Annotated in this window: 39 protein-coding genes and 1 pseudogene; 17 read left to right on the top strand and 23 right to left on the bottom strand. The window is 69.6% G+C overall.

Going from position 1 to position 48,601, the window contains the following annotated elements:
• The first annotated feature begins 166 nt into the window (after nt 1-166).
• Nucleotides 167-733 carry a GNAT family N-acetyltransferase gene (locus BEP24_RS06095; RefSeq protein ID WP_065961401.1) on the top strand — a complete coding sequence of 189 codons (567 nt, stop codon included), beginning with the start codon at nt 167-169 and terminating at the stop codon, nt 731-733.
• 354 nt (nt 734-1,087) lie between these two features.
• Here BEP24_RS06095 and BEP24_RS06090 read toward each other — a convergent pair whose 3' ends face one another.
• The gene (locus BEP24_RS06090) at nt 1,088-2,593 is read right to left on the bottom strand and encodes a catalase (protein WP_065961397.1); all 1,506 of its coding nucleotides are present in this window, start codon (nt 2,591-2,593) and stop codon (nt 1,088-1,090) included.
• Between the two features lie 344 nt (nt 2,594-2,937).
• A pseudogene (locus tag BEP24_RS06085) lies at nt 2,938-3,354 on the bottom strand (Fur family transcriptional regulator); the annotation flags it as partial.
• 231 nt (nt 3,355-3,585) lie between these two features.
• On the opposite strand from BEP24_RS06085, the gene BEP24_RS06080 reads away from it, so the two are divergent.
• Both BEP24_RS06080 and BEP24_RS06075 read left to right on the top strand, forming a co-directional pair.
• Nucleotides 3,586-4,893 carry an acyltransferase gene (locus tag BEP24_RS06080; protein ID WP_065961394.1) on the top strand — a complete coding sequence of 436 codons (1,308 nt, stop codon included), beginning with the start codon at nt 3,586-3,588 and terminating at the stop codon, nt 4,891-4,893.
• Between the two features lie 153 nt (nt 4,894-5,046).
• Nucleotides 5,047-5,868, top strand: a complete 822-nt coding sequence (locus BEP24_RS06075) for a cytochrome c oxidase assembly protein (protein ID WP_253181597.1) — start codon at nt 5,047-5,049, stop codon at nt 5,866-5,868.
• 510 nt (nt 5,869-6,378) lie between these two features.
• Here the strand turns inward: BEP24_RS06075 and BEP24_RS06070 are convergent.
• Both BEP24_RS06070 and BEP24_RS06065 read right to left on the bottom strand, forming a co-directional pair.
• Nucleotides 6,379-8,055 carry a DHA2 family efflux MFS transporter permease subunit gene (locus tag BEP24_RS06070; protein ID WP_253181595.1) on the bottom strand — a complete coding sequence of 559 codons (1,677 nt, stop codon included), beginning with the start codon at nt 8,053-8,055 and terminating at the stop codon, nt 6,379-6,381.
• Nucleotides 8,052-8,660, bottom strand: a complete 609-nt coding sequence (locus BEP24_RS06065) for a PadR family transcriptional regulator (RefSeq protein WP_065961391.1) — start codon at nt 8,658-8,660, stop codon at nt 8,052-8,054. The genes BEP24_RS06070 and BEP24_RS06065 overlap by 4 nt, the downstream gene beginning before the upstream one ends.
• A 147-nt stretch (nt 8,661-8,807) precedes the next feature.
• On the opposite strand from BEP24_RS06065, the gene purS reads away from it, so the two are divergent.
• The 4 genes from purS to BEP24_RS06045 all read left to right on the top strand — a co-directional run bounded on the left by purS (nt 8,808) and on the right by BEP24_RS06045 (nt 13,274).
• Nucleotides 8,808-9,059 carry a phosphoribosylformylglycinamidine synthase subunit PurS gene (purS, locus tag BEP24_RS06060; protein ID WP_065961388.1) on the top strand — a complete coding sequence of 84 codons (252 nt, stop codon included), beginning with the start codon at nt 8,808-8,810 and terminating at the stop codon, nt 9,057-9,059.
• 5 nt (nt 9,060-9,064) lie between these two features.
• Nucleotides 9,065-9,760, top strand: coding sequence for a phosphoribosylformylglycinamidine synthase subunit PurQ (purQ, locus tag BEP24_RS06055; RefSeq protein ID WP_065961408.1), 696 nt, complete (start codon nt 9,065-9,067; stop codon nt 9,758-9,760).
• 44 nt (nt 9,761-9,804) lie between these two features.
• Entirely contained in the window at nt 9,805-12,186 is a 2,382-nt protein-coding gene (purL, locus tag BEP24_RS06050; protein ID WP_253181593.1) for a phosphoribosylformylglycinamidine synthase subunit PurL, read from the top strand.
• A gap of 110 nt (nt 12,187-12,296) precedes the next feature.
• Entirely contained in the window at nt 12,297-13,274 is a 978-nt protein-coding gene (locus BEP24_RS06045; RefSeq protein ID WP_065961384.1) for a 2-hydroxyacid dehydrogenase, read from the top strand.
• A gap of 36 nt (nt 13,275-13,310) precedes the next feature.
• On the opposite strand, the gene BEP24_RS06040 is transcribed toward BEP24_RS06045, so the two are convergent.
• The 3 genes from BEP24_RS06040 to BEP24_RS06030 are packed head-to-tail and all read right to left on the bottom strand — an operon-like array spanning nt 13,311 to nt 15,387.
• Nucleotides 13,311-13,730, bottom strand: coding sequence for a GNAT family N-acetyltransferase (locus BEP24_RS06040; protein WP_065961382.1), 420 nt, complete (start codon nt 13,728-13,730; stop codon nt 13,311-13,313).
• A gap of 2 nt (nt 13,731-13,732) precedes the next feature.
• Nucleotides 13,733-15,037, bottom strand: coding sequence for a beta-propeller fold lactonase family protein (locus BEP24_RS06035; RefSeq protein ID WP_216093111.1), 1,305 nt, complete (start codon nt 15,035-15,037; stop codon nt 13,733-13,735).
• 26 nt (nt 15,038-15,063) lie between these two features.
• Nucleotides 15,064-15,387 carry a chorismate mutase gene (locus tag BEP24_RS06030; RefSeq protein WP_065961377.1) on the bottom strand — a complete coding sequence of 108 codons (324 nt, stop codon included), beginning with the start codon at nt 15,385-15,387 and terminating at the stop codon, nt 15,064-15,066.
• Nucleotides 15,388-15,516: 129 nt separating this feature from the next.
• On the opposite strand from BEP24_RS06030, the gene BEP24_RS06025 reads away from it, so the two are divergent.
• Entirely contained in the window at nt 15,517-15,924 is a 408-nt protein-coding gene (locus tag BEP24_RS06025) for a DUF1304 domain-containing protein (RefSeq protein ID WP_083230137.1), read from the top strand.
• A gap of 362 nt (nt 15,925-16,286) precedes the next feature.
• On the opposite strand, the gene BEP24_RS06020 is transcribed toward BEP24_RS06025, so the two are convergent.
• On the bottom strand, nt 16,287-17,303 hold the full coding sequence (locus tag BEP24_RS06020; RefSeq protein WP_065961375.1) for an iron-siderophore ABC transporter substrate-binding protein: 1,017 nt from the start codon (nt 17,301-17,303) through the stop codon (nt 16,287-16,289).
• 69 nt (nt 17,304-17,372) lie between these two features.
• On the opposite strand from BEP24_RS06020, the gene BEP24_RS06015 reads away from it, so the two are divergent.
• Nucleotides 17,373-18,239, top strand: a complete 867-nt coding sequence (locus BEP24_RS06015) for a shikimate dehydrogenase (protein WP_065961373.1) — start codon at nt 17,373-17,375, stop codon at nt 18,237-18,239.
• Nucleotides 18,240-18,258: 19 nt separating this feature from the next.
• Here BEP24_RS06015 and BEP24_RS06010 read toward each other — a convergent pair whose 3' ends face one another.
• A complete protein-coding gene (locus BEP24_RS06010) occupies nt 18,259-18,645 on the bottom strand; it encodes a YchJ family metal-binding protein (protein WP_065961371.1) in 387 nt (128 codons plus the stop codon).
• Between the two features lie 92 nt (nt 18,646-18,737).
• Between BEP24_RS06010 and BEP24_RS06005 the strand changes: the two genes are divergently transcribed.
• Together BEP24_RS06005 and BEP24_RS06000 are read left to right on the top strand one after the other, a co-directional pair.
• The gene (locus BEP24_RS06005; RefSeq protein ID WP_065961368.1) at nt 18,738-19,520 is read left to right on the top strand and encodes an SOS response-associated peptidase; all 783 of its coding nucleotides are present in this window, start codon (nt 18,738-18,740) and stop codon (nt 19,518-19,520) included.
• 130 nt (nt 19,521-19,650) lie between these two features.
• On the top strand, nt 19,651-23,424 hold the full coding sequence (locus tag BEP24_RS06000) for a tandem-95 repeat protein (RefSeq protein WP_065961365.1): 3,774 nt from the start codon (nt 19,651-19,653) through the stop codon (nt 23,422-23,424).
• A 142-nt stretch (nt 23,425-23,566) separates the two neighbouring features.
• Here BEP24_RS06000 and BEP24_RS05995 read toward each other — a convergent pair whose 3' ends face one another.
• Nucleotides 23,567-23,896: a hypothetical protein gene (locus tag BEP24_RS05995; protein WP_065961363.1), complete on the bottom strand. Its 330-nt coding sequence runs from the start codon at nt 23,894-23,896 to the stop codon at nt 23,567-23,569.
• Between BEP24_RS05995 and BEP24_RS17475 the strand changes: the two genes are divergently transcribed.
• Nucleotides 23,895-24,050, top strand: a complete 156-nt coding sequence (locus BEP24_RS17475; protein ID WP_171898738.1) for a hypothetical protein — start codon at nt 23,895-23,897, stop codon at nt 24,048-24,050. The two genes, BEP24_RS05995 and BEP24_RS17475, sit on opposite strands and share 2 nt — an antisense overlap.
• On the opposite strand, the gene BEP24_RS05990 is transcribed toward BEP24_RS17475, so the two are convergent.
• Nucleotides 24,034-24,360 (bottom strand): hypothetical protein, encoded by a 327-nt coding sequence (locus BEP24_RS05990; protein ID WP_065961360.1) that lies wholly within the window; start codon nt 24,358-24,360, stop codon nt 24,034-24,036. The two genes, BEP24_RS17475 and BEP24_RS05990, sit on opposite strands and share 17 nt — an antisense overlap.
• 269 nt (nt 24,361-24,629) lie before the next feature.
• Between BEP24_RS05990 and BEP24_RS16500 the strand changes: the two genes are divergently transcribed.
• On the top strand, nt 24,630-25,493 hold the full coding sequence (locus BEP24_RS16500) for a VanZ family protein (RefSeq protein WP_141693375.1): 864 nt from the start codon (nt 24,630-24,632) through the stop codon (nt 25,491-25,493).
• Nucleotides 25,494-25,854: 361 nt separating this feature from the next.
• On the opposite strand, the gene BEP24_RS05980 is transcribed toward BEP24_RS16500, so the two are convergent.
• Both BEP24_RS05980 and BEP24_RS05975 read right to left on the bottom strand, forming a co-directional pair.
• Complete coding sequence (locus BEP24_RS05980; RefSeq protein WP_065961359.1) at nt 25,855-26,409, bottom strand: hypothetical protein; 555 nt, start codon at nt 26,407-26,409, stop codon at nt 25,855-25,857.
• A gap of 404 nt (nt 26,410-26,813) precedes the next feature.
• Nucleotides 26,814-28,634, bottom strand: coding sequence for a DUF4012 domain-containing protein (locus tag BEP24_RS05975; RefSeq protein ID WP_065961357.1), 1,821 nt, complete (start codon nt 28,632-28,634; stop codon nt 26,814-26,816).
• A gap of 195 nt (nt 28,635-28,829) precedes the next feature.
• Here BEP24_RS05975 and BEP24_RS05970 point away from each other — a divergent pair, with 195 nt between their 5' ends.
• On the top strand, nt 28,830-29,924 hold the full coding sequence (locus BEP24_RS05970) for a glycosyltransferase (RefSeq protein WP_216093110.1): 1,095 nt from the start codon (nt 28,830-28,832) through the stop codon (nt 29,922-29,924).
• Between the two features lie 964 nt (nt 29,925-30,888).
• Nucleotides 30,889-31,962 (top strand): glycosyltransferase family 4 protein, encoded by a 1,074-nt coding sequence (locus tag BEP24_RS16495; protein WP_253181599.1) that lies wholly within the window; start codon nt 30,889-30,891, stop codon nt 31,960-31,962.
• 862 nt (nt 31,963-32,824) lie between these two features.
• Here BEP24_RS16495 and BEP24_RS16490 read toward each other — a convergent pair.
• From BEP24_RS16490 to BEP24_RS05955, 6 genes are all read right to left on the bottom strand, one after another.
• The gene (locus BEP24_RS16490; protein WP_083230132.1) at nt 32,825-33,904 is read right to left on the bottom strand and encodes a glycosyltransferase; all 1,080 of its coding nucleotides are present in this window, start codon (nt 33,902-33,904) and stop codon (nt 32,825-32,827) included.
• Complete coding sequence (locus BEP24_RS16485) at nt 33,901-35,193, bottom strand: oligosaccharide flippase family protein (RefSeq protein ID WP_290439174.1); 1,293 nt, start codon at nt 35,191-35,193, stop codon at nt 33,901-33,903. The genes BEP24_RS16490 and BEP24_RS16485 overlap by 4 nt, the downstream gene beginning before the upstream one ends.
• Nucleotides 35,186-36,193, bottom strand: a complete 1,008-nt coding sequence (locus tag BEP24_RS18180; RefSeq protein ID WP_366556879.1) for an O-antigen ligase family protein — start codon at nt 36,191-36,193, stop codon at nt 35,186-35,188. The genes BEP24_RS16485 and BEP24_RS18180 overlap by 8 nt, the downstream gene beginning before the upstream one ends.
• A 245-nt stretch (nt 36,194-36,438) precedes the next feature.
• Nucleotides 36,439-37,905 (bottom strand): sugar transferase, encoded by a 1,467-nt coding sequence (locus tag BEP24_RS05965; RefSeq protein WP_083230130.1) that lies wholly within the window; start codon nt 37,903-37,905, stop codon nt 36,439-36,441.
• Nucleotides 37,906-37,918: 13 nt separating this feature from the next.
• Entirely contained in the window at nt 37,919-38,890 is a 972-nt protein-coding gene (locus tag BEP24_RS05960) for a hypothetical protein (RefSeq protein ID WP_065961350.1), read from the bottom strand.
• Between the two features lie 16 nt (nt 38,891-38,906).
• On the bottom strand, nt 38,907-40,355 hold the full coding sequence (locus BEP24_RS05955) for a polysaccharide biosynthesis tyrosine autokinase (RefSeq protein WP_065961347.1): 1,449 nt from the start codon (nt 40,353-40,355) through the stop codon (nt 38,907-38,909).
• A gap of 154 nt (nt 40,356-40,509) precedes the next feature.
• On the opposite strand from BEP24_RS05955, the gene BEP24_RS05950 reads away from it, so the two are divergent.
• Nucleotides 40,510-41,229 carry a CPBP family intramembrane glutamic endopeptidase gene (locus BEP24_RS05950; RefSeq protein WP_065961345.1) on the top strand — a complete coding sequence of 240 codons (720 nt, stop codon included), beginning with the start codon at nt 40,510-40,512 and terminating at the stop codon, nt 41,227-41,229.
• A gap of 166 nt (nt 41,230-41,395) precedes the next feature.
• Entirely contained in the window at nt 41,396-42,397 is a 1,002-nt protein-coding gene (locus BEP24_RS05945; RefSeq protein WP_141693373.1) for a nuclease-related domain-containing protein, read from the top strand.
• A 117-nt stretch (nt 42,398-42,514) separates the two neighbouring features.
• Here BEP24_RS05945 and BEP24_RS05940 read toward each other — a convergent pair whose 3' ends face one another.
• The 4 genes from BEP24_RS05940 to BEP24_RS05930 all read right to left on the bottom strand — a co-directional run.
• Entirely contained in the window at nt 42,515-43,072 is a 558-nt protein-coding gene (locus BEP24_RS05940; protein ID WP_065961340.1) for a hypothetical protein, read from the bottom strand.
• 2 nt (nt 43,073-43,074) lie between these two features.
• Nucleotides 43,075-44,370, bottom strand: a complete 1,296-nt coding sequence (locus BEP24_RS05935) for an adenylosuccinate synthase (RefSeq protein ID WP_065961336.1) — start codon at nt 44,368-44,370, stop codon at nt 43,075-43,077.
• 265 nt (nt 44,371-44,635) lie between these two features.
• Nucleotides 44,636-44,806 carry a hypothetical protein gene (locus BEP24_RS17470; protein ID WP_171898736.1) on the bottom strand — a complete coding sequence of 57 codons (171 nt, stop codon included), beginning with the start codon at nt 44,804-44,806 and terminating at the stop codon, nt 44,636-44,638.
• A 134-nt stretch (nt 44,807-44,940) separates the two neighbouring features.
• On the bottom strand, nt 44,941-48,601 hold a 3,661-nt coding region (locus BEP24_RS05930), incomplete at its 5' end, for a S8 family serine peptidase (RefSeq protein ID WP_065961332.1).

Raw genomic sequence — 48,601 nt, 5'->3', positions numbered from 1 at the left:
GCCCAGCCCCCGAGGCTCCCGCGAAAGCGACAGATCCCGCCCGACTGTCGGCGGCGATCTGTCGCTTTCGCGAGGGGCCCACGCGGGAGACGACGGGGCCGGGAACCGCGGGGCCGAGCGGGCTGTGGCCCCGGCGCCGTGCAGCCGCACCCGGCAGGATGGGCGCGTGACTGACGACATCCGGTGGGAGGTGGTCGAGGAGAGCGCACTGTCGCTCCCCGACCACGAGGCGATCGCGGCGATGCTGGGGCAGGCGTTCCCCGACTGGTCGCACTGGTACGTGGGCGGCCGGGACTACGCCGGCATGCAGCCCGAGCGACGGGTCGTCGGCCGGGACGCGGACGGGGTCGTGCTCGCCCACCTCGGGATCCGCCGCATGTTCGTCACGGTCGGCGGCGAGGACGTCCTGGTCGGCGACACCGGCATCGTCGCCGTCGCGCCCGGCCTGCAGGGCACCGGGGTCGGCCGCGAACTGCTCGACCGCGCGCACGCCGTGCTCGAGGGGCTCCGGGTCGCGTTCGGGCTCCTCGGCGCCGGCGAGGACCGCATCCCCTTCTACGCCCACATGGGCTGGCACGAGGTCGAGGGTGCCGTCGGGACGTTCTCGGCCTTCACTGCCGACGGGGTGGGTGTCACCGAGACCGAGCAGGGCGGGTGGATGATCCGCCCCGTCGCCGCACGGCTCGAGGACTGGCCGACCGGCGAGATCCTCCTCAACGGCCAACAGGTCTAGCTCGAGGACTGGGCTGCGTCCGATCCCGGCGAGATCCTGCTCAACGGACAACAGGTCTCGCTCGAGGACTGGGCTGCGTCCGAACCCGGCGAGATCCTGCTCAACGGACAGCAGGTCTCGCTCGAGAACTGGGCTGCGTCCGATCCCGGCGAGATCCTCCTGAACGGACAACAGGTCTCGCTCGAGGACTGGGCTGCGTCCGAACCCGGCGAGATCCTGCTCAACGGCCAACAGGTCTCGCGCAGAGGACGGGGCCGCGTCCTACGGAGCCGCCGCCGCTCTGGACCCGGCGGGACGACGGACGGGAGGCGCGGTGCCAGCCGGCACCGCGCCTCCCGTCCGTCGTGTGGCTGACTACGCCTCGACCGCGACCTGCTCCGGCTGCTCGTTCGAGCCCGGGGCGCTCGGCGCCACGGCCGCGCGCACGCGCGCGCCGAGGTCCGGGTCCACGTTCGTCCAGTAGGCGAACACCCGCTCGCGCAGGTCGTCGCGCGTCACCTTCGAGACGTGCCCGGCGATGTTGCCGACCAGGCGCTCACGGGCGGCGTCGTCGAGGACCTCGCGGTAGAGCGTCCCCGCCTGGCCGAAGTCGTCGTCCTCGGGGTGGAGCGTCGCGGCGGAGCGCTGCAGCGCGCCGTCGGACTCCCAGCCCGGCGCCTCGTCCGAGGCACCCTCGGCGGCGTGCGCGCCACCGAGCGAGTTCGGCGCGTACACCGGGACCTCGGACTTCTGGAAGTCGAAGCGCATCGCACCGTCCTTCGAGTACGAGTGCACCTCGTTCTTCGGCGCGTTCACCGGCAGCTGCGCGTGGTTCGTGCCGACGCGGTAGCGGTGGGCGTCCGCGTAGCTGAAGATGCGCGCGAGGAGCATCTTGTCCGGGCTCGCCGCGATGCCGGGCACGAAGTTCGACGGGGCGAAGGTCGCCTGCTCGATCTGCGCGAAGTAGTTCTCCGGGTTGCGGTTGAGCTCCATCGTGCCGACCTCGATGAGCGGGTAGTCCGCGTGCGGCCACACCTTCGTCAGGTCGAACGGGTTGAAGCGGTAGCTCTCGGCGTCCGCGTACGGCATGACCTGCACCTTGAGCGTCCAGCGCGGGAAGTCCTCGCGCTCGATCGCGGCGTGGAGGTCACGGATGTGGAAGTCGGCGTCCTCACCGGCGATGCGGTCGGCGTCCTCCTGCGTCAGGGTCTTGTGGCCCTGCTCCGTGAGGAAGTGGTACTTCACCCAGAAGCGCTCGCCCTCGGCGTTGATCCACTGGTAGGTGTGCGAGCCGAAGCCGTCCATCTCGCGCCAGCTCGCCGGCAGACCGCGGTCGCCCATGAGCCACGTCACCTGGTGCGCCGACTCCGGCGACAGTGTCCAGAAGTCCCACTGCATGTCGTGGTCGCGCAGGTGCGAACCCGGCAGGCGCTTCTGCGAGCGGATGAAGTCGGGGAACTTGATGCCGTCGCGGATGAAGAACACCGGGGTGTTGTTGCCGACGAGGTCGTAGTTGCCCTCGCTCGTGTAGAACTTCAGCGCGAAGCCGCGGGGGTCGCGCCAGGTGTCCGGGGAGCCCTGCTCGCCGGCGACGGACGAGAAGCGGGCGAGCATCTCGGTGGTCTGGCCCGGCTGCAGGAACGCGGCACGGGTGTACTTGCTGACGTCCTGCGTGACGGTGAAGGTGCCGAAGGCACCGCCGCCCTTGGCGTGGACGACGCGCTCCGGGACGCGCTCGCGGTTGAACTGCGCGAGCTTCTCGACCAGGTAGTGGTCGTGGAGGGCGAGGGGGCCGTCGGCCCCGACACCCATCGAGTGCTGGTCGCTCGAGACGGGAGCGCCGCTGTTGGTGGTGGTGGTGGGCGTGTTCTGGTCGGACACGGTTCCTCCTCGGAGGGTTGGTTCGGTCAGGGGTGCTCGGGTTGGTCTGTGGAGTACCGCACGCTGCCTCCGTGGGTAGCGGGTGCAGCGGGGTGCGGCCTGGGTACGCGCTGGTCGGTTCCTGCGGATCGGTGCAGCCGGGAGGCCCGGGTGCGGTCCGGCGGTCAGCCTGCGGCAGGCGCGGGGTCGGGTCGGGCGGCGGGGCCGCGGTCGGGGTGCTGGTGGTCGGCCGGGTGCGTCGGCCGCTGGTCGGCCGGGGCCGGCTGTTGCCGGTGGGCCGGGGCCGGCTGCTGCCGGTCGGTGTCGTCCTGGTCTGTGTCGTGCTCGTCGGTTCCGTCGCGCTCGGCTGCGGCGCAGGCCTCGCAGATGCCCCAGTAGGTGACCTCGGCCGTCGTCACGGCGAAGCCGTGCGTCTCGGAGGGCGTCAGGCACGGGGCGTGTCCCACGGCGCAGTCGACGTCCTGCACCGCACCGCACAGGGTGCAGACGACGTGGTGGTGGTTGTCGCCGGTGCGCCGTTCGAACCGCGCGGGACTGCCCGCCGGTTCGATCCGTCGCACGAGCCCCGCGCCGGTCAGGGCGTTGAGGACCCCGTACACCGCCTGGTGGCTCGTCGTCGGGAGCTCGGCGGACACCGCGGTGAGGACGTCGTCCGCGGTGGCGTGCGGCATGGTCCCGACCGTGCGCAGGACCGCCAGGCGCGGTGCGGTCACACGGAGACCCACACCACGGAGGACGCCCGCGTCGTCGTGCTCGCTCATGACACCTCCGCTTTCCTTGCATCGATCAAGACAACCGTAACCCTAGCGGACCGAGGTCGGAGGGGAGCGAATCGACCCGCGTGTCGGCCGGTCGCCCGCGACCCGCTCCATTCGCTGGCGGACGCGCCACTCGGCGACGCATGCCGACACCGGCATGCGATGTGTAACGGTCCGGACGCGATCGCCTGGGACGGCGGTGGGAGTCGCCGATCGGCCGGTACCGTCCCCCTCATGTCCACGAAGCAGGGTCTGCCGGCACCGGCGACGAGCGGTCGGGACGTCCGGGGGATCATCGCGCAGCGGGACCTGGTCGTCGACCTCATCAGGACGGCCTGCGTCGTCCTCGTCGTCGTGGTGCACATCACGATGGTCGGCGTCGCCGTCGGGCCCGAGGGGGTCGCCGTCACGAGCCCCCTGCAGGAGGCGTCCTGGTACGTCGGGGCCACGTGGGTGGGCCAGGTCATGCCGCTGTTCTTCGTCGTGGGCGGCTTCGCGAGCATCACCGGGTGGCGCAGCACCGTCGCCCGGGGCGGTGGCGCCCGGGACTTCCTCGCCACACGGCTCGTGCGGCTCTACCGTCCCGCCGTGCCCCTGTTCGTCTTCCTCGCGCTCGGGCTCGGCGTCGCGACGCTGCTCGGCACACCGGGCGACCTGCTCGCCGAGATCGCGTTCGGGATCGGTTCGCCGCTGTGGTTCCTCGCCGCGTACGGCATCACCCAGTGCTGCGTCCCCGTCATGGTCCGCCTGCACGAGCGGGCGCCGTGGTGGACGCTCGCCGTGCTCCTCGGGCTCGCCGTCGCGGTCGACGGGCTCCGCTTCGCGACCGGGGTCGCCGAGGTGGGACTCCTCAACCTCGGGCCGGTGTGGCTGTTCGCGCAGCAGCTCGGCTTCCTCTGGGCCGACGGCTGGTTCGCCCGTCGGTCGCGCGTCGGCCTCGCCGTGGTCGCGGTCGCCGGGTACGTCGCGCTCGTCCCGCTCACGTCGGTCGGGCTCTGGGCGCCGGACTTGCTGCAGGACCTCAACCCGCCGATGCTCCCGCTCGCCCTGCTCGCGATCGCACAGGCGTGTCTCGTGCAGCTCGTGCACGCGCCGCTGACCCGGCTCATGCGGACCCGTGCGGCACAGGGGGCGGTCTTCGTGCTCGGCCGCGACGGCATGACGATCTACCTGTGGCACCTGCCGCTGTACATCGCACTGACCGGGATCGCCCTGCTCGTCGGGGTCCCCTTCCCCGACCCGGGCTCGGGCACCTGGTGGGCGACGCGACCGATCGCCCTCGTCGTCGTGCTGGCCGCAGCGCTCGGCGTCGCGCGGGCCCTCCGCTGGTTCGACCGACCGCTGGCCCGACTGGCCCCGGGTGCGGACCGACCCGCGTGGCCCGTACTCGTGGTCGCGGCGCTCTGCACGATCGGCCCGGCGTTCGTGGTGATGCAGTTCCACCTGTCGCTCGCCGCAGCACTGCTCGGCGTCGTGGCGATCCCGGTCGGCGTCTGGCTGCTCGGGCGCACCGTGCCGGCGGTCGGCGTGCAGCGCATCTGAACCGATCCTCACCGGTGGGGACCCCGGCGCGGGTCACTCTGGGGCCTCCCGGGCGGAGGATGACGGGGCACCACCCGTCACGCCGCCAGGAGGCACCCCACGCCCGAGCCCACCGAGTTCTGGAGCACGTGGCAGCTCGACCCGCTGGCCCTCGTGCTGCTGCTCGTCGGTGCCGTCGCGTACGGGTCGTGGCTCGTCGGCGCCCGACGCCGCGGTGCCCGGTGGTCCCCCTGGCGGACCCTGTCGTTCGTCCTGGCCCTCGCCCTGTTCGGCGTGCTGCAGTTCGGGATCGTGGGGCGGTACGACCAGGCCCTCCGGTGGGCGTTCACGCTCCGGCTGGCCCTGCTGTTCTTCGCCGTGCCGACCTTCGCCGCCCTGGCCGCGCCGGTGTCCCTGCTCCGGGTCGGCGGGCCCCCGCGACTCGCACGGGCTGCCGACCGGGTGATGCACTCCCGGCCGGTCCGTGTCGCGGGCAACGCGATCGTCGCGCCCGTCGTGGGACTCGTGCTCTTCGCCGTCCTGCTCACCCCGCTCGCCGCGACCATCCGCGAGTCGTCGGTGTGGGCCGTGGCGATCACCGTCCTCGTCCCCGTCCTGGGCTTCGGCCTGCTCGCGCCGCTGTCCGAGCCGGGTGTGCTGCGGAGCTCGACCTTCGTGACCGTGGAGTTCCTGCTCGCGTTCGTGGAGCTGCTGCTCGACGCCGTCCCGGGCATCGTGCTCCGCGTCTCGAACCACGTGCTGGACGGGTCCCTCGTGCAGGTCGCGGGGCAGCCCTGGTTCCCCACTCCCCTGCGCGACCAGCACCTGGCGGGTGACCTGCTCTGGTTCATCGCCGAGGTCGCCGACGTCCCCGTCCTGGTCATGCTCTTCATCCGGTGGCAGCGGACCGACCGCCGCGAGGCTCGTTCGGTCGACGCCCTGTCCGACGAGGAGATGGACGCCCTGACCCGCGAGCACCTGCAGCGCCGCGGGTAGGGGCCGCGGGGGCTGCCGGGCGGGAGCAGGGTCGGGCGACCGCGTCCCGGCGGACGCCGAACGACATCGCGGTCGTCGAACGACAGCGGCGATGACGCATCTCTGCCCCGGGCCACGACTCCCGAGCCGCCGACGCCATCCGCGCCGGCTCGAACGACATCGCGGTCGTCGAACGACAGCGGCGATGACGCTCGCGGCACCACCCGGCACCCGCTCAGCGCGCGGCCAGGCGCGTGCGACATCGCGGTCGTCGAACGACAGCGGGGATGACGCGCACTCCCCCCGCGACATCGCTCCCGAGTCACCGTCGCCACCCCCGCCGACGCCGACGCCGACGCCGACGCCGAACGACATCGCGGTCGTCGAACGACATCGCGGTCGTCGAACGACAGCGGCGATGACGCTCGCGGCCCCCGGTACCACCCGCGCTCGGACCCCCCGCGAACGACACCGGCCCCGCACCGCCCCACGACGGGGACGGCACGGGGCCGGGGTCAGCAGGGTCGCGGGTCAGGCCTCCGAGTGCCGACCGTGGTGGTCGGTCGCTGCCAGCGCCTCGACCGGGGTCGACGGCGCCGGAGCCGCGGCGTGCGCACCAGCAGGGGCGCCAGCAGGAGCACCAGCGGGAGCACCAGCAGGGGCACCATCGACAGCGCCGCCCTGCTCACCCCCGGGCTGCGTCGCCACCGAGCCGGTCCCCTGCCACTGCGTGGTCTGCTTGGGCTTCGCCAGGAACAGCGCCGCGACGATCGCGACGACGAGCACCACGGCCGGCAGCACGAGCGACTGCCCCATCGCCGTGGCGAACGGCTGCTGCAGGAACGCGGGCAGTGCCCCGACCTGCTGCTCGGCCCCGCCACCGGCGCTCGAGCCGGCACCGGACGGGAACTCCGCCGTGATGCGCGCCTCGATCAGGGCCGCGATACCGGCCGAACCGAGCACGGCACCGATCTGCCGGGTGGTGTTGTACACGCCCGAACCGGCACCGGCCAGCGCCGGCGGCAGGTTGCGCGTCGCGGAGACCGAGAGCGGTCCCCACATGCAGGCGTTCGCGAGCCCGAGGAGCGCGCTCGGCAGGAGCGTCCAGCCCCAGCCGGCACCGGAGGTCAGCAGCCCGGCGAACCAGAACAGCCCGCCCGAGAAGCAGGCGAGGCCGAAGGCCCCGACCCACCGCGGGTTCCACTTGTTGAGGTTCTTGCCCACGAGCGGCGCGAGCGCGGCGGACAGCACGGCCTGCGGCACGAGCAGCAGCGCCGCCTGGGTCGGCGAGAAGCGGAGCACGTCCTGCGCCCAGAGCATGATCGGCAGCGCGAACGAGGAGATCGCGACGCCGACCGCGGTGATCGCGATGTTGGCGAGCGTGAAGTTGCGGTCCTTGAAGAGCCCGAGGGGCAGCAGCGGCTCGCCCTTCTGCACGCCCTGCCAGACCACGAAGGCGACGAGCACGACGAGCCCGGTGACGATCAGCGACCAGACCGAGATCGGGCCGGTGATGGTCCCCCAGTCGTAGGTCTCGCCCTCCTGGATGCCGAAGACGAGCAGGAACATGCCCACCGCCGACAGCACGATGCCCAGGTAGTCGAACCGGTGGCCGTGGCGCTCGAACGACGGGACGAAGCGCTGCGCCAGGACGAACGCGACGACACCGACCGGGACGTTGACGAAGAAGATCCACTCCCAGCCGAAGCCGTCGACGAGCAGACCGCCCACGATCGGCCCGACGAGCGAGGCGACACCGGCGACGGCACCCCACAGGCCCATCGCGGCGCCGCGGTTCTGCGGCGGGAAGATGCGCGTGATGACCGCCATCGTCTGCGGGGTCATCATCGCCGCGCCGAGGCCCTGCACGACGCGGGCGACGATGAGCACCTCGATCGACCCGGCGAGCCCGCACCAGAGGCTGGCGAGCGTGAAGACGACGAGCCCGCCCTGGTACAGCACCTTCGGACCGAAGCGGTCACCGAGGCGCCCGGTGATGAGCAGTGGCACGGCGTACGCGAGCAGGTAGGCGCTGGTCACCCAGATCACCGAGTTGATGTCGGCGTCGAGCGCCTGCGCGATCGTGGGCGTCGCGACCGAGACGATCGTCGAGTCGACGAGGATCATGAAGAAGCCGACGACGAGGGCCCAGAGCGCGGGCCAGGGCTTCTTCCCGTGCTGGAGGTCGGCTGAAGCTGTTGCGGTCATCGAGCGGGGTCCTGGTCCTTCTGGTGGTCGTGGTCGGGGACGGCGGGGCCGTCCCACGGGATGTCGCCGCCCGCGATGCGGTCGGCGGTGGCGGTCAGCCACTCGATCTGCGCGGTGAGCATGCCACGCACGTACGACACGTCGAGCCAGAAGCGCTCGGCGAGCTGCTTGGCCTGGAGGCCCGTGGCGGCTTCGTCGTACCCCGCGCGCTGGGCGCGCAGTGCGTCGGCGCGTGCCCGCAGGGCGGTCACCGCGTCCGTGGCGGTCAGGTTGTCGACGTGGGAGACCGCGAGCTGGAACTCGGGGTACTCGTCAGCCGGCTCGGCGATCATCCGCCGGAGGCCGGACTCGAGTTCCGCGCGGCCGTGGTCGGTGATCGCGTAGGTGGTGCGCTCGGGGCGGTTGCCCTCGCGCCCGGTGCCGAGGGCCTCGGCGAAGCCGAGGTCCACGAGCCGACCGATCTGGTGGTAGAGCGTGCTCGGCCGGACCTTGACGTTCTGGTCCTCGTGCCGGTGCAGCATCGTCTGGAACATCTCGTAGGGGTGCATGGGCGCCTCGGCGAGGAGGCCGAGCGCGGCGAACGCGAGCGGTGTGAGCGACGCCATCCGTGCCTCCTGTCCGGTGTTCCAACGCGACTATTCGACTTGGAACATACGCCTTGGACCATTTCTCCACAACTGTTCCGGCGCGGCGTGGGCGGACCCTAGACTGGAGCGGTCCCACCCAACCCACCCAAGCGCTGGAGTGAACACGTGCCAACCATCGTCGTCGAGGTCATGCCGAAGGCCGAGATCCTCGACCCCCAGGGCAAGGCGGTGGGCAACGCGCTCGCCCGTCTCGGCCACTCCGACCTGACCGCCGTCCGCATCGGCAAGCGCTTCGAGATCGCGGTCGACGGCCCCGTCGACGACGCCAAGCTCGACGAGGTCCGCGCGATCGCGGTGGACGTCTTCTCGAACGCCGTGATCGAGGACGTCGTCTCCGTGACGGTCGCGGACGCGTGACCCGGATGCGCATCGGCGTCGTCACGTTCCCCGGCTCACTCGACGACCGCGACGCCCAGCGCGCGGTCCGACTGGCCGGCGGCGAGCCCGTCGCCCTCTGGCACGGCAACCACGACCTGCAGGGCGTCGAGGCGATCATCCTCCCCGGCGGGTTCTCGTACGGCGACTACCTCCGCGCCGGTGCGATCGCGGCGAAGGCCCCGATCATGGCCGAGGTCATCGACGCCGCCGGCAAGGGCATGCCCGTCCTCGGCATCTGCAACGGCTTCCAGATGCTGGCCGAGGCCCGCCTGGTGCCGGGGGCGCACACGCGCAACGCGCACCAGCAGTTCATCCGTCGCGACCAGAAGCTCCGCGTCGAGAACGCCGGCACCGCGTGGACCTCCGGCTTCGACGCCGCGCAGGAGATCACGATCCCGCTCAAGAACGCCGACGGCCGCTTCGTCGCGGACGCCGACGAGATCAAGCGCATCGAGGACAACGGCCAGGTCGTGTTCCGCTACGTCGGCGTGAACCCGAACGGGTCGATCGACGACATCGCGGGCGTCTCGAACGAGCGCGGCAACGTCGTCGGCCTCATGCCGCACCCCGAGCACGCGACGGAGGCCGGGTTCGGTCCCGACACCCGCGCGGCGATGGCCTCCGGCACGGACGGCCTCACCTTCTTCACCTCCGTGATCGAGTCGACGCTGGTCAAGTGACCGCGACGCCGACGCCGACTCCAGTGACAGGGAACGACAACACCGTGACGACCCACGTTCGCCCGAAGCCCGACACCGTCCAGGACGCCGCCGCGACGCCCGACAAGGAACAGCCGTACGAGGCGCTCGGGCTCAAGGCCGACGAGTACGCGAAGATCCGCGAGATCCTCGGTCGCCGCCCCACCTCGGGCGAGCTCGCCATGTACTCGGTGATGTGGTCCGAGCACTGCTCGTACAAGTCGAGCAAGAACTACCTCCGGCAGTTCGGCAAGAAGGTCACGCCGGAGATGACGAAGAACCTCATGGTCGGCATGGGCGAGAACGCCGGTGTCGTCGACGTGGGCAACGGCTGGGCGGTGACCTTCAAGGTCGAGTCGCACAACCACCCCTCGTACGTCGAGCCGTACCAGGGCGCCGCGACCGGCGTCGGCGGCATCGTCCGCGACATCATCTCGATGGGCGCACGTCCGGTCGCCGTGATGGACCAGCTCCGCTTCGGCGCGATCGACCACGACGACACGCAGCGCGTCGTCCACGGCGTCGTCGGCGGCATCTCGTTCTACGGCAACTGCCTCGGCCTGCCGAACATCGGCGGCGAGACCTACTTCGACCCGGTGTACCAGGGCAACCCGCTCGTCAACGCCCTCGCCGTCGGCGTGCTCCGCCATGAGGACCTGCACCTCGCGAACGCCTCCGGCGCGGGCAACAAGGTCGTGCTCTTCGGTGCCCGCACGGGTGGCGACGGCATCGGCGGCGCGTCGATCCTCGCGTCGGACACCTTCACCGAGGGCGGCCCAACCAAGCGCCCGGCCGTCCAGGTGGGCGACCCCTTCGCCGAGAAGGTCCTCATCGAGTGCTGCCTCGAGCTGTTCCAGGACGACCTGGTCGAGGGCATCCAGGACCTCGGTGCGGCGGGCATCTCCTGCGCGACCTCGGAGCTCGCGAGCAACGGCGACGGCGGCATGCACATCTCGCTCGACGACGTCCTGCTCCGTGACCCCACGCTCACCGCCGAGGAGATCCTCATGTCGGAGAGCCAGGAGCGGATGATGGCCGTCGTCCGTCCCGACAAGCTCGACGCGTTCCTCGCGGTCGTCGACAAGTGGGAGGTCGAGACGAGCGTCCTGGGCGAGGTCACCGGCACCGGCCGACTCGTCATCGACTGGCAGGGCCAGGAGATCGTGAACGTCGACCCGCGCACGGTCGCCGTCGACGGCCCGGTGTACGACCGCCCGGTCGCGTACCCGACCTGGATCGATGCGCTGCAGGCAGACACCGCCGCGTCGCTCGACCGCCCCGCCGACGGCCCCGCGCTCAAGGCGCAGTTCCTGCAGCTGCTCGGTTCCCCGAACCTGGCGTCGAAGAACTGGGTCACGAACCAGTACGACACCTACGTGCTCGGCAACACCGCGCTGTCCTTCCCCGACGACGGCGGCATGATCCGCGTCGACGAGGAGACCGGGCTCGGCGTCACGGTCGCGACCGACGCCAACGGCCGGTACTGCCAGCTCGACCCGAAGCAGGGCGCGCGCCTGGCCCTGGCCGAGGCCTACCGGAACGTCGCCGTCACCGGTGCCGTCCCCGCCGCGGTCACCGACTGCCTGAACTTCGGCTCCCCCGAGAACCCCGAGGTCATGTGGCAGTTCTCCGAGGCCGTCGAGGGCCTCGCGGACGGCTGCATGGAGCTCGGCATCCCGGTGACCGGCGGCAACGTGTCGTTCTACAACCAGACGGGCACGACCCCGATCCACCCGACGCCCGTCGTCGGCGTGCTCGGGATCATCGAGGACGTCGCCCTGCGCGTCCCGTCCGGCTGGCAGGACGACGGCCACAACATCTACCTGCTCGGCACGACGAGCCTCGAGCTCGACGGCTCCGCGTGGGCCGGCACCGTGCACGGGCACCTCGGCGGTCGTCCCCCGGCGGTCGACCTGCAGAACGAGAAGGCGCTGGCCGACCTCCTGCACGCGGCCTCGTCCGAGCAGCTGCTGACGAGCGCCCACGACCTGGCGGACGGCGGCCTCGGGCAGAGCCTCGCCGAGTCGGTGCTGCGGTTCGGCCTCGGCGCCCGCGTGGTCCTCGACGAGCTCGAGACGCGCGACGGCGTGGACACGGCGACCGCGCTGTTCTCCGAGTCGACGGGCCGGGTCATCGTGACGGTCCGCCGCGAGGACGACGTCCGCTTCCAGGGCCTCTGCGTCGGTCGGGGCTTCCCGGTCCTGCGCATCGGCGTGACGGACGCCGCCTCGGGTTCCCTCGAGGTGCAGGACGCGTTCGAGGTCACCCTCGACGAGCTCCGTGCGACGCACGGCGCGACGCTCCCCGCACGCTTCGGCGACGTCATCACCGAGGACGTCACCGAGGGCTACGTGGGTCGCGGACCGCTCGACTCCGACGGCGCCTTCTCGCCGCGGACCGACAGCTGACGTCCGCACCCGTCAGCTGACGACCGCACCCGTCGGCTGACGACCACGCCCAGCGGCACGACCACGCCCGACAGCACGAGCGCACCGACGACGAACGGGAGCACCAGCACGTGACGACCGACGACCGCACGCCCTCCGACCAGCCCGACACGCAGGCCGGAGGGCGTGCGGTCGTCGTCACACTCCCCTTCGCCGCACTCGTCGACCGGTTCGGCCCCGTGCCGGACGGGGTCGAACTCGACGTGTGGGACGTCGAGTCGCCGTACGACCGACCGGAAGACGTCGCGGTCACGCTCCTGCCGTTCTACTTCGCCGGTCGGCACCGGTGGCAGTACGTCCACGACCTGCCGAACCTCCGGCTGCTGCAGCTGCCGAGCGCCGGGTACGAGCACGCGGTGCCCCACGTGCCGGGTCACGCCGCCCTGGCGAACGGCCGCGGCATCCACGACGACGAGACCGCCGAGCTCGCGGTCGGGCTCGCGCTGACGTCCCTCCGGGAGATCGCTGCGTTCCAGGCCGACCGTGCGGCCGGGGTGTGGGACGCACGAGAGACCCGTTCCCTCGCCGACCGCCGCGTGACGGTCGTCGGCTACGGTGCGATCGGCTCGGCGATCGCGACCCGGTTCGAGGCGATGCGCTGCCCCGTCACCGTCGTCGCCCGCACCGCGCGGGAGCAGGACGGCCGGCAGGTCCGCGCGTTCACCGACCTGCCCGCCATCGCGCCGGACACGGACGTGCTCGTCCTCATCACCCCGCTCACCGACGAGACCGACCGGCTCGTCGACGCGGGCGTCCTCGGGGCGCTGCCCGACGGCGCGCTCGTGGTGAACGTCGCCCGTGGTCGGGTCGTCGACACCGATGCGCTCGTCGCGGAGCTCATGAGCGGTCGGCTGTCGGCGGCGCTCGACGTCACCGATCCCGAGCCGCTCCCGGCCGGGCACCCGCTGTGGACGACGCCGAACACGGTCCTGACGCCGCACGTGGGCGGCAACACGGACCTCAGCATGCCGCGGACCCTCGAGCTGATGCGCCGCCAGGTGGCCGCGCTGGCCGAGGGCCGCCCGTTCGACAACCTCGTCGAGGGCTGACCACCCGCGTCACCGCACCCCGCGCCGCCGCGCCGCTCACTCCGGCGGCAGCGCCATCCCGAGGCTCGGCGCGACGTCCTCGAACCCGAGCGACCGGTACAGCCGCTGCCCGGGTGGGTCCCCGACGAGGGTGATGTACGCACCCTGCGGTGCCCGCGCCCGCACGTCGGCCACGAGCCACTCGACGACCGCCCGCCCGAGTCCCTGCCGCTGGTGCGCGGGATCGGTCGCGATGTCGGCGATGTGGAAGTACCACCCGCCGTCGCCGATCGTCCGGCCCATCGCCACCGGCGTCCCGTCCGCGTCCACCACGTGGCAGGCGGACCAACTGCCGGCGATCGCCCCGGCGCCCTGCTCCGGCTGCTTCGGCGAGAGCCCGGAGTCCCGGCGCAGGCGCAGGTAGTCATCGAGCGGCGGAGCACCGACCACGAGCTTGTACGGTGCGGCGACGGGCACGGTCAGGACCCCATCGGGACGATGCAGGCGGGGCTGCCGACGGCGATCTGCGCGACCGCCTCGCCGGGCACTCCGTCCTCGCCGACGGGCAGGACCGCGATCGCGTCGGACATCTGGTTGGCGACGAGCACGTACCCGGGCACCTGGGCGAAGTGTCGCGGCCAGACCCCACCCGACGAGGCACTCCCGACGACCGACAGTCCGTCATCGGCGGCGTCGAGCACGACGAGCAGGTCCCGACCGCGGACGGCCACCAGGACCCGACCGGCCGCGTCGACCTCGACGTGGCTGAGCAGTGAGTCGCCGACCGGGCCCTCGAACGCTGCGACCGAGGCGACCGGCACGAACGCGCCGCCCTCGTCCCGACGCAACCGGTACACGCGACCGTCGAGCTCCCCCGCGACGATCAGGTCGACACCGCCACCGGCAGCAGCGGCCGCACCGGCAGCAGCAGCACCAGCACCAGCACCAGCACCAGCACCAGCACCAGCACCAGCACCAGCACCAAGGCGACCGCCACCGGCGGGCAGCCACGCCATGTGCCGCGGCCCGACCCCGGGTCCGAGGTGGTGCACCCGGACGAGCTCGATCGCCGGCTCCGCGGTCACCCGGAACTCGTGCAGCGCGTCGCCGCCGAGGTCGGCCACGAGCACCGTGCCCTCCGGCGTCGCGATCGACTGGTGGGCGTGCGGCCCCTCCTGGCGGTCCTCGACCGGACCCTCGACGTCGGGCAGGATCCCGGTGACGACGGCGGACTCGGGTACGACGACCCGGTCCCCGCTGCCGTGGACAGCAGCGGACGGAGCAGCGGCGGCGCCAGCACCGACGCCACCGGCCATCCCAGCACCAGCGCCAGCACCGGCCCCGCCAGCACCGACAGTGCCGGCTCCGCCGACCCCGCCCGCGCCACCGGACACAGCCGCCTCCGCCGCCTCGAGACCGATCGCCGTGACGGTCCCGGACACGTAGTTCGTGACGACGAGCGCTCCGGACGGGTCGACCCGCACGTGGCACGGCGCGTCCCCACCCGCCGAGGCGTCCCACCGGTGCTCGAGCGCACCGTCGGCGTACCGGAATGCGGACACGGTGCCGTCGGCGGTCTCGGCCACGGCGTACACCCGGTCCTCCGACACCGCGAGGAACGACGGGTCGTCCATCACCGCGGCCGTCACGGCCTCGGTACCGTGCACGACCGAGATGCCCGTCCCGGTGCCGCCGCCCGTGGCCGTGTAGGACCCGACGAGCAGGTGCAGGTCGTCGAGCCCCGGCACCGGCACCGGCACCGGCACCGGCACCGGCACCGGCACCGGATCATCGACCCCGCGGCCGTCGCTCACTGGGCGCCGCCCGCGATGCGCTCGTGGTGGTGGATGACCTCGGCGACGATGAAGTTCAGGAACTTCTCCGCGAACGCCGGGTCGAGGTGCGCGTCCGCCGCGAGCTGTCGCAACCGCGCCACCTGGACCCGCTCACGCCCCGGGTCCGCCGCCGGCATGCCCGCCTCGGCCTTGAGGTACCCGACACGCTGCGTGTACTTGAAGCGCTCCGCGAGCATGTGGATGACGGCGGCATCGATGTTGTCGATGCTCTGGCGGATGCCCGCGAGCTCCTCGGCAGCGGCGGGATCGACAGCGGGCGTGGACTCGTCGGCGCTCATGCTCCGAGCCTAACGGCGACCCCACCGCCGTCGGCAGCCCCCCGCACCCGACGACCCACCGCCGTCGGCATTCCCCCGCGCCCGGCCCCGCGGCGTGAGCACTCCTCCGGCGGTGGGAGGATGGAGGCCATGTCGGTCCTGCTCGTGATCTCGAGCGTGTGTGCGGTCCTCGCGGGCCTCGTCCACGTGTACGTCTTCGTCCTCGAGTCCGTCGCGTGGAGCAGTCCTCGCGTCCGCCGGGTCTTCGGCATCGCGAACGAGACCGAGGCGCAGGCCACCCGCGCCCTCGCCTTCAACCAGGGCTTCTACAACCTGTTCCTCGCGATCGGCGCGGTCCTCGGTGTCGTGCTCGTCGTCGCGGGCAACGGCGCCACCGGGTGGACCCTCGTGGTGTTCTCGACCGCGAGCATGCTCGGCGCCGCGGTCGTCCTCGCCGGCACCGGGCGTCGATACCTCAACTCGGCCTTCGTGCAGGGCGCCCTGCCCCTGATCACCCTGCTCTTCGCGTTCCTCGGCTCCACCTTTCCCGCGTCCTAGCCCGGCCGCCGCGCTCGGGCGTCGGTCACGGGCTGCCGTCCGCCACCTGGTCCCGCCCGGCCCTGTGGATTGAGCAGAAGACGTCGAGTCGAACACCCCGACCCGACGTCTTCTGCTCAATCCCGGGAGGGCGGGACCTCGGGAACGGCGGGACCCCCAAAGACGGCCGCACCCAGTCCGACGCACCCCCGGGACGGACGGGAGGCGCGGTGCCAGCCCGCACCGCGCCTCCCGTCCGGCAGCCGGTCACGCCCGGCCCCCTGGAATGAGCAGAAGACGTCGAGTCGCACACCGCGACCCGACGTCTTCTGCTCAATCCCGGGACGGCGGGACCTCAGGGACGGCGGCGCCCCCGGCCCGGCTCAGCCGACCTTCTTCGCCATCTCGTCCGGCAGGCGGTCGAGCGCCCACTCGATCGCCGCGGTCGTGCCGAGCGAGAACGCCGACGAGACGTCCGCGTCGCTCACCACGATGTCGTGCCCGGCCTGCACCGACGGCACCTTCTGGAAGAGCGGGTCCGCCTCGGCCTTCGACGCGTCGACGTAGATCGGCAGGATCATCGTCAGGTCGGCGTCGAGCAGGTCGAGGTTCTCCTCGGAGAGCTTCACCGAGAACGCGTCACCGGCCTGCTGGTCGATCGCCTTCGGGATGGTGAAGCCGAGGTTCCGCACGAACGTGGAGCGGGAGTCGTTCGACGCGTAGGCGCTGAACCCCTCGGACGTGTACGCGCCGACGACGGCCGTCTTGCCCTGGAACTCCGGGTGGGCCTTCTTCGCTGCCGCGAACGAGTCGTCGAGGCCGGCGAGCAGCTGCTTGCCCTCGGACTCCTTGCCGAGCGCCTTCGCGACGAGGTCGACCTGCTGCTCGGTGGTCGTCAGGTAGTTCTCGCCGCCCTTCGGGATCGCGACCGTCGGCGCGATGGCGGACAGCTTGCTGTAGCGGTCCTTGTCCCCGGAGCTCTTGGTGTCGAGGATCAGGTCCGGCTTGAGCTTGAGGATCTGCTCGTAGCTCGGCTCGAGCGTCTGGATGATCGTCGGCTTCTTCGTGTACTTCCCCTCGAGCCACGGGCCGACGCCGTCGCCACCGAACGCGAGCCAGTCGCTCGCACCGACCGGCTGCACGCCGAGCTCGAGCGCCGTCTCGGCGTCACCCCAGCCGAGGGCGACGACGCGCTTCGGCTGCGACGGGATCTCGGTCGTGCCGAGTGCGGTCGTGATGGAGACGGGGAACGCGCCGGACGAACCGGTGGCGTCGTCCGAGGCGGAGCCCGTCGACGAGCCGGAGCTGCAGCCGGCGAGGACGAGGGACGCGGCGACGACGGCGCCGGCTGCGGCGAGCACGCGCCGGAAGCGGCGCGACGAGGGGGAGGTACGGGTCACGCAGGTGAGGCTACCCTAAGAAACCGTCGCTGGCCCGGTCGCGCGGTCGACCCGGATAGGCTCCGGACCGTGGAGTACGCAGACCCCGACCGCACCCGGCTGGCCGTCCTCGGCTCCCCCGTCGCGCACTCGCTCTCGCCCACGCTGCACGCAGCGGCCTACGCCGTGCTCGGGGTCCCCTTCACGTACGGGAGGCACGAGGTCGCGTCCGGCGGGCTCGACGCGTTCGTCGCGGGGCTGGGTCCGGACTGGCGCGGGCTCAGCCTGACGATGCCGCTCAAGCGGGACGTGGTCCCGATGCTCGACCGCGCGAGCGCGCTCGTCGACCAGCTCGGCGTCGCGAACACGGTCGCGTTCCGCCAGGAGGGCGACCGGGTCGTCCTCGCCGGCGTGAACACCGACGTCGAGGGCATCGTCCGCCCGGTCGAGGCCCTCGGACACCTGCCCGGCGAGGCCACGATCCTCGGCGGCGGCGCGACCGCGACGAGCGCCCTCACCGCGGCGGTCCGGCTCGGCGCGGTCGCCGTCCGGCTGTTCCTGCGCGACCCCGCCAAGGCCACGCCCCTGGTCGAGCTGGCGGTCCGGCTCGGCGTGACACTCGACGTCCTGTCGATCGCCGACCTGCCCGGCACGCGGCACGGGTTCGTCGTGTCGACGCTGCCCGGTGGTGCCGCGGACTCCCTCGAGCTGGTGCCCGCGGGGCCGGACGCGGTGCTGTTCGACGTCGCCTACGAGCCGTGGCCGACCGTGGCCGCGCAGCGCTGGGCCGACGCGGGCGGTCGGGTGCTCAGCGGTCTCGACATGCTCACCGAGCAGGCGATCGGGCAGATCCGGTTCTTCCTGACCGGCGACCCGGACCAGCTGCTGCCCGACGAGGCGGCCGTGCGACGGGCGATGCGTGTCGCGGTCGGGCTGCCGGAGACGATCGGCGCCTGAGCCTGCGGACGACCGGACGTCAGCCGACGACGCCGTCCAGGTAGAACCAGCGGCCCTGCTCGCGGACGAACTCGCTCGTCTCCTCGAGCGTGCCGCGCTCGTCGTCGGAACGCCACCACGCGCGGAACGTGACCGTGCCCCGGGAGTCGAACGGGCCTCCTGACCGGGTGGCGACGACGTCCAACCGTGTCCACCGCTGCGCCGGGTCGAGCGTCAGCTCGTCCGGGCGGGTGCTCGGGTGCCAGCTCAGCAGCAGGTACTCCGACAGGCCGAGGGCGAACGCGCTGAACCGGGAGCGCATGAGCCGCTCGGCGGTCGGGGCGACGGCGCCCGCGTTCAGGGGGCCGCAGCACTCGCCGTAGGGGTTGCCGCTCAGGCAGGGGCAGCGCGTCTCGTCCGTGACCACGACGGCACGGTAGCAGCGGAGCCGTCCTGCACGGCACGGCAGCAGCGCGGCGACCCGGCACGGGTGTCGGTCGCGGCGGGCACACTGGGCGCATGTGTGGAAGGTTCGTCGTCACCGACACCACGGCCGATCTGCTGCCCGAGCTCGTCGGTGAGCTCGCCGCGCGCACCGAGCACGTCGACCAGGACACGGGCGAGGTGCACACCGGCCTCGCGCCGAGCTGGAACGTCGCCCCGACCGACCTGGTGTACGCGGTCCGGCAGCGCCACGGGGAGCGCGAGCTCCCGCAGATCAGCTGGGGCTTCGTGCCGAGCTGGGCGAAGGACTTCCAGAAGCAGCGACCGAAGCCGATCAACGCCCGGATCGAGACGGTCGCGACGAGCGGCATGTTCAAGCGGGCGTTCGCGACGAACCGGTGCATCGTGCCGGCGCTCGGCTACTACGAGTGGGTGGTGCGCGAGGACGGCAAGGAGCCGCACTTCGTGCACGAGCCCGGCGGCGCCCTGGCGATGGCCGGGGTGGTCAGTGCGTGGCCGGACCCGACGAAGCCCGAGGACGACCCGGACAAGTGGCGGCTGTCCCTGGCGATCATCACCCGTGACGCCCACGTGGCCCCGGGCGAGGTGCACGACCGGATGCCGGCGTTCCTGACGCCGGACGGCTACGACGAATGGCTCGACGGCGGACTGGCCCGGGACGACCTGCTCGCCCTGCTCGACCACGAGTCGCTCGAGGTGGCTGCGGGCCTGGAGCAGTACGAGGTCGCCCGGACGGTGAACAGCGTCCGGAACGACGGACCGCACCTCATCGAACCGGTGGACAGCAGGACGCGGGACACCGCGGTCCCCCTCTTCGGGGACAGCCCAGCCCCCTGACTGGGGACAGCCCGGTCCCCCTCACTGGGGACAGCTCGCACCCCTCCTGAGCCCCGGCTGAGCGGTCCTGTCCCCCTATCGTGATGAACGGTCGTGTACCCGACACGACCATGCAGCACGAAGGAACCCTGTGTCTCCCACACACCGTGTTCGTCCGCGCCGTCGCGCCCTGCGCGTCCTGGCTGCGACGACCATCACGACGATCATCGCGGGAGGCCTCGCCCTCCTGAGCCCGCTGACGGCTTCCGCGATGGCCGACCTGCCGGTCTCCGGCCTGTACGCCACCGTCAACGGCGACTCGACCATCTACTCGGTGGACCGCGCGACCGGCGCCGCCACCCCGTTCATCACCTCACCGGGGAACGTGACCGGGCTGAACCAGCTCGGCGTCTCCGGTGACGGCGGCCGGGTGTTCTTCACGAACGGCTCGACCATCTTCCAGTGGACCGCGTCCACCGAGACGTTCACGACGATCCCCCGGCCGAGCTCCCCGACGGTCGCGACCCAGATGGGTGGCGTCGACCCCAAGACCGGCCGGTTCTACTTCGGCGGCCTGGACACGAACACGAACCTCTTCACGTTCCTGTACTACGACCCGGCGACCGGCCTCGTCGCGTCGAAGGCCGTGTCGGTCAAGCCGACCACGACCCCTCCGGGCGGCGCGGGCGACCTCGCGTTCGACCGCCAGGGCAACATGTACTTCATCTCGAGCGGCACGAAGTCCGCTCAGGTGTACCGCGTGAACGCCGCGGACCTCGGTTCCGACAGCACCAAGGCCACGCCGGTCGGACCGGCGATCGGCACGTCGGTCAACCTCACCTCGTTGGCGTTCGGCGACGACGGGTACATCTACATCAGCGGCTCCGGCGCGAACACCTACATGCAGGTGGACCCGGTCACCGGCGCCGTCAGCCCGGCGAAGTCGATCCGCTCCGGCACCACGGCGCTGAACGTGTACGACCTCGGATCGCGTGCGCTCCCGTCCACCGGCCAGTCGCAGGGCGGCTTCGACGAGGGCCGTGCGAAGCCGAGCGACGAGCTCACGACGACCATCAGCGGCGGGGGCATCCCGACGCCGGTGAGCGGGACCACGACTCCGGGAACCGACACCGTCACCGTCGGCCCGATCATCCTGCTGCCGGGCAAGACCTACACGGTCGACCAGACCCCCGGGAACAGCACGACCGACCCGAACGCCTACGACACGACGTACACGTGCACCGACCTGGTCAGTGGCGCGACCGTCGCACAGGGGACGGGCACCACGGCGACCTTCACCGTCCCCGCGGGCGGCGGCGACGTGCAGTGCGTGTTCTCGAACCCGCCCAAGCCGACCGTCACGAACACCTCGTCGACGGGCAACACCGCCGGCCAGCCGGTGACGGTCGACCCGCTGCAGGGTTCCGTCGGCACCATCGACAAGACCACCGTCACGCTCACCCCGAACACGCCGGGCTCGACCGTGTCGAACGGCGGCAAGCAGCTGACCGTCCCCGGCGAGGGCACGTGGACCGTCGACCCGCAGTCGGGCACGGTCACGTTCACGCCCGCGAGCGGCGCCACGGGGAACCCGACCCCGGTGACCTACACGGTCGCCGACACCCACGGCGCCCAGACGTCCGGCCAGATCGCCGTGACGTACAAGGGCAACGCGCAGCCCGACTCCGCGACGACCACCCAGGGTGCGGCCGTGACGATCGACGTCCTCGCGAACGACCAGGGCAGCACCGTCGCCTCGAGCGTCGTGTTCCCCACGAGTGGCCAGCCGAAGGGCGCGCAGGTCTCCACCGACGGCCGGCAGGTGACGATCCCCGGCCAGGGCACGTCCACGATCGACCGGACGACCGGCAAGGTCACCTTCACCCCGGACCCGTCCTTCCGCGGCACCGCGTCCCCGGTCAGCTACCGGGTCGCCGACGCCGACGGGGCGACGTCCACCGCGACGATCACCGTCCGGGTCGACGCCGTCGGCCCCACGGTCACGAACGAGACCGCCACGACGCAGCAGAACACCCCGACCACGGTCGACGTCGTCCGCGACGCCGCTCCAGGCGTGCAGGGCGGGAGCGCCGTCGACCCGACGAAGGTCACCTTCCCGAGCACCGGACAGCCAGCCGGTGCCACCACGAGCACCGACGGCCGCCAGCTGACGGTCCCCGGCCAGGGCACGTACGCCGCTGACCCGACCACCGGGAAGATCACCTTCACCCCGGCGCCGGGCTCCACCGGCACCACGACGCCCGTGACCTACCAGGTCGGTGACACCGGCGGCGCGACCGGTACCGGCACGCTGACCGTCACCGTCACCGCCGTCGCGCCGACCGCGACCGCCGACACCGTCACCCTCGCGCAGGGCGACTCGGCCACGATCGACGTCCTCGGCAACGACACCGCGGGCAACGCGGCGACGGCGCTCGACCGGACCTCGGTGACGTTCACCGGCAGCACCACCGGAACCGGAACCGGAGCCAGCACCGGCACCGGCACCGGAGCCAGCACCGGCACCGGCACCGCGGTCAGCACCGGCACCGGCACCGGGACCAGCACCGGGGCCAGCAGCGTCAGCACGGACGGCAAGCAGCTGATCGTCCCCGGCGAGGGCACCTACGTGATCGACCCGAAGACCGGGAAGGTCACGTTCACCCCCGAGCCGACCTTCCGCGGCACGACGACGCCCGTGTCCTACCGGGTCGCCGACGTCGACGGCCACCCCGCGACCGCGACGATCACCGCGACGGTCACCCCGGTCGGCCCGGCGGCGCAGGACGACACCGCCACGACCGAGCAGAACACCCCGGTGTCGATCGACGTCCTCGGCAACGACGTCCCCGGCGTCGCGAAGGGCACCCCGATCGACCCGACCAGCGTGGTCTTCCCCACAGCCGGCCAGCCCGTCGGCGCCACCGCGTCGGCCGACGGTCGGACGCTCACGGTCCCCGCGGAGGGCACGTACGTGGTCGACCCGTCCACCGGCTCGGTGACGTTCACCCCCGCACCGGGCAGCGTCGGCACGACCACACCGGTGACCTACCGGGTCGCCGACACCGGGAAGGCGACGGCCACGGCGACCATCGCCGTCACCGTCACGTCGGTCAGCCCGACGGCGCACGACGACTGGGCGACGACCCCGAGCGGCACGACCGTGACGATGTCCGTCCTCGGCAACGACGACGCGGGCAACGTCGCGACGCCGATCATGCGCACCCGCGTGCTGCTCCTCGACGCCTCTCGGGCCTCGGTCTCCCGCATCGCGGTGCCGCGGGTCGGTACCTGGTCGGTCGACGCCGTCGACGGTGCGGTCTCCTTCGCGCCGGCGGCCGGCTTCTCGGGTCCGACGTCGGGGAACTACCGGATCCAGGACGTCGACGGCCACACCAGCGACGCGGTCATGACCGTCACGGTGGGCACCCCGCCCACCGCCGCAGACGACCACCGTGCCGGCGAGCCCGGCACCGGGATCAACGTCGAGGTCCTCGGCAACGACAAGGCGGGCACGACCCCGCTCGACCCGTCGTCGGTCCGACTCGTCGACCCGAGCACCGGCACGCTCGTCGGCACCCTGACGGTCCCGTCCGAGGGCACCTTCACGGTCCGACCCACGGGCACGGTCACCTTCACGCCGGTCGCCGGGTACGTCGGCACCGCGACGGTCGACTACTCGGTCGCCGACCAGGACGGCAGCCGCGCCACCGCGACGCTCGCGGTGACCTTCGCGGCCGTCCCGGGCCTCGCGCAGAACCCGGCACCGGGCGGCGGCCTGGTCGTCACCATGCCGAGCGGCGACCGGTTGGCCTTCACCGGCTCGGACGTGCTGTGGCCGGGCCTGGTCGCCTCGTTCGTGCTCATGGCGATCGGGATCGGCATGGTGCTGCTGCACCGCCGCCGCACCGCGACGGCACCCTGACCCGGACGGGACACCGCCGCCGCACCGCGACGGCACGCTGACCCGGACGGGACGCAGAACGCCGGAGGGCCGGGGACACGTGATCGTGTCCCCGGCCCTCCGGCGTTGCGTCAGCTGATCACCGGGTCAGCAGTCCGGCGGTTCAGACGAGCGTGCGCCGCACGTCGGGCAGCAGCTCGTGGAGCCGCTCGGCCAGACGGTCCTGGGCTTCGTCGAGCGACCGGAAGTCGCCGACGTACTGCCCGTAGGTGTCCGACACGAAGAAGTGCGTACCCTGCTGGTCCACCACTCCCCCGTAGTAGCCGCCGTAGTTCGCGGCCCACAGCCCACTGTCGGCCGCAGACCACACGACGTGCGCGCGGCTCGGAGCGTCATCCGAGACGACACCGGCGGCGATGCCGGTGATGACCTCGATGGTCGCCGTGTCCACGGTCATCGCGGACTGCTCGCGGTCGGCGACGATCGTGCTCATGGTGCTGCTCCTGCGGTTCGGGGTGTGGCTGGTGGTACGGGTGGTGCGGGCACTGCTGGTGGTGCTGGCACTGCTGGTGGAGATGAGGGTGCTCCTGTCGCGTCCGCCGGGTGGCGGACCGGGATGGTCGCTCGGCATCAGAGCGGGCGGATGACCGCCGGCAGCATCACGTGGAGCTGGTCGGCGAGCTTGGTCTGGGCCTCTTCGAGGGTCGCGAACTCACCCACGACGAGCCCGAAGGTGTCGGAGGCGACGTAACGGCCGTCGCGCTTGTCGACGCTGCCGCCGAAGTAGCCGCCGTACGTGGCGACCCACTCGCCCTGGTCTTCCTGGGTCCACGTGGTCTTGGCACGGGAGGCGCGGCCGGCGTGCTCGGCTTCTGCCTCGAGGATCGCGATGATGTCGACGGTCTCCGTGTCGAGGGTGACCTCAGCGCGGGTGTCGGTGGTGACGGTGGTGCTCATGTCGCTCTCCTTCGCGATCCGGGGTACATCTGCTGACACCTGAAACCTACGAGACCGACCCCGTCCGACGCCAGCGAGGCCCGCCGATTCACGGTTCGTACCAATGCGGCCCGGGGGACAGCCCCGGATTCCCGGGCTTCGCGTGCCCCGAAGCGGGGTACAGCAGGAAAACGGGTACTCGTTCCGCGGATGAACCATCCGGAGGTCGGCTCGCGCGGTCGTGGGTCGCCGCGACGGCCGGGAGGCACGGCACAGTACGGTCGGGTCCCGTGACCACTGCGCGGAGGACGACACTCGTGCGGATCGTGCTGTGCGCGGCCGTCGTGCTCGTGGTCGCCCTCCTCCTCGTGCCCGGTGTGTCGGAGACGCTGCGGACCGTCGCCGCGCACGCGGCGGGCGCGCTCCGCGCGCTCGGACACGGCACCCTGGCCGTCGACGAGCGGTTCGCGCTCGCGATGGCGGTGACGGGGGTGACCGCCCCGCTGCCGCTGCTGCTGGCGGGGGCGAGCCGCGCCTCCCGGCCGGACCGGGTGCGGCAGCGCGCGGTCGTGAGCGGTCTGCTCGTCCTGGTGTTGGCGGTGCTCGCGGCGGCGCACGCCGACGCGCGGGTCGACCGCTTCCGTTCCGTCCTGGTCGCGGGGCTCGTGGGCGTCGCGGTCGGTGCGCTCCTCGACGCGGCCGTGCACGCGCGCGAGCGGGCCGCGCACGCCTCGGTGCGCAGCAAGCGGGTCGCCTGGACGCTGGCGGCCTGCTACGCGGTCGTGGTGGTCCTGGTGGCGACCGCGGGCTCCCCCGTCGACGGCGGCATCCAGCCGTGGCTGACGCGGGCGATCGCGGCCGGACACCGGCTCGGGGCGCCGACCTGGCTCGGGTACGACGCGGTCGAGTTCACCGCGAACGTGGTCTTCTTCGCGCCGTTCGGGTTCCTGGCCGTGCTGCTGCTGGGCGCCCGGCGCTGGTGGGTGGGCATGGCCGGCGGCTTCGTCGTGAGCGTGTGCATCGAGACCGTGCAGGCGCTGTTCCTGCCGGCCCGGTTCGCATCGGTCGACGACGTGCTCGCGAACACGTCGGGCGCGGTGCTCGGGGTGCTGGCCGGGATCGTGGTGCTGGGGCGGGTGCGGGACCGGTCGTGACCGGCGGCGCGACCGGTCGTGGTCGCGTGCCCGTCGTGGCCCGGTGTTGCGGGGTGCATCCTGCTGAGGCCGTTCGCAGCCCTGTCCGGCATCGGCACCGGCGGCTGGAGATGTGCTCGGAGCGCACCTGTCGGAAACACACGTGATCTACCGTCAGCGCATGGCCCGACCCGAACGCCGCCCGTACCGACCGCCCTCGATGTTCCCGTGGTGGCTGTGGATCGCCGCGCCGCTGGCGGTGGTCGCCGTCGTGGCGATCGCGTTGGTGGTCGCCTGATCGATCATCGGCGCAGAGCGCGCCGACAACGAGGAAGGACCCCCGGCACCGAGGTGCCGGGGGTCCTTCTCAGCGGGGCGAGGGTCAGACGGTCTCGCGCTGGCGACGAACCGACTTGCGGACGACCAGCAGGCCACCACCGAGGACGATGGCGCCGCCGGCTGCCCAGAGGCCGAGGGTGGAGATGGTGCCACCGGTGAAGGCGAGCTGACCGGGGGTGCCGGAGTTGCCGTTGGCAGCGACCGAGGTCGCGCCGGCCGGGACGATGGTGAAGTTGGCGAAGCCGGTGACACCCGAGGTCGCACCGGTGGCGGTGAGGTTGTAGGTGCCCGAGCCGCCGGCCGGGAAGGTGACGCGCACGGTGAGCGAGCCGTCGGCGTTCGCCGTGTAGTCGCGCGAGGTGGTCGCGACGGGCAGGGCGCCGAGGGTGACGTTGCCGGCACCGGTGACCTGGACGCGGACGGCCTCGTTGTTCTGGAACGCACCCTTGGTGAACGCGACGGTGGCGGTGCCACCGGCGGTGTAGGAACCCGAGACGGACACGTCGGAGTCCGGCGTGTAGCCGGCAGCGTTGGCCGCGGTCGGGACGGCGATGAACGCTGCGCCCGCGAGGACGGCAGCGGCGATGAGCTTCTTCATGAAGTGGTTCCCCTAGTGATCTGATCCTTCAGACCCTGACACCCAGAGCCCGTGCACCGCTCGCAAGCCACGTGGTGAACGCACTTGCTATGGCGAAGTTCCCTCAATCTAGCGGGAATCCTCAGGTTGTTGCCACCAGATCCAAAAGTTCTTCGCCCCGTTACGGAGAGGAAACGCAGCCAGGCACCCCCTGGCAGCAGGAGCTTCAGCGCATCCGAACAGAAACACCTGTTCACAGGGCGTTTCGACGATCCTGATCATCGACTGGCCGTGGGAGTCCCAGTTGTTGCAAGTACTCAGATTGCGCAGCCACCCCCCGCTTTGGGGACAGACTCGACTGCGTTCTGCGGAGCAACACGCCGAGCCTTCGCCGACTGACGACCGGCGGAGTCCTATGGTTCGCGCTAGCCCTGCGGGACCGGCGTGCCGCAGTCGAAGCGCAGCGGCAGCGCCTTCGCCTGCTGGATGCCCGGCGTGGACAGCACCTCGGTGCCGGCCTTCGCGTCCTGCACCTCGCCGAGGAACGCGACCCGGAAGGTCGCGCTCTCGCCCGGCGCCAGAACCGTCCGGAGCTGTGCGACCGGGTGGCCGTCGTCGATGGCGGTCTGCACGCCCACGGCTTTGCCGTCCTGCGAGGCGCCGAGGAAGATCGCGTTCTTCGGTGCGTAGACCGCGATGAGCGTCTTGATCTTGCCGGGCTCGGTCCCGAAGGCGCCACCGCCGGTGACGTACTTCGGCAGGCTCGTCGCCGCATCGGCCGGGGCCGTGTTCGTGATGGTCACCTCGACCGCGGAGGTCGGCAGTCCGTCCTTGCGGCAGACCGACGACCCGACCGAGATCGTCTTGTCGAGGTAGTAGTCCATCTTCGCGCCCGTACCGTCGTTCAGGTAGACGCCGAACTGTCGGGTCTCCCGCGACACCGTCGGCAGCTGGCCCGCGAGCGAGGTTCCCGCGATGAGCCGCTCTTCGCCGCTGTCCGCACTCCACAGTCGCAGCCGGTCCTCCCCCGACGCTTTGGTCAGCGCGGCGATGAACTGCTTCGCGTCGAACCCACCGCTCGAGATCTTCTGGAACACCGAGCTCGCGGCGGAGGCGAAGAACGCGTCTTGCACGACCGGGTTCGGGTACTGGGCGTAGACGCCGCTGAGCAACAGCGACGACGCATTGTCCGTGCTGAGTGTGTCACCGCTCGGGAGTTGGATCGGGCCCGTGGCCTGCAACAGGTACCCGAGCGTCACGGGGTCCATGGCGAGGACGCCGTCGACCTCGGTGCCGGTCTCGCGCTTCCACATCTCGCGCGCGAGCGTCGCGGACACGTCGAACCGCGGCGTGAGCGTGACGTCCTGCATGTAGCGACCCGTGATGTCGCCGTACAGGCCCTTCGTGCCGTCGTCGAGCGGCAGCACGGACTCCGGGTACGGGCCGAAGGACTGGCCCGAGCGCTGCTCCTGGAGAGAGATGCCGCCGTCCTGCACGTTGAGCAGGGCCACCGCTCCGGGGATCCCGCCCCCGGCACGGAGTTCCGCGTTGTTCTGGAAGAGCAGCAGGTACCGGCGATCACCGTCACGACCGAGCATCGCCGGGGCGAGCTGGACGACTCGGTTCGCGACGTCGACCTGGCTCGACACGGACAGCAACGCATTCCGCAGCTGGTTCACTGCCGACGTGACCGGCGACAGCGTCCCGCTGACGTCGATCGCGTCGGCGTCCTGCTTCGCCTTGTCGATCGTCGTCGCCGCCTGCTGCACCGGTGCCTGGGCACGCACGAGGGGCTCGAGGTCGACCTTGCCGTCCTTCGGCGCGAACGAGTCGGTGCCGAGTTCACCGACGACGCCGGAGACCGGCTTGATCGCGCCGGTCGCGATGTCGTCCACGATCACGGAGACCTGACGGACGGCTCGGAGGTTCGCGCCGAAGAACGGCACGTACTGCGACGCGCCCCAGACCAGGTCCCCCGTGAGGGATCGCGCCGCGGCAGCCTCGTCCTGCAGGCTCGTGGCGGTCTTCTGCGCGCCGTCGGTGTCACCGCTGCTCAACTGCGAGCGGAGGGTACCGACGTCGGCGACTGCACGTTCGAGGTGCCCCTTCGCGAGCATCCCACGCACCCCCACCCAGGCGACGGCGAGGATCAGCAGGAGGACGACGGCCAGGACGATCCACAGCACGGTCCGGGCCCTGTTCCCCCGGGGTGCAGCAGCGCGTCGCGACTCGGGCTGGTCGGACATGGACTGAGTCTAGGACCACTCATCTCTAGCTCGCAGTCGACACGGGGAGTACCTGCACTCAGTAACAAGCTCGGTACTCCGGGCGACGGGGGTCCGGGAGGACGCCAAATTTCGATGAGCTCAGCCGCGAGACCCCCGTAACATGAGTGATACCCCGAAACCCAACCGTGAGCGGAGCAATCGGTGAAACGATCAGTGGCCATCATCGGCACCCGAGGGTATCCGAGCTTCTACGGGGGCTTCGAGACCGCGGTCCGCCATCTTGCCCCTTACCTCGCCGCTCGCGGCTGGGAGGTAACTGTCTACGGCCGCCCAGGAAGCACCACCGAGGACCCAGATTTCAACCATCAGGGCATCTCCACAATCACGACCAGGGGCATCAATTCGAGATCGTTGAGCACTCTCTCGTTTGGCGCGACAGCATCCCTGGACGCCTTCCGGCGAAATCCCGATGTCGCCCTGGTGATGAATGTAGCAAATGGCTTCTTCCTTCCGATACTCAGGACGCGAGGAATCCCGAGCGCCGTGAACGTCGACGGGATTGAATGGATCCGAGCAAAATGGGGGCGGCTTGCTAAGTCCATTTTCCGCACCGGAGCCAAATTGACCGCGAAATATGCGGCCACACTGATATTCGATGCGCGCGCTATTGAGAAATTCTGGCAGAACACTTTCGGAGCAAAAGGGGTCTTCATCCCCTACGGAGGGCAAGAACTCGAGGAGCTACCTATCGAACCGGGGTTGATTCACCGAGAATATATCCTCTACGTGGCACGCTTTGTGCCCGAAAATAGCACTAAGGAATTCTTCGAGGCGGCACGCCGACTGGCCGAGAAGCACAAGGTGGTGATCGTCGGCAGCGACGGCTTCGACGGCGAACTAGACCGCGAGGCCGAGCGGCTGAACGAGATCGATAACATCACCTGGCTCGGACATGTACGGAACGATCAACGTTTACACAGCTTGTGGCAGCACTGCGGAGCGTACTTCCACGGCCACAGCGTCGGCGGAACAAATCCTGCGCTGGTGCAAGCCATGTTCAGCGGCGCCCCGATAGTTGCCCGAGACACGGTCTACAACCGAGAGGTCCTGACGTCGACCGCCACTTTCACCGAAGCTCAACCTGCTGCGATCTCGGCTGCGATCGAGAGCACCATGCGGAACAAGGCAAGCATGGAGCAGCAGGCTGCGACGAATCTCGCGCGAGGAAAACAAGCGTACGACTGGGACCGTATCTGCTCGCAATACGAAAACGTATTGATCGAACTCATCGCCGGACGCAAACGGTGAACCACGGTCAGAAAATCGCCGTTGTGAATCCGCTCAAGGGTGCGTTGGCGCATTACTGCGCCGAGCTGGAGCATGATCTACGCTCAGCCGGAGCGGAAGTAACGCTCTTCGAACACCCCGAGCCTTCCCTCAGACCTGATCAGTCGAGACTAAGATGGGTGATTCATTCATTGCGCGCCCGACGCGCGGCATCCACATCACACGATAAAGTCATCGTGGCCTGGCCAGTTTTGGGCTACATCGACCTTATTCTCAATTGGAGTCGGAATACCTGGATAGTCGTTCACGACCCGATTCCTCTTGTTCGCGCTGTTGGCAACGGACGCATCTCCAGAGGTCTGGCTGCACGTTCCAGTAGCCGAACGCGCGTTCTCGTCCACTCCGAGACTGCACGACGAGATTTGCCTGCCCTCTCCGCGAAGCACGCGATTGTGGTACCGCACCCTATGCTTCCACCCCTAAGAAGAATCGCTGGACAGCGATCACGAATAATTCGCGTACTCGGGCAATTCAAATCCACACGAGACCTCTCGTTACTTCGGGAGATCGCGGTTAGACCCGACCTAGCCTCGTTCGGCTTTGAGATCATTGGGCGTGGCTGGCCCAGAGTGGAAGGTTGGTCAGTCCGGGACGAATTTGTCAGCGAGGATCAGATGCAGAACCTACTCGCCACAAGCGCGGCCGTCCTTCTCCCTTATAAGCGGTTCTACCAGTCAGGGATTGCGATTCGAGCCTTGGAAATGCAGACTCCCGTGATAGGTCCGCGTGACAGTTCTCTGGCTTCGCTATTTCCGGAGGATCACCCCGCGCTTGTAACAGCGACAAGTGACCCGGCATCCTGGTCCGCAGCCATCCTCGCTACCGTCGAAGGCGACTCTCAAGACGAGCACGGGAGCGCGAATCTGTCAAAGCTCGCTTACGACCGAGCGCGATCGTCCTGGAGTCGCTGGTTGGAGGAGGCGTGATGCACATGGTCATACGTGTTATCCCGGAACTACGCCCCTACCACCTCGAGCTCCTTCCTGACTGGCCTCCCGCTGCGACCTACTACTTCGAGAAGAAGTATGACCTTGCTGATGAAGATCCTCAAGGCGTTACGAGAATCACCAAAGCGCGTTGGCTTCTCCTGATGTTGAAGACCAAAGCGAACAGGATCGAAATTTGGGAACCGTTGTGGGTACGCCTTCTTCCACTCCACTTCGTCTCATTCGGACTGTTCTCGGTGGCTGGGGTTGCGCGAGGCAAGCGGAGGCTGCTGCGGTCCTACTGCCTGGAGAACAACGAAGTCTCCGCTCTGCTCGGGACCAGATTTGGCACAAATCTGATGCAGCCATTTTTTCGGGCGCTTGTGGGTTCCTACATACGCCTAGCGTACGAGCGCCTGAGTTACGCAAGTGAGTCCGCGCGCACCACTTACCACAGTCTGTCCGGAACTCTGTCTGTGCCCAGTGAGCTCATAACAAACCTTCCAGCGGCACCCGAGGGCGTTCCCGACCGCAAGACTCCAGGTCGGGCTGTCTTCGTCGGTCGACTGGAAACCCGTAAGGGCATCCTCTTGCTCCTAGAGGCGTGGGCCATCGTGGAGGAACGATGCCCGTCGGCCAAGCTGCATATCGTCGGATCAGGGCCTCTTTCCGACCAGGTGGAAGATTTCGTCCGGCAGTCGCCAGAGTCCCGCTCATACGCGGGCTTCATCCCGAAGAACGAGATCGGCAGTGTACTGAACCAGCAGTCGATTCTCATCGCTCCTTCGCTCAGGGAGGGCCGGTGGCGCGAACAGATAGGACTCCCGATCCAGGACGGTTTAAGGGCAGGTCTCACCATAGTTACCACTATGGAGACCGGCCTAGCGCCATGGTTGCAGGCCAACGGGCACGTGCTTGTGGCCGCCTCCCCCACATCTCAGGAACTTGCGACCGCAATTTGCCGAGCTCTCGCGCGGCCGCTTGAACCAACGTCGATACGAGCCACGTTGCCCCTGCGTGACGGACGGGTCAGCGCCGCCTGGTATCTAGCAGCAGGAGGATTGGATATCTAGCTCGGCCCTAGAGACCCAGCGCCCTTTCGAAGTGCGGCGTTGTAGGACGGGCACATAAGAAGTCGCGCGAATACTTCATCATTACCTCCGCCGCCCACATTTTGCGAAGTCAGCGTTGCGGCGCCACTCCCACGAACATCTGCGAAATTTCTGCGATCAGTACGTTTGAGCTGTACCGGTTGAAATCCGGCGGATACTACGCAAGCGTGCAACCACAGGTCATCGGCCCGCGGAGCAACAATTCGGAAGCCAGTTCCACGCGCGGCCACTGCTTCTAAGGCGAGGCGACCATAGAGGACACCCCCCATGCCCGTGGGAAGAACTCGTGGTCCACACTCCCCTTTGAGCGCGTGTTGCCACTCAACATAGGGTTTTATGTTCCCTGACTCGTCTATGTCAACTAACGCGGCACGATGAGCAATAACCTCTCGCCCAGTCCGATCATGCTCTTCCGTCAACTCCGCCAACCAATAGCGAGGATAAATGACATCATCATCGGCCACTACGACCGCTAGGGGAAGTTCGTCCAGCTCGGAGATAATTGGCCAGTACTTCTTGTGCGGCCCGTCGTCCTGAACGTAGCGAATCTCTACCCCTCTCGCCGCGAGACGCCTAAGCCCGCCCGGTAGGCGAGCCACTCTTTCTTCTTCCGCAATCCAAAGAATCACCCGACTCGGCTTAACCCGCCCTCGGAGAATCGATTCGACCGCCAGATGCGCAGTTCTGAGTCGCGCTCCATAAGAAGTCAGACTAACCGTGACGCCACTAGCGGCAAAGGGGAAGCGTCGTCGATAGAAGAGATTGCGCGCGTGCATGACCGACATACCTACCACCGACCTAGTCAAGGCTCCCAATTCGTTCGTCATGAGCGCTCCCTGACAGCATCGAGATAGGTCGCATTGTGCGATTGAATCCACCGGCGAGTATCATAGGCGTCCACGATTGACGGAACCGCGTCGGAGAACTCCCATTCGCTCAAAGCTCTCGAAACACGATCGCGCACTGGATCGACGGCGACGCCCCCCATTCCGGTAGCCAGATCGGCGAAACCACAGTCAGATGAGATCACGGTGGGCACACCAGCAGCGCCCGCCTCGAGCAGGACGGTAGGAAGTCCTTCGCCCTCTCCGTTGGAGAGAAACAAATGAACGTCTGCGGCCGCCCACAGGGGACGAGGATCTGCTACTGATCCGAGAAAGCGAACCCCGGCGGGCGCAAAGTCGTGCCTCAACGCTGCGGCTTCCACCCCTGCGCCCGCAACGATCACCTTGCATCGACCGTCGAGAGCCGCTTCGATCGCAAGACGAGGACGTTTCGAAGGGGACAGCCGCCCAATTATCAGAGCTACACGGTCCGTGTCATTGAATCCCATCTCCTGCCTTGTTCGACTACGCAGACTTTCACGAGCGGCACGCAACTGCTGCACGTCGACGGCGTTAGGGATGACTACGAGCTTCTGGGACGACCCTAAAACTTCCTCGATACTGTCGCGCACACGGTCAGAGACGCAGATTATCGTGTGAACATTACGGGAAGCGCGCCTATAAAGTGGTTTCAGAACAGCACCGAAAATACTTCCGGGAAAAACGCCGTGTTCCGTCCAGACGACCCTACCTAGTTTGCTGAACGACTTTGAAAAACCAATCTGCTCTCGCTTGAAATGCATGTGATAGACCGACGCCGGTCGCGTTCGCGCAATCTTTCGCGCTCGCCAGAGCTCTACCGGCAAGCGGACGAAAGCCGAAGGGAGGTTACGCGTAACCCATTTTCCCCCGAGCGCATAATTCCGAGCCTGTTGCTCAATCGCGCCGTCGCGCCCGAAGCCCCCAATGATGAAAGCCGGGCAAAGCTCTCCCATCAAGGCTGCTAGGCGAATAACATGCCGCTCCGCGCCGCCGTCATACTGCGTACTCGCCACATAGGCCACCGACAGCCTGCTCATTTTGCTCCCCTTACTCGCGCACTGAGCACATTTTCCTTTATAAGTCGAAGGTCAGATCGGCGAATACCAACAAAGCTGTTGACCGGGACACCGTACATGAATCTCAAAAAAACGATATTCGTCCACCCCGCTACGAAGGTGCCGCCGAGCGTCGCCACTGCAGCCCCGACTGCACCGAATTGCGAGCCGAGTGAGAGAAGCAAAAGGATATTCACCGAGAGTCCCGCGAGCAATGCAACGCTGCGGAGCCCTGGTCGCCCCCGCGCATTCAGCCCCGAGCCCGCAACGGAACCTGGATTGGCGAGAGATACACCCGCGAGGAGAATGCATAATGGCAGGAAGGCTGAGTCGTATTCGCCCCCGAAGGCAAGCGGTATGGCAATCGGCGCCACAGCGGCGATACAGGCGCAGGCAACAAACGTCAATAATGTAGACACTCTTGCTGCTGAGCCCAGCTCCTCGTCGTTCACGCTCGAGGACTGGCGCGAAAACATCACGGTGCTTACTGCAGCATTAATCACAAGGGATAGTTCAACAATTGTAGCCGCCACAACATATATGCCCAAGGCGTCGGCGCCGGCGATCGGAGTCAGGATCGCTTGGTCCAGGCGGCTCAGAAGGATTCCGGTTAGCGAGCCGATCCATACTCGACTGCCGTACGATGTGAATTGCCGAAGTGTGACCCTTTGAGGATCAGTAGTTGCAAAGGTCTGCTGCCTGATCAAGCCTAGATACGCGATTCCGCCAGCGAAGCCACTGATGGAAACGACCGCGACAGCCCACTCCTGGCTCAAATTGTCCGACGTCAGAAGCGCCAGGAGCGCGATCAACCTCAGGCCAGCGCCGCTTCCCCGTTCGATCGCGACCAACCACCACCGCTGTAGGCCTATCGCGATACCCCGTGCCGCTCCGACAAACAGTGTCGGCACCAAGGCCACCAAGGCTAGTCTTGTCAGTTGTTGTACCTGCGCATCTCCCGGCATCAAAAGTGGTAGTGAGCCCAGCAACGCGATCCATGTGAGGCTGCCCGCAGCGAGGACCACAAGGGCCACCGAGGTCAGGAGCCTCCTATCCACCAAGTGGCGAGCGAAGTGGTAGGTGAGAGACTCCGGGAAACCGAAGGACAAGCAGCTACTCGCCAGCAGCACCAGTGCGGTCGCGGCAGCAACCTCCCCACGCTCCGCCACCGGGAATGCTCTAGCAAGCACGGGCGCACTCAAGAATCCAAGTGCAGCCGGCAGCATGTTCGCTACCAATGTGATTGATACAGCCCTACGCCCACTACCCAACGCCAACTCGCCCTCTCAAACGGTGCGCTGCCGATGAACCTTTCCCCGGTGCCGCGGACACCAACGCTCCATCTTCGCTAGCCGCGAGCGCTAAGGCGAGCCACCAGATCGGAGAAAAAAGCAGATTCGAGAACAAACTGTTCACCGCTACCATAGCCAGCACCTGGGCCGAAACTGATCCAGCCCGAAGGACAGCAAGCACCAGCACCATCACAAAGAACGGGAAAGCTAGGATACCCGCATCCGATGCGAGCCCGAGTACCCAGTTTGTTGGGACGCTGTTCCCGCCTTGTACGCCCAACACTCCCGTACTACTGACACGAGCGCTTGCGGTTAGGCCCCACCCGTGCCACGGAGCGGTTTGAACCAAATTCCAGAGTCCATCTAGCTGCTGCTGCCTATACACGGCATTCAGGTCACGGTGCTCATCACTGAAAATGCTCAGGACTCGATTAAGTGCTATTTCACGGAAGGGTCGATCGACGACGATCACTAAAAAGAGAGCGATGGAAGCGGCCCCCACGAGTCGCCGTCCCACAATTATGGGATAGGCTGTTCGACGCTTCGTCGCCACCGCGAATAGGACTAGCGCAAAGGATACCGCCAGAGCCAACCAAGATGCTCGTGCTAGACAGAAGATTACGCAAGCACTGTTGATGGCGAACAACAACCACCACACACGACCTCTGCGCACGACGCCTCGTACGAGGAGTAGAAGTGCGCAAGCTGCAAAAAAGCCGGCCCAATCAGGCTCCTCCACCAATCCGGTGGGGCGAGAAAGGCCGCTGCTGTCCGTCCACAGTTCGGTTTGAATCAGTCGAAACTGCTGAAGTATTGCTACCGCTGAGGACAAGCTCGCACCCGTAAGTAACCCACGGTATGCCCACAAAACTGATTTCTTGTCGGCCGTCGTTGCTAAAGCGAAAGCGGAGACTCCCAGAATCGCCAGCTGCGCCCCAAGCAGAGGATTCACAGCCAAGTTCGGCCATAGAAGCGACATATCGATCAGGCCGATACCTAGCAAGGCCATAAGCCCGATTGAGAGCACAGCCATCGAAGGCTTCCGCCGGCTCCATAGAGCTAGGAAGGCGAGTGCAGTAAGAACCGTAAACAGGTGGACACTGCCAATCTGTAGGGTTCTGAACGCGGCGGAAAACCCCACCGCGAAGAAAAGTAGGGCTATAGCGGGCGAGATCGGCTGCGTCGCGTATCGGCTGGCTAGCTGATCGCCGTGCTGGAAAGAGGTCAATATGCACCTTCACTCGCAAGTACAGCTCGCGCCGTCTTCCACACGATCACGGCATCGCCCATCACCGACCAGTTCTCCACGTAGTACAGGTCCAACCGCACCGAGTCCTCCCACGACAGGTCCGACCGCCCACTGACCTGCCACAGCCCCGTCATGCCCGGCTTCACCAGGAACCTGCGGTGCACGTGCTGGTCGTACCGCTCGACTTCGCGAGCGAGCGGCGGTCGGGGGCCGACGAGCGACATGTTGCCGACCAGCACGTTGAACAGCTGCGGCACCTCGTCCAGGCTGTAGCGGCGCATGACCGCTCCGATGCGGGTCACCCGGGGGTCGTCCTTCATCTTGAACAGGACCGTGTTCCCCTCGGCTCGGTCGAGCGCGCTGAGTTCCTGCAGGCGGGCCTCGGCGTCGACGACCATCGAGCGGAACTTGATCATGTGGAACGTCGAGCCGTTCAGGCCGACGCGCTCCTGGCGGAAGAAGACCGGCCCGGACGAACCGGCCTTCACCAGGATCGCAAGCAGGACGAGCAGCGGCGACAGCACGGCGATGAGCAGCGCCGACCCGACCAGGTCGAAGGCGCGCTTCGTGTAGAGCTTCCGGCCGGAGTACGTCGGGGTCTCGACGTGGATCAGCGGCAGGCCCTGCACAGGGCGGGTGTGGATCCGCGGGCCGCCGATGTCGGTCAGGCTCGGCGCGACGACCAGGTGCTGGCGGCCGGGCTCGAGCGACCAGCTGAGCTGGCGGACGCGCTCGGGCGGCAGGTCGTCCGAGCTCGTGATGACGACGGTGTCGGCGCCGGTGGCGCGGAGCGCCGCGGCGACGTCGTCGATGCCGCCGTGGCTCTCGATGGTGCTGCCGGGCAGGACACCGCGGGTGCCGTCGGCGACCGCGGCACCGACGACGCGGTAGCCGGCCTCGGGCGAGCGGGCGAGTTCCCGTCCGATGTGGAGCACGCTCGCGGTCGACCCGACGAGCAGCACGCGCGCCGAGTAGCCGCCGTGCTTGCGCTCGGCGACGAGCCACTGCCGCCACATCCAGCGCGACAGCAGCAGGACGAGGATGCCGAGCGGGAAGGCGATGAGGACGTAGCCGCGGGCGAGGTCGACGCGCAGCAGGTACGCGGCGATGGCGATGAGGCCGAACACCCGGACGCTCGAGTCGGCGACCAGGCGGTACTCCGAGCTGCCGACGCCGATGACGCGGGGGCCGCGGGTGTCGTAGATCGCGAGGCCGGTCATCCACACGGCGATGACGACGACCGAGATCGCGAAGTAGCTGAGCTTGAGGTCGGCGGTGTTGGTCGCCAGGTCCGAGCTGAACCCGAGCCAGGCGATCTGCACGCCGAACACGACCCAGATCAGGGCGAGCAGGTCCGTCACCAGGACGCGCCGGGAGTACCGGTGGCTCCACTCCAGCGTGCTCGCCGGAGTGGTCGCGGCACGCGCGCCCTGGACGGTCACCGGGACCTCCCGCCTACCACGTCGCGCCCCCGTCGGTCGACACCGCGACCGCGTCCCCCACCCACGTCCACACGTTGACGCCCGCCCGGTCGATCGCGATCTGCGCGCCGTCGTCCGCCGGCTCGCAGCCGACGGCCTTGGCGGTGGTCGCGGGCGTCACGCCCACGGCGCTCATGGTCGCGATCTGCACGCCCTGGCACTCCGGCACACCGACGCGGGCGAGCGTGTACGAGGCGTCGTTCACGGCGACCCCGCGGACACCCGCGAGCGGCACCGACACCCACGCGCCGGTGCCGGCGCGCCACTGCACGGTGGTGTCGCAGACGACGATCGCCGAGCGGACGCCCTGGAACGCGTCGATCGGCTCGGGGCAGGGCGTCGGGACCGCGACGCCGTTGAGCAGCAGGCCGTCGGGCGTGATCGCGGCGCCGGCAGCGCCGGCAGTGGCCGCCTTCCAGGTCGCGCCGTCGTCGACGCTGGTGCGCTCGGTCGGCGCGCATCCGTCGCCGACGGCGGCGAGGATCGACAGTCCGCTGGTCGTGGCGCGCATGCCCCACAGGGCACGCACGTCCGGGCCGAGCGCGACGGGCTGCCAGGTGGTCCCCGCGTCGACGGTGTGCTCCAGCACCACGTCCGCAGCGGAACACGACGCACTGGAGGCGCGCCATGCCTCCCGGCCGTCGACTGCAGACAGCAGGTGGCGGGCCGGGACGCTCGACGCACCCTGCGCGGTGCCGCCCGCGCCCGGCGTCGCGGACGCCGACGGCGTCGGCGACGGTGTCGCCGACGCGTCGTCGGACGGCACACTCGAGTAGGTGGGCGCCGGACGGGGCGTCCCCGTCGTGGCGGGGTCGGTGCGGCCGAGCGCGAGCGCGACGAGCACCACGTCGATGACGACCAGCGCGACGATCACGACGGCGACGCCGATCAGCGTGTTCCGTCGCAGTGCACCGCCGAGGCTTCGGGTCCCCCGGTCACGAGCCATGTCGTCGTCCCCCGTCTCAGCGGTCGGCGCGGCGCAGCGTGCCGAGCTTCCCGCGGGCCTTCTTCGGCGGCTTCGCGGACGGCTGCGGCGGCTGCTCGTCGTCGAGGCCGTAGCCGTAGCCGTAGCCGTAGCGCCCGTAGCCGTAGGCCCCCGGCCCACGTACCGGCATCATCGTGATGACGAAGCCGGCGATCGGAGCGCCGACGTTCTCGAGCGACGCGACCGCGGCGGCGAGCTGGCCCTTGTGCGTCTTGCCGGACGCGACCGCGAGGATGGCGCCGGACGCCTTCTTCGACAGGATCGCGGCGTCGGTGACGGGCAGCAGGGGCGGGGCGTCGAACAGCACGTAGTCGAACTGCTGCTCGAGCGTCGCGATGAGCTCCTCCATCGCCTTCGAACCGAGGAGCTCCGACGGGTTCGGCGGGATCTGCCCGGCGGGCAGGACGACGAGGTTGCCGCGACCCCAGGGGTGCGCGACGTCCTCGAGCGTGGCGCGGCCGATGAGCACGTCGGTCAGGCCGGCGGAGCCGTCGACGTCCATGTACTCGCCGACGCGCGGGCGGCGCAGGTCGGCGTCGATGAGGATGACGCGGAAGCCGGCGCTGTCGAGCGCGATCGCCAGGTTCGCGACCGTGGTGCTCTTGCCCTCGGACTGCATCGACGACGTCATCACGAAGGTGCGCGAGCCGGTGCCGAGGTCGAGGAACTGCAGGTTCGTGCGGAGCGTGCGGAAGGACTCGGCGCGCGGGCTGCGCGGGTCGACCTGCACGATGAGGGGTCGCTCGGCGGCCTTGCCGTCGAACGCGATGCCGCCGACGACGGGCTTGTCGCTGATCTTCTCGACGTCGACCTCGGTGCGGACGCGGTTGTCGAGGGTCTCGCGCAGGACCGCGATGCCGACGCCGAGCGCGAGCCCGACGAGCAGGCCGAGGGCGATGTTCACGGGGACGTTGGGGCTGATCGGCGCGAGCGGCACGTCGGCCTGCTTCACGCGGGTCAGCTTGACGGTGCCCTTGCCGTTCGCGTCGGTGGACTCGATGTCCTGCACGACGTTGGTCAGGCTCGCCGAGACGGCGTTCGCGATCTCGGTGGCCTGCACCGGGTTCGTGTCGGTCACGGTGATCGAGATGAGCGTGGTGCTCGTCGGCGCCGTCGCCGAGACCATGGAGGCAAGCTGGTCGGCGTTCATGTCGAGCCGGAGCGACGAGATGACCGGCAGGAGCACGATCGGCGTCTGCACCAGGTTCGAGTAGGTCAGCACGCGCTGCTGCGTGAACGTGTTGCCCTGCGCCAGGTCGCTCGCACTGCCCGAGGTCTCGGTCGAGACGAACACCTGCGCACTCGCCGAGTACACGGGCTTCTTGAGCAGGGAGAACCCGGCCGCCGCGGCGACACCCACGAGGGCGAGCACGACGATCAGCACCCATCCCTTGCGCAGCACTGTGATGTAGTCGCGCAGTTCCACGCGGCCCGCCTTCCCCGATCCTGACCGTTCCTGTGGTCCCGACACAGGGTCTGCAGGGGTTCTCCCAGCAGTCGGCTTGTAAATAGTGCCACACGGATGAGGCCTACTCGCCTGTTGTGGCGGAAGTGACTCGACCGTCCTCTACGCTCGCCCCATGACGACGCAGCCGGACGCGGACACCACCGAGCCCTCGACCGCCCGGCAGCGGGACCTCGTCGCCCTGCTGGTCGCCCTCGTGGTGGCCGTCGTGCTCGCCCGGATCGTGAGCAGCCTGACCCTCCGCGGGGCCATCCAGCCGCCCGCGCTGCAGGTCCTCGCAGGCAACCTGTCGGTGTGGGTGCCGCTCGTGCTCGGCGCGGTGTGGGTGATCGCACGGACGGGCAAGGGCACGCTCGGCCGGTTCCGGATCGAGCTCGGCGACCTGGTGTTCGCGCTCGGGATCGTCATCCTCGCGCGGGTGGTCGACGTCGTGCTCGCGATCGCCCTGACCGGGACCACCGGACTGACCCCGGCACCGTCGCTCGGGGCACCGGACGTGGGGCTGCTCGTCGTCTCTGCCGTCGGCATCGTGATCGTGAGCCCGGTCATCGAGGAGACGTTCTTCCGCGGGCTGTTCCAGCGGACCCTGGCGGCCGAGCTCACACCGCGCACGCAGTGGCTCGCGGTCGTGCTGACGGCGTTCCTGTTCGCCCTGTCCCACCTGTTCCTCGGCGCCGCGACGACCACGATCGCCGGGTTCCAGGTGTTCGTCACGACGTTCGTGCTCGGTCTGCTGACCGGCGCCCTCGTCGCGATGACGAACCGGATCGGTGCGGCGGTCGTCGCGCACGTGCTGTTCAACGCCGTTGCGGTCGTCGCGACCTGGCCGCGCTGAGCGGCTCCTCCGGGAGTCGACCGGGCAGCGTCGGCGGCGCCGCTGCCACCGGCGTGGCCGGCTGGACGTGCTCGACCTGCTCGGCCGGGGGCCCGACCCGCCGCCGCTGGCTCGACTCGCCGCCGCCGGTCCGCTCCCCCGTGCCCGGGTGTGGTGGGGTTGCACCATGACCAGCGAGCTCGTGCCGTGGTTGGTCGCCGGGGGGCTCGCGGTCGTCGTGGTCCTCCTGGTGATCGTCCTGCGGCGGAACCAGTCCTCGGCCCGTGCCGCCCTCGCCGACGCCGAACGACTCCGTGACCACCAGACCGGCACGCTCGAACGGGAGCACCGCGAGCGCACCGCTGCGACCGAGGCCGAGCACGCCCGCCGGCTCGTCGCCGCCGACGTCGCACGCCAGGAAGCCCTGGCCGACGCCGAGCAGAGCCGCGACCTCGCCCGCCGCGGCATGCGGTGGGAGGAGGCCTCGCAGCGCACCATCCACGAGGTCTGCCGTGCGGTCGGGGTGAACGGCGCCCTGTTCACCAACGTCGTCTTCGCTCCCGTCGCCCGCGCCGAGCGCGACCGGAGCCGCAGCTTCGTCGCGCAGCTCGACCACGTCCTGGTGCTCGAGTCGGGCCACGTGCTCGTCGTCGAGAACAAGCGGTGGAACGGCATCGTGTTCGACGGCCGCAAGCCGAGCACCGTGCACCACGCCTTCCGGAACCTGCTCGACGAGTCCTCGCTGACCGGCTCCTTCGCGGTGCAGGTGCGCAGCCGCCGGGTGCTCGACCACGCCGACGAGGTCGAGCACTGGTGGCAGGTGCGCGTGCAGGCCGGCGGCGCCTCGCCCGCGCGCCAGGTCCGGCAGCAGGCCCGCCGGCTCAAGCACTTCCTGAGCGACGAGGACGGCGGCGGCCCCTCGTGGGTGCACTCGGCCGTGTTCTACTCCGGCGACGCCGCCGCGTACGTCCAGGCCGAGGACCGCGGGGAGAGCGAGACCGGCAGCGGCGGTGCCTCGACCGCGATCGTGACCGACGCCACCGAGCTGCAGAACCTCGTCACGACCCTGGTGCGCCGGAACGCGGTACCGAACCGGGCCCGCACCGACGCGGTCGTGCGGAAGCTGCTCGGGCAGGGCGCCCACACGGTCACGCTCGGCACCTACCGGCTGCCCGAGCTGCGCGACTGAGCGCGGCCCGGGCCACCCCGGGACGAAGCCCCCGCGCCTCCGCACACGACGACGCCCCCGCTGCGCGTGCAGCGGGGGCGTCGCGCCGTCCGGAGGGGCGGCGCAGCTCGGCGCAGCTCAGCGCAGCGCGCGCAGGGCGTCCGCGATCGGCGCGAGTGCGGCGTCGATCTCGTCCGCGACCCGCACGTGCGTCGCCTCGGACCGCCGGTAGGGGTCGTCGACGTCGTCGTCCGCGGGGTCGGCCGGCGGCGGGACGGTCCCCCGCAGCCGGGCGATCCGGTCGACCAGGTCCTGCGCGGTCGCGATCCCGGCGAGGTCGCCCGGCTCGAGCCCGTCGAGCACGCGGGCGAACTGCTTGATCGTGAAGGCGCGCTTGGCCGTCCGGGGCGCGAGCGACACCACGGCCGCACGGTGCGACCGCTCGGCCGTCAGCACGAGGTCGGCCGACGCCGCGATCTGCTCGGTCAGGTAGCGCGAGCGGTGCGTCGACGGGTCGCCACCGAGCCGCGCGGACTGCGCAGCGGCCGGGCCGTCCATCGCGGCACCGTCGTCGGCGATCGTGCCGGCCGACTCGACCGTGAACGCGTGGGCGTCCGGGCCGAGCCGAGCGGTCAGCACCTGGGCGCCGAGCGGGGACCGGCAGATGTTGCCGCTGCAGACGAACAGGATCCGCATCGTCAGAGCGCCGCCCCGAGCAGGTCGTGCCGCACGACGATCGCGTCACGGCCCGGGCCGACGCCGATCGCCGAGATGCGGGCACCCGACATCGCCTCGACCGCGAGCACGTAGTCCTGCGCGTTCTTCGGCAGGTCGTCGAACGAGCGGGCGCCCGTGATGTCCTCGGACCAGCCGGGGAAGTCCTGGTAGATCGGCTTCGCGTGGTGGAAGTCGGACTGGTTGACCGGGACCTCGTCCACGCGCTGCCCGTCGACCTCGTACGCGACGCACACGGGGATGGTCTCGAGGCCGGTCAGGACGTCGAGCTTGGTGAGCACGAAGTCGGTCACGCCGTTGATGCGCGCCGTGTACCGGGCGATCGGGGCGTCGTACCAGCCGCAGCGACGGGGGCGACCGGTCGTGGTGCCGAACTCGAAGCCGTTCGCGCGGAGGAACTCCCCCGACTCGTCGAACAGCTCGGTCGGGAACGGACCGGCGCCGACGCGGGTCGTGTACGCCTTGACGATGCCGATGATGCGCTCGAGCTTGCCCGGGCCGATGCCGGAACCGGTCGCGGCACCGCCGGCGGTCGCGGACGACGAGGTCACGAACGGGTAGGTGCCGTGGTCGACGTCGAGCATGGTGGCCTGGCCGGCCTCGAACAGGACGGTCTCGCCCCGCTCGAGCGCCTGGTGGATCTCGAGCGCGGTGTCGGCGACCATCGGGCGCAGGCGGTCGGCGTAGGACAGCAGCGACTCGACGACCTCTTCGGCGTCGATCGCACGACGGTTGAAGACCTTGACGAGCAGGTGGTTCTTCTGGTCGAGGGCCGCTTCGACCTTCTGGCGCAGGATGTTCTCGTCGAAGATGTCCTGGATGCGGATGCCGACGCGGTTGATCTTGTCGGCGTAGGTCGGACCGATGCCGCGCCCGGTCGTACCGATCTGACGCTTGCCGAGGAAGCGCTCGGTCACCTTGTCGATCGTGCGGTGGTAGTGCGTGATGACGTGCGCGTTCGCCGAGACGCGGAGCTTCGAGACGTCGACCCCGCGGGCCTTGAGCGCGTCGAGCTCCTGGAACAGCACCTCGATGTCGACGACGACGCCGTTGCCGATGACCGGGGTGACGCCGGGTGTGAGGATGCCCGAGGGCAGCAGGTGCAGGGCGTACTTCTCGCCGCCGACGACGACCGTGTGCCCGGCGTTGTTGCCGCCGTTGAACTTCACGACGTAGTCGATGCGGGAGCCGAGGAGGTCGGTTGCCTTCCCCTTGCCCTCGTCACCCCACTGGGCACCGATGATGACTGCTGCGGGCATGGAGGTTCTCCTCACGTTGGCGGAGGACCGCACCGGCGGGCTGGGCCGGTGGTCCACCCGAGTCTATCGACTGGTCACCTCCGCGTCACCCGCCTGTGGAGAGCGCGGCCGCACCGTACCGACGAGATCGGGGACTCGTCCCGGCCAGGGCCGGGACCCGGGCGGTCACGGCGACCACGCGGGTCCGGCCCGACCACGAACGGACGGGAGGCGCGGTGCCAGCCGGCACCGCGCCTCCCGTCCGTCGTGGGGTGACGTTCCGCGCTCAGATGCGGAAGAAGTCCTGGTAGGACGGGTCGCCGACCGGCTGGGAGTGACCCGGCTCGGCGAGGCGTTCCTCGATCATCGCCTGGATGACGTCCGGCGGCGTGAGGCCGCGACGACGCCACTCCATCGGGTTCGCCCGGAGCTGCATCAGGCTGTTCTGCGTTCGCATGCGTGCAGCGTGGCACCGATTGTCTAGTTTGTCTAACTACATGTCCCCTTGCCGCACTGGGCGCACGGGCACAGGGAGGAACCGGACAGCAGGACGCCCCGCTACCGGTCGGTAGCGGGGCGTCCTGCTGTCGGCTAGCGGCGGGGAGCCACCGCCGCGGTCTCGGCGGAGGTCGCCGTGCCGTCCTGGTAGCCGGACGCCTTCGCGGTGACCGTCACCTGGAAGCGGTGCCCCGCGTCCGTGGTGCCGAGCGAGTACTGCTGCCCGGTCGCACCCGGCACCGCGACACCGTCACGGAGCCACTGGTACGAGTACGTCACCTTCTTGCCGTCCCACGACCCGTGCTGCGCCTTGAGGGTCTTGCCGACCTTCGGGGTGCCCGAGATCGTGACCGCGCTGCCCGGGCGGAGCGCCAGCGTCGGCGCGGTCTGCGCCGCCGCGAGCGTGTCCGCCTGGTCGCCCACCGCGTTGCCGAGGTGGAGCAGCAGGATGCGCGCGTTCGTGACGTCGGCCGGACGCGTGACCTGCAGCGAGCCCTGGTCCGCGAAGAGCACACCGGTCGTGGTGCCCTGCGCGAAGGTCAGCGCCGGCTTCGTCGGGTCGTACGTCGCCTGGGCGGTCTCGTCGACGACGTTGGAGCCGCTCGTGGCGAGGGCCGGGGCGTACGCCGACTCGGTGAGCACCGAGTAGTCGAACGGACCGGTCGCGCCGATCGTCGACGCCGAGACCGTCAGGACCTTCACGGCGCTGTCGAACGTGTTGACGTCCTGCCCCGCGGTCCCGCCGTTCAGCGGCTGCGAGTCGACGGTCTCGCCCGTCGCCAGGTCCACCGTGGTGGCGAACGTGGCGTCGACCGTCGCCGACTTCGCGTCGTACACCAGGTAGTCGGGCTTGCCGTCGCGGTTCGTGTCGATCATGACCTCGACGTTCGTGACGGCACCGGGGTTCGCGTCGGCGCCGGCGGTCTGCACGCCGAACGCGAGCGTGTCGGACGCCTTGTCGTAGTTCGCACCGTACGACCGGATGTCCGCCGCCTGGAGCGACTGCTTCGCCGCACCGGCCGGGAACGACTCCTGGCCGTCCGTCCCGCCGAGCACGAACGGCGCGACGACCGAGTGGTACCCGGTAACGGCGTCGCCCTGGTCGACCGCACGCCCGGCGAGCGCGAGGTCGGCCTGCGTCTGGGTGCCCGAGAACGCGATGTCCTTGCCGTGCACCGCACTGACCGGCTTCGGCGCCACGTAGGCACCGAGGCGGAGCGGGTTGAGCGACGTGTCGGTCGGCGTGAAGGCCACGACGCCCGAGGCCGCCGCGACGAACTCACGCTGGTACCCGGACTGCACCGACTCCTGGGTGGGGTCGATGACGCGACGCAGCTTCGACGGGTCGGCGATCGTGAACGTCAGCTTGACCGTCGCGGTGCCGTGGGCCGGAGCCGTGACCCGCTTGGTGCTCAGCGTGAACGCGACGCCCGGCTGGTCGACCTGCGGCTGGTAGGCCACGTCGTAGGTGTGCGCCCGGCCGTCGGTGTTCTGGATCTGCAGCGTGCGGGACTCGGTCGCGGCACCGCTGACCTCCACGACACCGTACGAGGCGGTGACGAGCTGGTCGTTCTCGACGCTGCGGACCGTGGTGCCGGCGGTGACCGCCTGCAGCGCGTCGACGCGGCCGGTGCCCTGGCGGAGCAGCGTGGCCGTGCGGTCGCCCTGCTCCACGTCGTGCGTCGCGGTGTTCATCACGGCGGCCTTGACCTGCGGGGCCGTCCACGACGGGTGCGACTGGAACGTCAGCGCGACGATGCCGGCCACGTGCGGGGTCGCCATCGAGGTGCCGCTCATCGACATGCGGCCGTCACCGGTGCCGTTGGCCGCCGAGATCACGTTGACCCCGGGGCCAGCGACGTCGGGCTTGACGATGTCGTCGAACGAGCCGTGCACACCACGGCTGGTGAACGACGCGAGCGTGTTCACGTTCGCCTGCTCGGTCGCCAGCTGGAATCCCTTGAGCTCCTGTGCGAACTGCACGTGCAGGGTCCCGGCCTGGGCAGCGGCCTGGAGGCTCGCCACACTGTCCGACGTGAGCTCGGCCCCCGGGATGGTCGCGTTGCCCGCGACGCCCGAGTCGAAGCTCGTCACGGTGCCGGCGAGCAGGACGCCGATGCCGCCCGCTGCCTGCACGTTGGTGAAGCGGACGCCCGAGCCGCACTCGAGTGCGCCGTCGGTCCACTTCAGCCAGACGACCTTGCCCTTCACCTCGGCCGCCTCGTCGGCGCTGAACGCCTGGCAGCCGTCGACGTTGATGGTCGGCACGACGACGTCGCCCTCGACCGGCAGGGTGCCCTGGTAGTTCTGCGAGTACTGCGACCGGTAGGTCTTCGCGACGTCCGCGGGGGCGGTCGCCTTCACGCCGTCGAACAGGGACTGCCCGGTGGCGCTCGCGGCGACGGTCAGCGCGCCCTCGGCGTTGCCCGGCGAACCACCGATGTCGGTGAAGTCGTCGGCGTTGCCCGAGGCGATGACGGGCAGGACACCGCGGGCGGTGAGCGCGTCGATCTTGGCGTTGTCGGGGTCGTCCGGTGCGCCGTAGTCGGAACCGAGCGACAGGTTGAGGACGTTGATGTCCTTGCCCTCGGTCAGGGCCTTGCCGACCCAGTCGAGCGCGGCGCCGGTGAGGTCGGTCGAACCGCCGCCGTCACCGAACACCTTGAGGGCGTACAGGCCGGCCTGGGGCGCGGTGCCCGGACCGATCCACATGTCCTGGACCTGCTGCGTGGTGAGCTTCGCGTAGTCGCCGCGGAAGGTCTTCTTGTCCGCGGTGAGGCCGAAGCCCGCGGCGGTGCCGGCGACGTGGGTGCCGTGGTCGCCGCCCTTGCCGTCGATCGGGTTGGCGTCGGGCTTCGGGGTCGGGTCGTACGCGGCGCTCTTGGTGTCCGCGTTGTACGTGGGACCGGCGAAGTCGTAGCCGCCGAGGAACTTCGAGCCGTCGTACCAGCTCTTGTCCGGCGCGTTCGTGCTCGCGAGGGCCTGCTGGTACGCGGCCGTGGTGCCCGGTCCGCCGAAGTCCGCCTGCGTGTAGTCGAGGCCGGTGTCGAGCACGGCGACGTTGACACCCTTGCCGGTCCGACCGGTCTGCTGCCAGGCGTCGAGCGCCCGGGTGTAGACGTCGCTCGCCGCGTTCTTCGGGGCGACGCCGTCCGCGCCGGGGGTGAGCAGGTCGGGGTCGACGCCGCTCGGTGCCCGCGAGGCGTCACCCGGGGTCGGGTCGACGATCTTCTTCGGGGTGAGCGGGATGACGCTCTCGACGTCGGACCGCTCGGCGATGCTGCGGAGCGCGTCGACGTCGGCGACGACGGCGACACCCGGGACGGTGTACTCGGTCGAGTACAGCTCGGTCGCCTTCGCGTCGGCCTGCTTGACGGCGGCGCTCACGGCGTCGACGGTCGAGGCGATCGCCTTGACGCGCTGCTCGGCCTGGGCGGAGCGCGACGTCGACTTCGTCAGGTCGCCGCCCTTGGCCTTCGCGTCGACGGCGAGCGCCCCCTCGCCGGTCGTCCGCACGAACGCGGCGATCGTCTTCGAGGGCTTCGCGTCGCGCAGGGGCTGGGCGAGCTTGAGGTCGGCCGACGACAGTCCGGTCGGGGCGGCGTTCGCGGCACCGCCCACGGCCAGGCCACCGCACGTCAGGGCCACGGCGGCGATGCCGGCGGTCAGGACGCGGGTCACGCGGCTGCGCGGCGACCGGCCGTGCTGCGGGTCGGGGTTCGTCCGGGCGGACGGGTCGATGGGGGTGGTGGGT

Source organism: Curtobacterium sp. UCD-KPL2560 (genome assembly GCF_001705035.1).
Classification (GTDB): Bacteria; Actinomycetota; Actinomycetes; order Actinomycetales; family Microbacteriaceae; genus Curtobacterium.
Note: the sequence above shows the minus strand (reverse complement) of the source record. Positions and strands in the feature narration are given on the sequence as shown.

Coding starts and splice junctions, on each gene's coding strand:
- BEP24_RS06025 (WP_083230137.1), top strand. CDS start 15,517: ATGTCGGTCCTGCTCGTGATCTCGAGCGTGTGTGCGGTCCTCGCGGGC.
- BEP24_RS05945 (WP_141693373.1), top strand. CDS start 41,396: ATGACCAGCGAGCTCGTGCCGTGGTTGGTCGCCGGGGGGCTCGCGGTC.
- BEP24_RS06080 (WP_065961394.1), top strand. CDS start 3,586: ATGTCCACGAAGCAGGGTCTGCCGGCACCGGCGACGAGCGGTCGGGAC.
- BEP24_RS05975 (WP_065961357.1), bottom strand. CDS start 28,634: ATGTCCGACCAGCCCGAGTCGCGACGCGCTGCTGCACCCCGGGGGAAC.
- BEP24_RS05935 (WP_065961336.1), bottom strand. CDS start 44,370: ATGCCCGCAGCAGTCATCATCGGTGCCCAGTGGGGTGACGAGGGCAAG.
- BEP24_RS06030 (WP_065961377.1), bottom strand. CDS start 15,387: ATGAGCGCCGACGAGTCCACGCCCGCTGTCGATCCCGCCGCTGCCGAG.
- BEP24_RS16490 (WP_083230132.1), bottom strand. CDS start 33,904: ATGAGCAGGCTGTCGGTGGCCTATGTGGCGAGTACGCAGTATGACGGC.
- BEP24_RS05980 (WP_065961359.1), bottom strand. CDS start 26,409: ATGAAGAAGCTCATCGCCGCTGCCGTCCTCGCGGGCGCAGCGTTCATC.
- purQ (WP_065961408.1), top strand. CDS start 9,065: ATGCGCATCGGCGTCGTCACGTTCCCCGGCTCACTCGACGACCGCGAC.
- BEP24_RS05950 (WP_065961345.1), top strand. CDS start 40,510: ATGACGACGCAGCCGGACGCGGACACCACCGAGCCCTCGACCGCCCGG.
- BEP24_RS17475 (WP_171898738.1), top strand. CDS start 23,895: ATGGTGCTGCTCCTGCGGTTCGGGGTGTGGCTGGTGGTACGGGTGGTG.
- BEP24_RS05995 (WP_065961363.1), bottom strand. CDS start 23,896: ATGAGCACGATCGTCGCCGACCGCGAGCAGTCCGCGATGACCGTGGAC.
- BEP24_RS16495 (WP_253181599.1), top strand. CDS start 30,889: ATGCACATGGTCATACGTGTTATCCCGGAACTACGCCCCTACCACCTC.
- BEP24_RS05990 (WP_065961360.1), bottom strand. CDS start 24,360: ATGAGCACCACCGTCACCACCGACACCCGCGCTGAGGTCACCCTCGAC.
- BEP24_RS06065 (WP_065961391.1), bottom strand. CDS start 8,660: ATGGCGTCGCTCACACCGCTCGCGTTCGCCGCGCTCGGCCTCCTCGCC.
- BEP24_RS18180 (WP_366556879.1), bottom strand. CDS start 36,193: ATGTCGCTTCTATGGCCGAACTTGGCTGTGAATCCTCTGCTTGGGGCG.
- BEP24_RS05960 (WP_065961350.1), bottom strand. CDS start 38,890: ATGGCTCGTGACCGGGGGACCCGAAGCCTCGGCGGTGCACTGCGACGG.
- BEP24_RS06070 (WP_253181595.1), bottom strand. CDS start 8,055: ATGACCGCAACAGCTTCAGCCGACCTCCAGCACGGGAAGAAGCCCTGG.
- BEP24_RS17470 (WP_171898736.1), bottom strand. CDS start 44,806: ATGCGAACGCAGAACAGCCTGATGCAGCTCCGGGCGAACCCGATGGAG.
- BEP24_RS05940 (WP_065961340.1), bottom strand. CDS start 43,072: ATGCGGATCCTGTTCGTCTGCAGCGGCAACATCTGCCGGTCCCCGCTC.
- BEP24_RS06005 (WP_065961368.1), top strand. CDS start 18,738: ATGTGTGGAAGGTTCGTCGTCACCGACACCACGGCCGATCTGCTGCCC.